Source organism: Pantoea sp. ANP04 (genome assembly GCF_041982285.1).
In the GTDB taxonomy this organism is placed as follows: Bacteria; Pseudomonadota; Gammaproteobacteria; order Enterobacterales; family Enterobacteriaceae; genus Pantoea; species Pantoea eucalypti.
Map to the genome: position 1 here is coordinate 56,660 of NZ_JAUTYS010000013.1, position 57,671 is coordinate 114,330.

At 56.0% G+C, this 57,671-nt stretch carries 50 protein-coding genes and 1 pseudogene (2 of these 51 running past the window's edge); 28 read left to right on the top strand and 23 right to left on the bottom strand.

Annotation, left to right across the window (positions count from 1 at the left end; all coding sequences use genetic code 11):
* The 5 genes in view from ntrB to cobA are tightly spaced (at most 10 nt apart) and all read left to right on the top strand, a layout consistent with a single transcriptional unit that may run on beyond the window.
* Positions 1-76, top strand: the 3' end of a protein-coding gene (gene ntrB / locus Q7C21_RS17280) for a nitrate ABC transporter permease (RefSeq protein WP_003853116.1). It extends 797 nt beyond the left edge of the window; 76 of the gene's 873 nt are visible here — the last part of the coding sequence; its start codon lies beyond the left edge, outside the window; its stop codon occupies positions 74-76.
* A gap of 10 nt (positions 77-86) precedes the next feature.
* A complete protein-coding gene (locus tag Q7C21_RS17285; protein ID WP_105099246.1) occupies positions 87-878 on the top strand; it encodes an ABC transporter ATP-binding protein in 792 nt (263 codons plus the stop codon).
* 10 nt (positions 879-888) lie between these two features.
* Positions 889-4,953 (top strand): nitrite reductase large subunit NirB, encoded by a 4,065-nt coding sequence (nirB, locus tag Q7C21_RS17290; RefSeq protein ID WP_375150966.1) that lies wholly within the window; start codon positions 889-891, stop codon positions 4,951-4,953.
* Positions 4,950-7,568 carry a molybdopterin-dependent oxidoreductase gene (locus Q7C21_RS17295; protein WP_375150967.1) on the top strand — a complete coding sequence of 873 codons (2,619 nt, stop codon included), beginning with the start codon at positions 4,950-4,952 and terminating at the stop codon, positions 7,566-7,568. The genes nirB and Q7C21_RS17295 overlap by 4 nt, the downstream gene beginning before the upstream one ends.
* Positions 7,568-8,407, top strand: a complete 840-nt coding sequence (cobA, locus tag Q7C21_RS17300) for a uroporphyrinogen-III C-methyltransferase (RefSeq protein ID WP_283543520.1) — start codon at positions 7,568-7,570, stop codon at positions 8,405-8,407. The genes Q7C21_RS17295 and cobA overlap by 1 nt, the downstream gene beginning before the upstream one ends.
* Before the next feature lie 590 nt (positions 8,408-8,997).
* Here the strand turns inward: cobA and Q7C21_RS17305 are convergent.
* A complete protein-coding gene (locus Q7C21_RS17305) occupies positions 8,998-9,792 on the bottom strand; it encodes a helix-turn-helix domain-containing protein (protein ID WP_003848385.1) in 795 nt (264 codons plus the stop codon).
* An 87-nt stretch (positions 9,793-9,879) separates the two neighbouring features.
* Between Q7C21_RS17305 and Q7C21_RS17310 the strand changes: the two genes are divergently transcribed.
* Entirely contained in the window at positions 9,880-11,070 is a 1,191-nt protein-coding gene (locus tag Q7C21_RS17310; protein ID WP_140915680.1) for an MFS transporter, read from the top strand.
* 91 nt (positions 11,071-11,161) lie between these two features.
* On the opposite strand, the gene Q7C21_RS17315 is transcribed toward Q7C21_RS17310, so the two are convergent.
* Positions 11,162-12,079, bottom strand: a complete 918-nt coding sequence (locus Q7C21_RS17315) for a LysR family transcriptional regulator (protein WP_140915681.1) — start codon at positions 12,077-12,079, stop codon at positions 11,162-11,164.
* Between the two features lie 129 nt (positions 12,080-12,208).
* On the opposite strand from Q7C21_RS17315, the gene Q7C21_RS17320 reads away from it, so the two are divergent.
* The 3 genes and pseudogenes from Q7C21_RS17320 to Q7C21_RS17330 all read left to right on the top strand — a co-directional run bounded on the left by Q7C21_RS17320 (position 12,209) and on the right by Q7C21_RS17330 (position 15,006).
* Positions 12,209-13,606 (top strand): amidohydrolase family protein, encoded by a 1,398-nt coding sequence (locus Q7C21_RS17320; protein ID WP_003848388.1) that lies wholly within the window; start codon positions 12,209-12,211, stop codon positions 13,604-13,606.
* 14 nt (positions 13,607-13,620) lie between these two features.
* Positions 13,621-14,087, top strand: a pseudogene (locus Q7C21_RS17325) (DMT family transporter).
* Positions 14,088-14,145: 58 nt separating this feature from the next.
* A complete protein-coding gene (locus Q7C21_RS17330; protein ID WP_375150968.1) occupies positions 14,146-15,006 on the top strand; it encodes an SMP-30/gluconolactonase/LRE family protein in 861 nt (286 codons plus the stop codon).
* Between the two features lie 88 nt (positions 15,007-15,094).
* On the opposite strand, the gene Q7C21_RS17335 is transcribed toward Q7C21_RS17330, so the two are convergent.
* The 4 genes from Q7C21_RS17335 to Q7C21_RS17350 form a co-directional block, all read right to left on the bottom strand.
* Entirely contained in the window at positions 15,095-15,697 is a 603-nt protein-coding gene (locus tag Q7C21_RS17335) for a site-specific integrase (protein ID WP_003848391.1), read from the bottom strand.
* A 129-nt stretch (positions 15,698-15,826) separates the two neighbouring features.
* Positions 15,827-17,035, bottom strand: coding sequence for an MFS transporter (locus tag Q7C21_RS17340; RefSeq protein ID WP_375150969.1), 1,209 nt, complete (start codon positions 17,033-17,035; stop codon positions 15,827-15,829).
* Between the two features lie 109 nt (positions 17,036-17,144).
* Positions 17,145-17,972: a universal stress protein gene (locus Q7C21_RS17345; protein WP_375150970.1), complete on the bottom strand. Its 828-nt coding sequence runs from the start codon at positions 17,970-17,972 to the stop codon at positions 17,145-17,147.
* An 18-nt stretch (positions 17,973-17,990) separates the two neighbouring features.
* A complete protein-coding gene (locus Q7C21_RS17350) occupies positions 17,991-19,469 on the bottom strand; it encodes a SulP family inorganic anion transporter (RefSeq protein WP_375150971.1) in 1,479 nt (492 codons plus the stop codon).
* 626 nt (positions 19,470-20,095) lie between these two features.
* On the opposite strand from Q7C21_RS17350, the gene Q7C21_RS17355 reads away from it, so the two are divergent.
* Together Q7C21_RS17355 and Q7C21_RS17360 are read left to right on the top strand one after the other, a co-directional pair.
* Complete coding sequence (locus Q7C21_RS17355; RefSeq protein WP_069729944.1) at positions 20,096-22,033, top strand: methyl-accepting chemotaxis protein; 1,938 nt, start codon at positions 20,096-20,098, stop codon at positions 22,031-22,033.
* 417 nt (positions 22,034-22,450) lie between these two features.
* The gene (locus tag Q7C21_RS17360; protein WP_375150972.1) at positions 22,451-23,188 is read left to right on the top strand and encodes a metallophosphoesterase; all 738 of its coding nucleotides are present in this window, start codon (positions 22,451-22,453) and stop codon (positions 23,186-23,188) included.
* Positions 23,189-23,640: 452 nt separating this feature from the next.
* On the opposite strand, the gene Q7C21_RS17365 is transcribed toward Q7C21_RS17360, so the two are convergent.
* Positions 23,641-24,453 carry a DeoR/GlpR family DNA-binding transcription regulator gene (locus tag Q7C21_RS17365; RefSeq protein WP_039660387.1) on the bottom strand — a complete coding sequence of 271 codons (813 nt, stop codon included), beginning with the start codon at positions 24,451-24,453 and terminating at the stop codon, positions 23,641-23,643.
* 352 nt (positions 24,454-24,805) lie between these two features.
* On the opposite strand from Q7C21_RS17365, the gene Q7C21_RS17370 reads away from it, so the two are divergent.
* The 7 genes from Q7C21_RS17370 (at position 24,806) to Q7C21_RS17400 (ending at position 32,431) form a co-directional block, all read left to right on the top strand.
* Positions 24,806-25,603, top strand: coding sequence for a GolD/DthD family dehydrogenase (locus Q7C21_RS17370; protein WP_375150973.1), 798 nt, complete (start codon positions 24,806-24,808; stop codon positions 25,601-25,603).
* Between the two features lie 55 nt (positions 25,604-25,658).
* The gene (locus tag Q7C21_RS17375; RefSeq protein WP_003848377.1) at positions 25,659-26,594 is read left to right on the top strand and encodes a D-ribose ABC transporter substrate-binding protein; all 936 of its coding nucleotides are present in this window, start codon (positions 25,659-25,661) and stop codon (positions 26,592-26,594) included.
* Between the two features lie 45 nt (positions 26,595-26,639).
* Positions 26,640-27,251, top strand: a complete 612-nt coding sequence (locus tag Q7C21_RS17380; RefSeq protein WP_003848375.1) for a DUF2291 family protein — start codon at positions 26,640-26,642, stop codon at positions 27,249-27,251.
* Positions 27,252-27,261: 10 nt separating this feature from the next.
* The gene (locus tag Q7C21_RS17385) at positions 27,262-28,794 is read left to right on the top strand and encodes a sugar ABC transporter ATP-binding protein (protein ID WP_003848372.1); all 1,533 of its coding nucleotides are present in this window, start codon (positions 27,262-27,264) and stop codon (positions 28,792-28,794) included.
* Between the two features lie 152 nt (positions 28,795-28,946).
* A complete protein-coding gene (locus tag Q7C21_RS17390; protein WP_375150974.1) occupies positions 28,947-30,014 on the top strand; it encodes an ABC transporter permease in 1,068 nt (355 codons plus the stop codon).
* An 11-nt stretch (positions 30,015-30,025) separates the two neighbouring features.
* Complete coding sequence (locus tag Q7C21_RS17395; RefSeq protein WP_003848368.1) at positions 30,026-30,823, top strand: SDR family oxidoreductase; 798 nt, start codon at positions 30,026-30,028, stop codon at positions 30,821-30,823.
* 174 nt (positions 30,824-30,997) lie between these two features.
* Positions 30,998-32,431: a YchO/YchP family invasin gene (locus Q7C21_RS17400; RefSeq protein ID WP_181405298.1), complete on the top strand. Its 1,434-nt coding sequence runs from the start codon at positions 30,998-31,000 to the stop codon at positions 32,429-32,431.
* 69 nt (positions 32,432-32,500) lie between these two features.
* On the opposite strand, the gene Q7C21_RS17405 is transcribed toward Q7C21_RS17400, so the two are convergent.
* On the bottom strand, positions 32,501-32,701 hold the full coding sequence (locus Q7C21_RS17405; protein ID WP_238343213.1) for a hypothetical protein: 201 nt from the start codon (positions 32,699-32,701) through the stop codon (positions 32,501-32,503).
* A gap of 91 nt (positions 32,702-32,792) precedes the next feature.
* Positions 32,793-33,275 carry a MarR family winged helix-turn-helix transcriptional regulator gene (locus tag Q7C21_RS17410; RefSeq protein ID WP_003848365.1) on the bottom strand — a complete coding sequence of 161 codons (483 nt, stop codon included), beginning with the start codon at positions 33,273-33,275 and terminating at the stop codon, positions 32,793-32,795.
* 902 nt (positions 33,276-34,177) lie between these two features.
* On the opposite strand from Q7C21_RS17410, the gene Q7C21_RS17415 reads away from it, so the two are divergent.
* On the top strand, positions 34,178-35,734 hold the full coding sequence (locus Q7C21_RS17415; protein ID WP_039660381.1) for a bifunctional diguanylate cyclase/phosphodiesterase: 1,557 nt from the start codon (positions 34,178-34,180) through the stop codon (positions 35,732-35,734).
* 76 nt (positions 35,735-35,810) lie between these two features.
* Here Q7C21_RS17415 and Q7C21_RS17420 read toward each other — a convergent pair whose 3' ends face one another.
* Complete coding sequence (locus tag Q7C21_RS17420) at positions 35,811-36,884, bottom strand: porin (RefSeq protein WP_375150975.1); 1,074 nt, start codon at positions 36,882-36,884, stop codon at positions 35,811-35,813.
* A gap of 926 nt (positions 36,885-37,810) precedes the next feature.
* On the opposite strand from Q7C21_RS17420, the gene Q7C21_RS17425 reads away from it, so the two are divergent.
* The 6 genes from Q7C21_RS17425 (at position 37,811) to spy (ending at position 44,700) form a co-directional block, all read left to right on the top strand.
* Complete coding sequence (locus Q7C21_RS17425) at positions 37,811-39,031, top strand: aspartate aminotransferase family protein (RefSeq protein ID WP_003848361.1); 1,221 nt, start codon at positions 37,811-37,813, stop codon at positions 39,029-39,031.
* Complete coding sequence (gene astA, locus Q7C21_RS17430; RefSeq protein WP_375150976.1) at positions 39,028-40,059, top strand: arginine N-succinyltransferase; 1,032 nt, start codon at positions 39,028-39,030, stop codon at positions 40,057-40,059. The genes Q7C21_RS17425 and astA overlap by 4 nt, the downstream gene beginning before the upstream one ends.
* Positions 40,056-41,525 carry a succinylglutamate-semialdehyde dehydrogenase gene (gene astD / locus Q7C21_RS17435; protein WP_275770480.1) on the top strand — a complete coding sequence of 490 codons (1,470 nt, stop codon included), beginning with the start codon at positions 40,056-40,058 and terminating at the stop codon, positions 41,523-41,525. The genes astA and astD overlap by 4 nt, the downstream gene beginning before the upstream one ends.
* Positions 41,522-42,850 (top strand): N-succinylarginine dihydrolase, encoded by a 1,329-nt coding sequence (astB, locus tag Q7C21_RS17440; RefSeq protein ID WP_375150977.1) that lies wholly within the window; start codon positions 41,522-41,524, stop codon positions 42,848-42,850. The genes astD and astB overlap by 4 nt, the downstream gene beginning before the upstream one ends.
* A 50-nt stretch (positions 42,851-42,900) precedes the next feature.
* Positions 42,901-43,896, top strand: a complete 996-nt coding sequence (gene astE / locus Q7C21_RS17445; RefSeq protein WP_003848357.1) for a succinylglutamate desuccinylase — start codon at positions 42,901-42,903, stop codon at positions 43,894-43,896.
* 309 nt (positions 43,897-44,205) lie between these two features.
* Positions 44,206-44,700, top strand: coding sequence for an ATP-independent periplasmic protein-refolding chaperone Spy (gene spy / locus Q7C21_RS17450; RefSeq protein ID WP_003848356.1), 495 nt, complete (start codon positions 44,206-44,208; stop codon positions 44,698-44,700).
* A gap of 74 nt (positions 44,701-44,774) precedes the next feature.
* Here the strand turns inward: spy and cho are convergent, their stop codons facing one another.
* The 5 genes from cho to Q7C21_RS17475 all read right to left on the bottom strand — a co-directional run bounded on the left by cho (position 44,775) and on the right by Q7C21_RS17475 (position 49,047).
* On the bottom strand, positions 44,775-45,635 hold the full coding sequence (gene cho / locus Q7C21_RS17455) for an excinuclease Cho (RefSeq protein WP_039660501.1): 861 nt from the start codon (positions 45,633-45,635) through the stop codon (positions 44,775-44,777).
* A gap of 66 nt (positions 45,636-45,701) precedes the next feature.
* Positions 45,702-46,592, bottom strand: a complete 891-nt coding sequence (yddG, locus tag Q7C21_RS17460; RefSeq protein WP_008926175.1) for an aromatic amino acid DMT transporter YddG — start codon at positions 46,590-46,592, stop codon at positions 45,702-45,704.
* Positions 46,593-46,652: 60 nt separating this feature from the next.
* Positions 46,653-47,477 (bottom strand): ammonia-dependent NAD(+) synthetase, encoded by an 825-nt coding sequence (nadE, locus tag Q7C21_RS17465; protein ID WP_003848353.1) that lies wholly within the window; start codon positions 47,475-47,477, stop codon positions 46,653-46,655.
* A gap of 133 nt (positions 47,478-47,610) precedes the next feature.
* Positions 47,611-48,798, bottom strand: a complete 1,188-nt coding sequence (locus tag Q7C21_RS17470) for a multidrug effflux MFS transporter (RefSeq protein WP_375150978.1) — start codon at positions 48,796-48,798, stop codon at positions 47,611-47,613.
* Between the two features lie 75 nt (positions 48,799-48,873).
* Positions 48,874-49,047 (bottom strand): hypothetical protein, encoded by a 174-nt coding sequence (locus Q7C21_RS17475; RefSeq protein ID WP_008926177.1) that lies wholly within the window; start codon positions 49,045-49,047, stop codon positions 48,874-48,876.
* A 49-nt stretch (positions 49,048-49,096) separates the two neighbouring features.
* Here Q7C21_RS17475 and osmE point away from each other — a divergent pair, with 49 nt between their 5' ends.
* Positions 49,097-49,432 carry an osmotically-inducible lipoprotein OsmE gene (gene osmE, locus Q7C21_RS17480; RefSeq protein ID WP_003848350.1) on the top strand — a complete coding sequence of 112 codons (336 nt, stop codon included), beginning with the start codon at positions 49,097-49,099 and terminating at the stop codon, positions 49,430-49,432.
* 65 nt (positions 49,433-49,497) lie between these two features.
* Here the strand turns inward: osmE and Q7C21_RS17485 are convergent, their stop codons facing one another.
* The 6 genes from Q7C21_RS17485 to hxpB form a co-directional block, all read right to left on the bottom strand.
* Positions 49,498-49,905: a DUF6515 family protein gene (locus tag Q7C21_RS17485; protein WP_039660377.1), complete on the bottom strand. Its 408-nt coding sequence runs from the start codon at positions 49,903-49,905 to the stop codon at positions 49,498-49,500.
* A gap of 188 nt (positions 49,906-50,093) precedes the next feature.
* On the bottom strand, positions 50,094-51,485 hold the full coding sequence (locus tag Q7C21_RS17490; RefSeq protein WP_003848346.1) for an L-cystine transporter: 1,392 nt from the start codon (positions 51,483-51,485) through the stop codon (positions 50,094-50,096).
* A 151-nt stretch (positions 51,486-51,636) separates the two neighbouring features.
* Complete coding sequence (locus Q7C21_RS17495) at positions 51,637-52,227, bottom strand: metal-dependent hydrolase (RefSeq protein ID WP_375150979.1); 591 nt, start codon at positions 52,225-52,227, stop codon at positions 51,637-51,639.
* Positions 52,228-52,367: 140 nt separating this feature from the next.
* Positions 52,368-53,129, bottom strand: coding sequence for a 2-dehydro-3-deoxy-D-gluconate 5-dehydrogenase KduD (gene kduD, locus Q7C21_RS17500; protein ID WP_003848343.1), 762 nt, complete (start codon positions 53,127-53,129; stop codon positions 52,368-52,370).
* Positions 53,130-53,145: 16 nt separating this feature from the next.
* The gene (gene kduI / locus Q7C21_RS17505) at positions 53,146-53,982 is read right to left on the bottom strand and encodes a 5-dehydro-4-deoxy-D-glucuronate isomerase (RefSeq protein ID WP_008926179.1); all 837 of its coding nucleotides are present in this window, start codon (positions 53,980-53,982) and stop codon (positions 53,146-53,148) included.
* Positions 53,983-54,156: 174 nt separating this feature from the next.
* Complete coding sequence (gene hxpB / locus Q7C21_RS17510; protein ID WP_182629752.1) at positions 54,157-54,825, bottom strand: hexitol phosphatase HxpB; 669 nt, start codon at positions 54,823-54,825, stop codon at positions 54,157-54,159.
* A 145-nt stretch (positions 54,826-54,970) separates the two neighbouring features.
* On the opposite strand from hxpB, the gene Q7C21_RS17515 reads away from it, so the two are divergent.
* Positions 54,971-55,507: a YniB family protein gene (locus Q7C21_RS17515; protein WP_003848337.1), complete on the top strand. Its 537-nt coding sequence runs from the start codon at positions 54,971-54,973 to the stop codon at positions 55,505-55,507.
* Positions 55,508-55,519: 12 nt separating this feature from the next.
* Here the strand turns inward: Q7C21_RS17515 and Q7C21_RS17520 are convergent, their stop codons facing one another.
* Positions 55,520-56,413, bottom strand: a complete 894-nt coding sequence (locus Q7C21_RS17520; protein WP_375150980.1) for a fructosamine kinase family protein — start codon at positions 56,411-56,413, stop codon at positions 55,520-55,522.
* 78 nt (positions 56,414-56,491) lie between these two features.
* Positions 56,492-56,812 carry a type V toxin-antitoxin system endoribonuclease antitoxin GhoS gene (gene ghoS / locus Q7C21_RS17525; RefSeq protein ID WP_003848334.1) on the bottom strand — a complete coding sequence of 107 codons (321 nt, stop codon included), beginning with the start codon at positions 56,810-56,812 and terminating at the stop codon, positions 56,492-56,494.
* 351 nt (positions 56,813-57,163) lie between these two features.
* On the opposite strand from ghoS, the gene Q7C21_RS17530 reads away from it, so the two are divergent.
* On the top strand, positions 57,164-57,671 hold the 5' portion of the coding sequence (locus Q7C21_RS17530) for a YdiY family protein (protein WP_003848331.1). The gene runs 254 nt beyond the window's last position; only the first 508 of its 762 coding nucleotides appear in the window; its start codon is at positions 57,164-57,166; the stop codon falls past the right edge of the window.

Below are 57,671 nucleotides of genomic sequence, written 5' to 3' on the forward strand. Positions count from 1 at the left end.
GATTATCGGCGTGGTCGGGCTCCTGCTGGAGCAGGGTCTGATGCTGCTGGTGCGTCGTTTCAGCTGGGAAAAATAAGGAGAACATCATGCAGCAACACATTATTCGCGTTCAGCAGGTGAGCCAGCGTTTCAATACCGCCAGCGGCGAGTTCCTGGCCCTGGACAACGTCAGTTTTGATATCCGCGAAGGCGAAACCCTGAGCCTTATTGGCCATTCGGGCTGCGGCAAATCGACCCTGCTGAACCTGATTGCCGGATTAACCCGTCCCAGCAGCGGCGTACTGCTGTGTGATAACCGCGAAATCACCGGACCGGGTCCGGAGCGTGCGGTGGTGTTTCAGAACCATTCGCTGCTGCCGTGGCTGACGGCATTTCAGAACGTTGAACTGGCGGTGCAGCAGGTGTTTAAAGGGCGCTTCAACAAAGCGGAGATGCGCGACTGGATCGAACACAACCTCAATCGGGTACAGATGAGCCACGCCATGCACAAGCGGCCTGGCGAAATCTCGGGTGGCATGAAGCAGCGCGTTGGCATTGCGCGTGCCCTGGCGATGAAGCCGCGCGTGCTGCTGCTGGATGAGCCGTTTGGCGCGCTGGATGCGTTAACCCGCGCCCACCTGCAGGACAGCGTGATGCGTATCCAGCAGGAGCTGAATACCACTATCGTGCTAATCACCCATGACGTGGATGAAGCGGTGCTGCTCTCCGACCGGGTACTGATGATGACTAACGGCCCGGCAGCACAGGTCGGCGAAATCCTGACTGTTGATCTGCCGCGTCCGCGCTCGCGGGTCGCGCTGGCGGATGAGCCGCGCTACCACCAGCTGCGCCAGAAAGTGCTGCATTTTCTTTATGAAAAACAGACCACGGCGGCATAAGGAGCAGACCATGAGGCAACGGTTGCTGGTGATAGGTAATGGCATGGCGGGGATGCAGATGGTGGAGAGCCTGCTGCAACGTGCGCCGCAGCGTTACGCCATCACGGTCATTGGCCGCGAGCCGCACGGCAACTACAACCGCGTGCTGTTGTCGCCGGTGCTGGCCGGTGAAAAATCCTTCAGTGACACCCTGATCCACGATCAGGCGTGGTATCAGCGGCACGGCGTCACGCTCCTGAACGGTGAAACCGTCCTGCAGGTCGATCTTGCCGCGCGTACTGTGCAGACCGATCGGCGCCAGCTCAGCTGGGATCAACTGGTGTTTGCCACCGGTTCGCAGCCTCGTCTGCCCGCGATTCCTGGCATCGATGCGGATTGCGTCCGGGTTTTTCGCAGCATTGCTGACGTCCGGCAACTGCTGGCAGGTCAGGGACCGGTGGTGGTGTTGGGCGGCGGCTTTCTGGGTATTGAAGCGGCAGCAGCACTCCGCGCCCGTGGCCGTGATGTCACGCTGGTCCACCACAAACCCTGGCTGCTGGATCGCCAGCTGGATGCAAAAGCGGGCGAGCTCTTGCTGACGGCATTAGCGCAGCGCGGCATCCGCTGTGAACTCAACAGCGGACTTGTGGCGATTGACGAGACGGGTGTGACGCTGACCAGCGGCCACCACGTTGCCGCCACACAGGTGGTCATCGCCATCGGCGTTCAGCCCGGGATAACGCTGGCGCAGGCGGCGGGTCTGCCGTGTCAGCGCGGCATTCTGGTGGATGGTCAGCTGCGCAGTGCCATTCCTGGAGTTTACGCGGTGGGTGAGTGCTGTGAAATCGCGGGCGAAACCTTTGGTCTGGTCGCGCCTTGTCTGGCGCAGGCGCAGATTCTGGCGGCGCAACTGGCCGGATCGCCGCTGGCGGATTTTGTCAGCCAGCCGCTGGCGACACGCCTCAAAGTGAGTGGCATTTCACTGTTCAGCGCGGGCGACGTCAGTGAGGCGCCCTCTATCAGCAGTTTTGACCCGATCTCTGGCGACTATCGCCGTCTTTTTCTTCGTCATGGCCGCCTCTGTGGCGTGCTGCTTTCTGGCGACACCCGGCAAGGGCCTGCGCTGATGGAGCGTCTTCAGCACGCCGAACCTGTCACGTTCGCTGCCCTGTTCGATCACGATCAACCTGAACCGCAGCCACAGGCTGCAGAGAGTCCTGAAATGAGTAAACCGGTTTTAGCCGTGGTGGGTCACGGCATGGTCAGTCACCATTTTCTTGAGCAGCTGGTTGCCCGCGAAATGCATCAGCACTATCACATCGTGGTTTATGGCGAGGAGCGCCAGCAGGCTTACGATCGGGTGCATCTGTCGGACTATTTCAACGGCAAAACGGCCGACGACCTGTCGCTGGTCGACGGGGACTTCTTTGCCCGGCACGGTATCGAACTGCGGAGTGGCTATTCGGTTGTCGCGATCGACCGCCAGCAGCGCAGCCTGCGTGACAGCACGGGCAGTGAACTGGCCTGGGATAAGCTGGTGCTGGCGACTGGCTCACGCGCGTTTGTCCCCCCGGTGCCGGGCCACGACGGCGATCGCTGCTTTGTCTATCGCACGCTGGACGACCTTGATGCCATTGCCACCTGCGCCCGCCATAGCCAGCGCGGCATCGTGATTGGTGGCGGCCTGCTGGGTCTGGAGGCGGCGAATGCGCTGCGGCAGCTCGGGCTCGAAACGCACGTGGTGGAGTTTGCGCCGCGCCTGATGGCGGTGCAGCTTGATGAGGGCGGTGCGCTGATGCTGCGTCAGAAGATCGATGCGCTGGGCGTGACGGTTCACACCTCGAAACAGACCGAACTGATTGAGCGACAGCCTGACGGCAGCGTGGTGCTGCGCTTTGCCGACGGCAGCAGTTTACCCGGCGATCTGGTGCTGTTTTCCGCCGGTATCCGGCCGCGCGATGAGCTGGCGCGTGAGGCGGGTCTGACGCTGGGACCGCGCGGCGGCATTGAGATTAACGATCGCTGCCAGACCAGCGATGACGACGTGTTTGCCATCGGCGAATGCGCGCTGTGGAACGGTCAGATCTTTGGCCTGGTCGCGCCGGGTTATCAGATGGCGCGGGTGCTGGCCGGACATCTGGCGGCTGAACCCACCGCATTCAGCGGTGCAGACATGAGCACTAAGCTGAAACTGCTGGGCGTGGAGGTCGCCTCGTTTGGTGACGCTCACGGCCGCACGCCGGGCAGCCAGCACTATCACTGGACCGACGGGCCAAAAGGCATCTACAAGAAAATCGTGGTCTCTGCGGAGGGCACCCGGCTGCTGGGCGGCGTGCTGGTGGGTGACAGTAGCGATTACGCCACGCTGTTGCAGATGATGCTCAATGACTTACCGCTGCCGACCGCACCGGAAAGCCTGATTCTGCCTGCACTTGCCGGTGCGCCAAAAGCGCCCGGCGTCGCGGCGTTGCCGGACAGCGCCCAGGTCTGCTCCTGCCACAACGTCAGCAAGGGCGATATCTGCGCGGCGGTGAAAGGCGGCTGCGGTGAGATGAGCAGCATCAGGAGCTGCACCAAAGCGGCCACCGGCTGTGGCGGCTGTGCGGCGCTGGTGAAGCAGGTGATGGAGTTTCAGCTGGAAAATCTCGGCGTTGAGGTGAAAAAAGATGTCTGCGACCACTTCAGCTATTCACGCCAGGAGCTGTATCACCTGGTGCGGGCTGGCGAGTTTAAAACCTTCGATGCGCTGCTGGCATCGCACGGTCGGGGGAACGGCTGTGAAGTGTGCAAGCCGCTGGTGGCGTCATTGCTCGCCTCCTGCTGGAATGATTATCTGCTGAAACCGGCGCATCTGCCGCTGCAGGACACCAACGACCGCTACTTCGCCAACATCCAGAAAGATGGCACCTATTCCGTGGTGCCGCGCGTTCCGGCAGGCGAGATCACGCCGCAGGGGCTGATCGCCATTGGCGAGGTGGCGGCGCGTTACGACCTCTACACCAAAATCACCGGCGGGCAGCGTATCGACCTGTTTGGTGCGCAGCTCGACCAGTTGCCGGATATCTGGCAGACGCTGCTGGAAGCGGGTTTTGAAACCGGTCACGCCTACGGCAAATCGCTGCGAACGGTGAAGTCCTGTGTGGGATCGACCTGGTGCCGCTACGGCGTGCAGGATTCGACCGCCTTCGCCATTGCGCTGGAGAACCGCTACAAGGGGCTGCGCGCACCGCACAAGATCAAGATGGCGGTTTCGGGCTGTACCCGCGAGTGTGCAGAAGCGCAGAGCAAAGATATCGGGGTGATCGCCACTGAAAAGGGGTGGAACCTCTACGTCTGCGGGAATGGCGGGATGAAGCCGCGCCATGCTGATCTGTTCGCCAGCGATCTCGACGACGCGACGCTGCTGCGCTATGTCGATCGCCTGCTGATGTTTTACATCCGTACCGCCGATCGGCTGCAGCGTACCAGTGTCTGGATGGACAATCTGGAAGGTGGTCTGGATTATCTGCGGCAGGTCATCATTGAGGATAGCCTCGGGCTGGGCGAGACGCTGGAGCAGGAGATGCAGCAGGTGGCAGACGCATACCAGTGCGAGTGGCAGACCACGCTGGCGGACCCGTCGCGCCGTGCGCTGTTTACGCCAACGGTTAACAGCGACCACGCTGATGAAACCCTGCACTACAGCCGGGTACGCGGTCAGCGTCAGCCTGAATCCGTACCTGCGCGTCCGCTGCTGCAACTGCCCGCTGAGCCCTGGAGTGCAATCTGCGCACTGGAGGCGATTCCCCCAGAGGCGGGGATTGGCGCACGACTTGGCAGTGAGCGTGTCGCGCTGTTCCGTCTGGGTGACGCGCTGTTTGCGCTGGAAGATCGCGAACCTGGCAGCGACGCCAGCGTGCTGTCGCGCGGGATCCTGGGCGATGTCGGCGGTGAGCCGGTGGTGATCTCTCCGCTTTACAAGCAGCGGATACGATTGCGTGACGGCCAGAGTCTGGATAATCCGCAGCACCAGCTGCGCTGCTGGCCGGTGAAGCTCGAAGCGGGGCAGATCTGGCTGGCAAATCGTCCGCTCAATCAGCTGGCGCAGGCATCATGAACAGCACCTGTCCCTATTGCGGCGTCGGCTGTGGCGTCTGCGTCACGCCGCAGGGACCTCATCAGGCAACCGTGACTGGCGACCCGCAGCATCCGGCCAATGCGGGCCGGTTGTGCGTTAAGGGGGCGGCGCTGGGTGAGACGCTGACGTCGCAGGGACGTCTGCTGACCGCCGAAGTTAACGGCCAGCCGGTCAGCCTTGATGCGGCGCTGGATGCGGCGGCGGCGGGATTGCGTGCGGTGATCGATCAATATGGTCCGCAGGCAGTGGCATTTTATGGTTCTGGCCAGCTGCTGACGGAGGATTACTACGTCGCCAATAAGCTGATGAAAGGCTACATCGGTGTCGCCAACATCGACACCAATTCACGGCTCTGTATGGCATCGGCGGTGGTCGGCTATAAGCGGGCGCTGGGAGCCGATGCGGTGCCCTGCTGCTATGAGGATCTGGAGCAGACCGATGTGGTGTTGCTGGTTGGCTCCAATGCTGCCTGGGCGCATCCTGTGGTCTGGCAGCGGCTGATGCAGGCAAAGCAGCAACGACCTGCAATGCAAATTGTGGTGATTGATCCGCGCCGCACGGCAAGTTGTGACCAGGCCGATCTCCACCTGCCGCTCCGTCCCGGCAGTGATTCGGCGTTGTTCTCCGGTCTGCTGCACTGGCTGGCTCAGCACGATGGCCTTGATAGCAGCATGTTGCCTCACCTTAATGGCGTGAATGAAACGCTGGCCGCTGCTGCGCAGTGGGATGTGGTGCGGGTGGCTGATACCTGTGATTTAACGGAGCAGCAGGTCGCGCATTTTTTCCAGCTGTTCAGCCAGCATGAGCGTGTACTTACGCTGTGGTGTATGGGGATTAATCAGTCCGTCACCGGCAGCGACAATAACCAGGCGATTCTTAATCTGCATCTGCTGACGGGTAAAATAGGGCGCGTGGGCTGCGGACCTTTTTCGCTGACCGGACAGCCGAATGCGATGGGCGGACGTGAAGTGGGTGGCCTGGCAAATCAGCTGGCGGCGCACATGAGTTTTACGGCAGCAGAATGCGATCGGGTGCTGCGCTTCTGGCGCAGCCCGACGATTGCCCGCGAGCCGGGGCTGACCGCACTGGACCTTTTCAGGGCAATTGCGGCAGGCGAGGTGAAAGCGGTGTGGATTATGGGCACCAATCCGGCGGTGTCGATGCCGGAGGGGAATCGCGTAGCGCAGGCGCTGGCGGCCTGCCCGCTGGTGATTGTGTCGGATGTGATGGCGCAGACCGATACCAGCGCCTTTGCCGATATTCTGCTGCCGGCCCAGGGATGGGGTGAGAAGAACGGCACGGTGACAAATTCAGAACGGCGTATTTCGCGTCAGCGCGCTTTTGCCGCCGCGCCAGGTGATGCACGGCCTGACTGGTGGCTGCTGGCGCAGGTGGCGCAGCGGCTGGGCTTTGGTGAGGGCTTCAACTGGCAGCATCCGTCGGAGATTTTCCGCGAGCATGCCGCGCTGTCGGGCTTTGAAAATCATGGCCAGCGCGCGTTTGATATCAGCGGGCTGGCGCAGTTGAGTCAGGCTGAATGGGATGCACTGCGTCCGGTGCAGTGGCCGGTGAACTGTAATTTTCCACAGGGTTGCGCCCGACTGTTTGGCGATCGCCGCTTTTTCCATCCGGACGGTAAAGCCCGTCTGCTTGTCCCGGCCACGCCTCTCCTGCCGCGGCGAGATTCTGCTTACCCGCTGCTGATGAATAGCGGTCGGGTGCGCGATCAGTGGCATACCATGACGCGTACCGGGCTGGTGCCGCGTCTGATGCAGCATTGCGATGAGCCCTTTGTGGCGCTGCATCCTGCTGACGCCGCGCAGTATGGCGTGACGGTGGGCGTTCTGGCGCGGGTGCAGTCTGCGCAGGGCTGGATCAGCGCCCGGGTGCGTATTGATGCGGGGATGCGGCGCGGCGAGTTGTTTGTGCCGATGCACTGGAACCGGCAGTTCAGTCAGCAGAGTCACGTCGATATGCTGATCGCCGGCCAGGCCTGTTCGTTTTCTGGGCAGCCTGCGCTGAAGCAGACGCCGGTACGGATTCGTCCGCTGGCGGTGACCTGGCAGGGCTGGTTCTGGCAGCGTGAGATTGCGCCGCTCGCGGGATTACGTTACTGGTCGCGCGCGCCTTATCCGGCGGTGCAGCGCTATGCCGTGGCGGGTGCGGGATCGCCGCAGGCGTGGCTGGCAGAGCAGATTGATCTGTCAGGCTGTGACGTGCAGGTCGCCACTGGCAGCGGCGCTGATTACCGGTTGCTGGCATGGCGCGACGGTGCATTGCAGCTGGCGTTTTATGCCGGTAGCGCCTTGCCGTCGCTGGATAGTGCGTTTGTTGCGGCGGCGTTTGCGGATGCGCCGCAGGATGCAGCCGGGCGGCACAGCGTGCTGGCGGGGCAGGCGATGCAGCGGCGTGCAGCGGGACGGATTATCTGTAGCTGTATGTCGGTGGGTGAGCAGACGATTTTGCAGGCGATGGCGCAGGGGTGTCGCACTACTCAGGCGTTAGGCGAGAAGCTAAAGTGCGGCACACAGTGCGGCTCCTGTATTCCGGAGCTGAAGCAGTTATTGCTGTCCGATGTGGTTGTGGAGGAATGATGACGCGAGCAATTGATTCTCTGGATAAGTTACTGGCTCCGGCCGGTGTGACAAAGCCGCAGAGTGCAGTATGGCTGGTGGGTGCAGGCCCTGGCGATGTGGAGTTGCTGACGGTGAAAGCATTGCGTTTACTGCAGCGGGCTGAGGTGGTGGTGTATGACCGGCTGGTGAGTGAAGCGGTGATGGCAGAGGTGCCGGAGAGTGCGTTATGCATTGATGTGGGTAAGCAGCCGGGGCAGCATGGGCTGAAGCAGGCGCAGATTAATCAGTTGCTGGTGGATCTGGCGCGTAGCGGGCGCAATGTGATCCGCCTGAAGGGAGGCGATCCGTTTATTTTTGGTCGGGGTGGCGAGGAGATGGTGAGCCTGCAGGAGGCCGGGATTCGCTGTGAGGTGGTGCCAGGGATTACCGCGGCGGTGGGCTGTGCGGCGGCCAGCGGCATTCCGTTGACGCACCGGGATTGTGCGCAGTCGTTGCGGTTGATTACCGGTCATGGCCGGAGTGGCGAGCCGCAGCTGGATGCGGCTGCGCTGTCGGCAGAGAATCAGACACTGGTGTTTTATATGGGGTTGAGCTGGAGTGCGTCGATCAGTGCGCAGTTGCAGGCGCAGGGACGGGATGCGGAGACGCCGGTGGCGATTATTGAGAAGGGAACCCGGCCGGATCAGCGGGTGCTGATTACCACATTGGGTGGGCTGGCGGAGACGGTCGCGCGGGATCAGCCGGTGTCGCCGTCGCTGCTGGTGGTGGGTGAGGTGGTGCGGTTTTATCGGGCGGATTTGCAGGTTCGGGGTGGGGGAGTTGGGGAGAGGTGCGTTGCGGAGGAAAGGCCTGCCTGATCGCAAAGGGATCCTGCATCCTTGCGGTTTGTTCGGGTGAGCAGACTGGGAGGGTTTGGTGAGCGGGTGAGCGGGTGAGCCGGTGCGTCGTGCAGGAAAGGCCTGCCTGATCGCAAAGGGATCCCGCATCCCTGCGGACTGGGCTCGCCTTCCATGGCTCGCACACTTTGCTCTTCAGGCAGGCCTTGCCTGCACTGTTGGCGATGGTGCGGCGTTTTGCTGGAGCAGATCTGGAGAGTGTGCGGGATTGTTCGGGTGAACAGGCTGGGAGGGTTTGGTGAGCCGGTGCGTCGTGCAGGAAAGGCCTGCCTGATCGCAAAGGGATCCCGCATCCCTGCGGACTGGGCTCGCCCTCCCTGGCTCGCACACTTTGCTCTTCAGGCAGGCCTTACCTGCACTGTTGGCGATGGTGCGGCGTTTTGCTGGAGCAGATCTGGAGAGTGTGCGGGTTAGTTCAGGTGAGCAGTTGTGTTTAATATCAACCAGGGAGGGGCTAAAGATGCGCAGTGACTATAGGTGATTAATGTCCGTTATGAGCGAAAAGCGGACGCTGACAGTCGTTGTAAAAATCCGGTTTGCGTTTTATTGCATTAGTCTAGGGAAGAAAAATATTGCGTTGGTGACTTCCCCAGCGCTTTTCTGAACATGGTGATAAACGCACTGACCGAATCATAACCCAGCATACCGGCTACGCGCTGCACAGACAGCCCTTCAGCCAGATGGCTCAGGGCAATCATTAAATGCAGTTGCTGACGCCAGCGACCAAAGCTCAGTCCTGTAGCATTTTTTATCAGCCTGGCCAGCGATCGCTCGCTGGTTGCCAGGTGTACAGCCCACTCTTTTAACGTCCTCCGGTCATCAGGATCCTTAAAAAGTCTCTCAGCCATAGCCCTGATTTTAGGATGGCCGGATACAGGCAGGTGGAGCGCTTTAACCGGCACATCCGTTATATGTTCCAGCAGCACCGCTGCCAGCCTCGCGGTTTTACTGTCAGGCGAATAAGCATGTTCCTGCTCTGCCAGATACAGAACAATCTCGCGGACAAGAGGACTAATCGCCAGGGTACAGCAGGCTTCCGGCATCGCTGCTGCGCCGGGTTCAATAAACAGAAAGCAGGTATCTGCATTCTTCGTGACCCGGCAACTGTGGGGGATTTCACCCGGAACCCAGACAGCATGTCCCGGTGGAACAATCCACAGCGCATCCTCAACCTCACAGCTCACTGCACCGCGCAAAGAGAGAATAAGTTGTCCCTTACGGTGAGCGTGCGGACTCTGCCCGGCATACTCGCCAGACGAAGATACATGCAGGGCTATAGCAGCCTGACTGAAAGCATCGGCATTAAACTCATCCGGTGAGGTCACCGGTTTTTTATCAACTGGCATGATTTAGTTATATATTGTCAGGTTGTCTATATTCTGTAACTCATTCGTCCTTTAAAGTCTTTCTTTTTACCAGAGAAAGCAAAATTTATGTCTCACACTACGAACAAGTGGTCTTCAGTCATACTTGTGACCGGCATCCTTTTTATCGCCATTAACCTGCGTGTTCCTTTTACCGCTATCGCACCCGTTTTAAAGTCCATTCGCCATGATTTTGGGCTAAGTATTACTGCCGTTGGGTTGCTTAACTCACTGCCTTTACTGGCCTTTGCCGCCTTTTCACCCCTGAGCGCCTCCGTCTCCAGGAAGTACGGTCTGGAACGCACCCTTTTTGGTGCACTCGCCGTGATTTCAGCTGGTATTCTGCTTCGCTCCACAGACAGCGTCTGGGCGCTTTATGGCGGAACCCTATTGATAGGTATCGGGATTGCCCTGGGCAATGTTCTTCTGCCTGGCCTTATAAAGCGCGACTTTTCCGGCAACGTGGCTTCCGTGACGGGGGCATATTCCATCACCATGGGCGCGGCTGGTGCTATTGGTTCAGCCATTATCATTCCTCTGACGCAGAGCTGGGGCTGGAACATCGCGTTAGCCATGCTGGTGATTGCACCTCTGCTGGCGCTGCTTTTATGGTTGCCCCAGTTGAAGAAAAAGCATCAGCTTCCAGCTGTGGGGGAGAAAAAAGCGGCGACCGTCGCGGTCTGGCGCTCGCCTCTGGCCTGGCAGGTCACCCTGTTTATGGGCCTGAATGCGATGCCGTTTTATGTTGCGGTCGGCTGGCTGCCAGCCATTCTTACGGACAGTGGACTCTCCTCAGCTCAGGCTGGTGAGGTACACGGTATCCTTCAACTGACCACCGCCATTCCCGGCCTGATTCTGGCCGCCACGCTGCGCCGTCTTAACGATCAGAAATTAGCTGCTGCTGGCGTCAGCCTGGTAACCGCAGTGTCCTATATCGGCATCCTGTATTTGCCGAATCTGGCGATGCTATGGGCGGCGCTTCTCGGCTTCGGCTGTGGCGCCAGCATGATGCTGGGTCTGACCTTCATCGGGCTGCGTACCAAAAACGCCGGTGATGCTGCCGCGCTGTCAGGCATGGCACAGAGTGTCGGTTATCTGATGGCAGCAATGGGGCCACTGTTGCTTGGTAAAGTACAGGAGCTGTCCGGAGGCTGGACGGTGCCGTTACTGATGACCGCAGCAATCGCGGTCGCAGGTGCCTGCACTGGAATGGCTGCCGGACGAAACGCTCACCTGGAACCTTCACAGCAGCCTGGCTGAAATTGCTGATACCGCGGGGGACAATGGTTTCCCTGCTGTGGATGTTATTAATTATCGTTCTGCAGCGTCTTACTGCTATCGGAGGCATCTTTTACAGGGAAGACAGATTCTCCGCCGCGCTATCATTAAAAAGCCCGGCGACCCAGTCAGCAAAAACACGCACTGCAGGAGAGAGAAAGCGCTGATGCGGATAGAGCATCGTCACCGGCACTGAAGCTGGCTGCCAGTCCGCCAGAACCTCGACCAGCGTCCCTTGCTGCAGTTTTTCCGAGATGACATTCTCAGCAAGCTGCGCCAGTCCAAAACCCTCAAGACACAGTCTGATATAGAGTCCCGTTTCGTTAACGGCTACATCGCCCGCGACCGGGATGGATAGTACCTCCGTGCCTCGTGTAAAACGCAGTTCATTAGTGCGTCTTCCCGAACCGGAAAAGTAATGAATCGCCCGATGCTGCAACAACGCCTCCGGCGTCTCAGGAATACCGTGCTCTCTGAGATAGTCCGGCGAGGCGCAGGTCACCCAGCGAAACCGGCCAAGCGGACGGGCAACCAGTGTGGAGTCAGTCAATTCTCCGGTTCGGATGACGCAATCCACGCCTTCCTGAACAAGATCGACCTGCCGGTCACTGACGCCAATCATCAGGTAAATATCCGGGTAGAGCCGGTAAAAATCTTTCAGGTTGGGCATAACGATGAAATGGGCGATCCCGCCAGGCATATCAACCCGCAACCGTCCCTGGGGGCGTCTGACGGAATCAGTCAGGCTGGATTCAGTGTGTTCAATCAGCGACAGGATCTCCCGGCACTGCGCCAGATACTGAAGGCCTTCAGGCGTGAGGCTGACCCGCCTTGTCGTCCGGTTAAGCAGGCGCACCTGCAGATATTTTTCAAGATTTTTAATCGTGCTGGTGACGGTGGATGAAGGCAGTGACAGCGTTTTGGCCGCGCGCACAAAACTTCCGGCTTCAGCGACCCGCATGAAAACCTGCATAGCCTGAATCCTGTCCATGGTTCTGTTCCGCAATAAACGTAAGTGTAATTATTCGCGAATTATGAATTATGAAAACGTTTTAAGCATCTTTTTCAGGTTAATGGCGTAGCGTATCGTTTCCCAATCAATCAGGAAAGAGACAAGTCAATGAGCGGTTACATCAGAAATATTGTTAATAATCAAAACATCACGTCTCAGGTAACGTTGATCCGTGACGCGACGATACTGAGCATGGACGAGAACGTCGGTAACATTGAACGTGGTGATATTCTTATCAGCGGCTCAACGATCACCGCTGTAGGCCAGAACCTTGACGCGCCTGGTGCGCAGGTGATTGATGCAACTAACATGATTGCCATGCCGGGAATGGTCGATTCTCATCGTCATGCATGGGAAGGACAGCTGCGCCGCATTAACCCGAACGCCACCTGTCTGGATGACTACAGCAATGCCACGCACTTCTCGTTCGCAAAATATTATCGTCCTGCCGATATCTATGTCGGCAATCTGCTGACAGCGCTGGGCGCTATTGATGCGGGCATTACCACGATGATTGATAACTCGCACAATAGCCGGACCGCAGCGCATTCCGATGCCGCCGTCGAGGCCCTGCTTGATACCGGCATTCGTGCCATTCATGCTTCCGGCGCACCGGTAGCCGGCGAATGGGATAAAGCGCACTGGCCGGGAAACTGGCAGCGCCTGCAGGAGAAGTATTTCACCAGCGCCCCTGAAAGCCTGGTCTCCCTCGCCGTTATGGCGCAGCTGGAGCCAGCGTTGTGGACCGAGGCACGCAGGCTGGGACTGCCGATTGTAACGGAGTTCTTTGGGGCTGAGATGGGGTCTGAACTTGAGTCGCTGCATCAGCAGGGGCTGCTGGGTCCGGACAATATTTTCAATCACTGCACGGCGCTGTCTGACCGTGGATGGGAAATTCTGCGGGAAGCAGGTGTCCGGGTGAACGTCTGTCCACGCTCAGATTCGCACTATGGCATTGAAAGCGGAATGTTCGCCATTGAGGCCGCGCAGCGTCATGGCATCAGTCCAGGCCTGAGCGTAGACAATGAAACGTCGTACAGCACCGACATGTTTATGGAGATGCGCGTTGCCTTTTACCTTCAGCGGGTGATGGGGATGCATCAGGAGCAATGCTGCGATTCTGAACATGCGCTGAAAACGCTTCCGGCGGCGCAACTCCTTAAAGCCGCGACTCTCGATGGCGCAGCCTGTGCAGGGTTACGGGACAAAGTGGGCAGCCTGACGCCAGGCAAACAAGCCGATCTGGTTCTGATTAACGCCAGTGACCTCAACCTTTACCCGTCCGGCAATGCCTTTGGCACGGTGGTTCATGCCGCCGAGCGCAGCAACATCGATACCGTCATGATCGGCGGGCGAATCCTTAAACAGAACGGCAAGGTGCTGGGCGTGGACAGCTCGCGACTGCGTGCGGCAATTGATGAGTCACGTGAGCACCTGTTTACCGCCTCTGGCTACCAGCCTGACATGTTTGCTGACACCTTCCTGCCGCTGGAGCAGTCAGACTGACCGGGATGAAAAGCATGATCTATTACGTAATCGCCTTTGCCGCAGGTCTGGGGATCACCCTGCAGACGACCCTGAACAGCCAGCTGGCAAAAGGACTGGGCGGCGACCCGGTCACTGCTGCGCTTTTTTCCTTTACGGCGGGCGCGTTCAGTCTGGGTATTTACGCCCTGCTGCGAGGTGGGCTGATAACATCGTTATCAGCAATCCCATCGCAGCCTCTATGGAGTCTGGCGGGCGGTCTTATTGGCGCATGTGCTCTGTTCAGCTATGTCGTGCTTGCACCGAAAATCGGGTTTTCAGCCCTGCTCGGGCTGGCTATTGTCGGACAGTTACTTTCCTCGCAGATGTTTGACCATTTTGGCCTGCTGGGGCTGTGCGTCGGCCGGTTTCGTTACTCAGGCTGGGGGGATTGGTTGTCATGCTGGCCGGACTCGCCGTCATGCTTTTCGGCGAGCGGCTCTCAGCACGTTTTCTGCAGTAACGGCGTTACCCACCTCTGCCGACGAACGGTAAAACCCTAAATAATCCGGAGGCTTAACATGTTATCAATCGCAGTTGATGTCAGGAATACGCTGGGAGAGTGCCCGCTGTGGTGTGAAAGAACCCGCAGGCTCTACTGGACTGACATCGAAGCCAGTGAACTGCTCGCACTGGAAGAAGGCACTGGCGCTGTGATGCGCTGGTCGCTTCCTGAACGTCTCGGCTCTTTTGCCCTGACTGAACAAAACAACGTTCTGCTGATGGGATTTGCATCCAGGCTGGCTTTCTATGATCTCAACAGCGGGTTGCTTACCCCGGTGGCCCCTTCACCGGGAGACACCGGCACCAGCATAGGTGATGGACGGTGTGACCGTACCGGTAATTTTGTCTTCGGAACGATGGATGACGGTTATCCCGTTAAAGTCATCGGTAGATTTCACCGGCTCAACGCGGCGACGCTGACTGTTGAGACGCTTGCACTGCCCGATGTGGCTATCCCGAACAGCATCTGTTTCAGCCCCGATGGTGGCACGCTCTATTACTGTGACTCGATGCAGGGCCGAATAATGTGCTGTGATTATCCCTCGCTGCGAAACCAGCGCGTGTTCGCAGAAACCGAAGGCAGCGGCGCGCCTGACGGCTGCTGCGTGGATGCGATGGGATATCTATGGAATGCTGAATGGGGAGGGAGCCGTGTTGTCCGTTACCGCCCGGATGGGACCACCGCTGCTATTCTGACATCACCTGGAATGCAGAGCACCTGTCCAGCACTTGCCGGTGAGGGTTTTACCCATCTCTATTGCACCACTGCTTCTGTGGGGCTTACTGCGCTGTCTGAATATGACGGTGCACTGCTCAAGGCTGAATCTGATGTCAGCCCCGGCTTACCTGAAAAGCGCTTTGCGGCACACCCAGTTTAACGGTTTTGATACTGAGAGAACTTTGCCAGTTCAGGCTCAAAGAAAATGTACGTTTCTGGCACAGGGCTGCTGTAGCAGCCCTGACAAATTAGACTTCAATCGACTCTGATATCTCCAGGGCATCATCTACTTCAATGCCCAGGTAACGTACAGTGCTTTCGAGTTTTTTATGACCCAAAAGTAACTGGATAACACGAAGGTTTTTCGTTTTTTTATAGATAAGATATGGCTTTGTTCTGCGCATGGAATGCGTACTGTAGAGTGTTTCATCGAGACCCAGCTTCTCAATCCATCCATGAAAAATACGGTTATATTGTCTGGTTGAAATGTGTCTTGAAGAACCAATGCGGGACTGAAAAAGATAGTCGCTACTACGTAAATGAGCGATTTTGATCCATGCGGATACAGCCTCTCTGGTTCCCTTCGTCAGTTCAAACTGAACAGGGCTGCCCGTTTTTTGCTGCAGCACAGTCGCTCTGCCCGAAACAGTGTGTCCATAGGCCACATCAGAAACTTTCAACTTAACCAGATCGCAGCCCCGAAGTTTACTGTCCAGAGCCATGTTAAACAGAGCCAAATCGCGGACTTTTCCTTCCAGCTCAAGACGGATACGAATTCCCCAGATATGAGAGATCTGAAGAGGTCGTTTCTGGCCAATAAGGCGGCTTTTGTTCCAGGGGGATACTGTCATGTTCAATCTCCATTGGGTGAGGAGATGTGATTATGGTTGTCTCATTTGAGCGAAAAGCGGACGTTGTCCGCTTCGGTACAGAGTTGAATTTACTTACTGCACTTTGGGCCTGTCAGGTAAGTCCTGTGTTTAGCTGTTTATGTCCTCGGGGCTGGCGGCCTTAACCCGGGTTGCGGCCAAGCTGGCAGTGAGAATGAAGACCAAGCAAATCAGCGCCTGTATTCTTAGAGTGACATGATGATCAATCAGCACACCCATGATGACCGGAGAGGCCCCACTGGCGAGCACCGTACCTGCCTCAACAGCCGATCGCACTTTTGCCAGCTGTGCGGGGCCAAAGAGCTGCACCCATAGCGCGGTCGCCAGCGTGGACGCAATGGCTGACGATACGCCGGTCATAATGAGATAAAACGGCGTGACCCACTGACTGCTGCTGAGCCACAGCGCAAGCATGCCAGCGCCTTGCGGCAGAAGAAACCACGGCAGAAGACGGCGCGGTGTGAGCCGGTCTATCAGCGGACCAAATGATAACAGGGACGCCGCCTGCGTAACGGCGTAGGCGATAAACCACGCAGCAACCCACGACAGTGCCCACTCTTTTTCCTCTGCAAGACGCGCCTGATGAAAAAAGAATCCCGTGGTAATGAAAGGTGACGCCAGCACTGCCGGCAGCGCCAGAAGCAAGTTACGGTTTTTCCATACTGACATTTCGCGAACCTTCTCTGCGCCCCGCTTTCTGAACGTCCGCAGCGGCTTTTCGGCAGTGCGTGTAAGGCAGCTGACAGCCAGCGCAACGCCGACAAACAGAACCGCAGCATTAATCAGCCAGGCAGTGCGCCATCCCGTCAGATAGTTAATCTGCACGGCAGCCAACGGAAACAGCGCCTGTGCGATCGACAGGCCCAGTGCGATAGCACCCAGCGCTTTTCCGGCGTCCAGCGGGAACTGACGCGCAGTCACCGTCAGGGCGGTATGCACCATCAGGCCTTGTCCGCCGAGGCGAAGCAGGTAAAAGCCTGCACAGAGCATCCATGCCGCCTGCGCACCGGAGACGAGCAGGCACGCCGTTATCATCAGCAGGGTAACGGCCAGGGTGAATCGACGGGTAGTGGTGTAGTCAATCAGCCTGCCCGCCCAGGTCAGGGTGACGGCACTCATCACGGTGCCCGCGGCATAAAGTCCGCCCAGCCCGCCGTCGCTGAGCCCGAATGCCTGACGCAGGTCCTGCCCGTAAAGCGATACGAAGTAAGTCTGTCCAAAACTCGACATTGCCATCAGTATCGCGCCAAAGGCGAGATGGCTACCGTGCTGATACATAAAGCGAAACAGCTGACGCATGGTATTCCCTGAGCACGGCTGACAAAGGCGCCGCACAAATGAACTGCTCCGGGACTTATGTTCCCTAGGCTCGTTATGAAAAGGGCCTGCGATTGCAGGCCCGTAAAGTTTACCGCAGCATCAGCAGCGGATGACGGCTTTCAGCCAGCATCGCCGTGGTGTGACTGCCGATAAAGAACCGGCGCAACCGGGAGTGTCCCCAGGCTCCCATCACGATCAGGTCCGTTCCGTTATCCTCCGCGTAACGGCACAGCCCGCGCGAGACGGATTCATCCTGAATCAGCCGCGACTCTGCATCAATGCCGGCTGCCTTCAGGATTTGCTGCGCATCATGTAGTGAAGCATCGTTGCCGTTCACCATCACGACATGGCAGGTCAGGCCACGAAGCAGCGGGCTCACGGTCAGCCGGGTCAGGTTTAGGCGGCTCGCCTCGCTGCCGTCCCAGGCAAAGAGCACCCGGGATGGCGCGCTGAACGTTTCCGGTACGACCAGCACGGGCTCTCTCTGCAGGCGAATGACGCTTTCCAGATGGCTGCCCACGGTATGTTCCGCACCGCGCCGGTCGAGAACCATCAGCCTGACGTCATCGAGTCCGGCAAGGATTTCATCCAGCGCGCCGTGCATCTGCAGCTTGCGCACTTCCGGACCCCCTGCACGGGCCAGTCGCTCAGCACAGCCGCCCAGAATGGCTTTACCCTGTGCCATGAGCAGGCGGCTGCGCTCGCCCTCCACGCGCACCAGCTCTTCGGTCAGCAGCTCTTTGCTGTCGATGCCAATGCTGCCGCTCAGGTCAGAGATGGCCGGATGGCCGTCTTTTTCCAGTACGTGCAGCAGAGCCAGCGACGCAGAGAGGCCGGCGGCGGCCCACGCCGCGTAGTCACAGACCGGCACGGTTGACGGCGAACCGTCCACGCAGGCCACAACGGTATTGTTCATAGCTGAATCTCCTGTCGGTTAGTGACCGCCCATCAGTTTTTCCGCTTCTTCCGGCTTGTCGTGCACGCCGAAGCGGTCAACGAGGGTACGGGTGGCGTCGTTCATGCCCAGTATTTCTACCTCCGCGCCTTCCCGGCGAAACTTAATCACCGCCCTGTCCAGCGCGCTTACGGCGGTGATGTCCCAGAAGTGGGCGTGCGTGACGTCAATAACCACGCGTTCTGCCGCTTCCCTGAAGTCAAAGTGGCTCATAAAGCGATCGGCGGCGGCAAAAAAGACCTGACCGATCACGATATAGGTCCTGGTATCACCCTCCAGTGACGACCTGACCGTCATAATGCGCGCCACTTTGGTCGCAAAGTTCAGCGATGCAATCAGTACCCCGGTCAGCACGCCGAAAGCCAGGTTATCGGTTGCAACCACTACCGCCACGGTTGCCAGCATGACCACGCTGGTCGACAGCGGATGGCGGCGCAGGTCGGTAATAGAGCGCCAGGAAAAGGTGCCGATGGACACCATGATCATCACCGCAACCAGTGCCGCCATTGGGATTTGCGACACCCACTCACGCAGGAATACCACCATCAGCAGTAGCACTACACCCGCGGTTAGAGTGGAAAGTCGGCCCCGTCCGCCGGACTTCACGTTTATCACCGACTGACCAATCATGGCGCAGCCCGCCATACCGCCGATAAACGCCGTACAGACGTTAGCAATGCCCTGCGCCTTGCACTCGCGGTTTTTATCGCTCGGGGTGTCGGTCATGTCGTCCACGATAGTGGCGGTCATCATCGACTCCAGCAGTCCCACCACGGCAAGGCCGGCGGAGTAAGGCAGGATAATCAGCAGCGTATCCAGGTTCAGCGGAATGTCCGGAATGAGGAACACCGGCAGGCTGTCGGGCAGCTTGCCCATGTCGCCCACGGTGCGCACGTCCAGATGCAGCCACATGGAGATGGCGGTCAGCACCACGATGCAGACCAGCGGGGAGGGAATGGTTTTATTGAGGTACGGAAAGAGGTAGATGATTGCCAAGCCTGCGGCGGTGAGCGCATACACGTGCCAGGTCACGTTGGTCAGCTCCGGCAACTGTGCCATAAAAATCAGAATGGCCAGCGCGTTGACAAAGCCCGTCACGACCGAGCGCGACACGTAGCGCATCAGGCTGCCAAGCTTCAGGTAGCCGGCGACCAGCTGCAGCAGGCCGGTGAGCACCGACGCTGCCAGCAGATACTGCAGACCGTGGTCTTTCACCAGGGTTATCATCAGCAGCGCCATCGCACCGGTGGCCGATGAAATCATCGCGGGGCGTCCGCCAAAGATGGCCATCACCACGGGAATACAGAACGCCGAGTACAGGCCGACCTGCGGGTCGACTCCGGCAATGATGGAAAACGCGATCGCTTCAGGAATGAGCGCGAGCGCGACGACAATACCGGCGAGCACGTCACCACGGACGTTGCCCAGCCAGTCCTTACGCGTCGAGGACAGCAGCATAATAATTTCTCAGATTTTGAATACAGTCAGCCCGTGAGGGCAAAATTTCGGGTACGAAAAAGCACATCCGCAGTCGGGATGTTTTTGAGTGCGCGACTGAAACTACTCAGTGCGACAGGGGAGGGTTACGACTCAGGGTGGCGTAAGACGCATGATTTTTTAGTACTCCTTTACGGCAACCTATGCCTTCAGGACTGAATTAAGCCAGCTCATCAGGGGATGAACGCAGACCACAAATCCTGCTCTTGCCATAACAGGAGCTTAACTATAAACGAAAGAAGAAAGAGATCAATGTTTCACCGTGCAGATCATCGCCAGGTAAGTAATCAGAAAGGCACTCCTGCTAATGTCCGCTTATGGCACAAAGCGGACATGAATCATGTATAAAACTCGTTAAGAGAGAAATTGATATTAACAATCTTTCCTACCTCTTATGAGGTAATTAATAACATCAGCATGGGCTAATTACTGGGTGACAGGTTAGACCTTGTTGCAATTCAACCTAAACATTCACTTTCTTACGCCTGCTATAAAGTTAATGAACAGTTAACCGATAATGATGATTAAGATGCTTTCAATCTGCATTATTTTTGTTCTTATAATAATTAATTCAGCAGGATGTAAAAATGAATAATATTCTTAACAATATTAATCTTACCGCTAAGTTTGCAATTCTGGGCTTGTTTTGCCTTGTTCTTTTTTCAGTTCCTACCGTGCTTTTTGTGTCAGAAGGTAATAAATATATTCAGGACAAGCAGAAAGAAGTAACAGGAGTGCCTGCTGAAAACAAAATCCTTGCCCTGTTGAATCTGATACAGCGCCATCGCGCTGAAACAGCCCTCGCTATTGCGCAAAAAAATCCTGCCACCTCATCGCGTCTAAGTGTTAGAGATGACATTGTTACTATCACCGATGTCATCAAGAAAGAGATGGCGCAGACAGAAGGCAGTGCGGGTTTAATCGATAAAATTAATGGGGTGCGTGCACAGTGGGACGCGCTGCAGCAGGACATTGATGCTTCGAAACTGGATCAAACGGCCAGCCTTGACGCACATGCGCAACTCATCCGCAAACTTCTTAACACAAACCGCGACGTGCTGGATTTTTACGGTCTGTCGCTTGATTCAGATATCAGTACGTACCGCCTGATTACCAGCAATTTCTCATCATTGCCTGAGCTTACCGAAAGTCTGGGTAAAATTCGTGCGTTCGGGACTTCACTGCTTGCCAGGAAAGAAGCCGTTAGTGAGGCTGACTCTGTCCGTATGGAATCATTAATCAGCACGGGTGCCTATAACCTGGATATGTTTGCTCAGGACTCAGAGAAGCTTTTTTCGTCTGATACAGGGCTGAAGCAGAAATTCAGTGCCGATGCCGACGGGGCCGTACAGGAAGCTCAAAATGCCCTGAAAACTGCAGGTGAGTTATTTATTAGCCGCAGTATGACGAATCAGAGTCCTCAGGACTATGCCGCACTTTTTACCAGCGCGATTAACAGATTCAGCACCTACGCGATTGCGGGCGGTAATGAACTGAATGACATGCTGAACCAGCAGATTACGGACCACCGGCATGCACAGTATGGTTTGCTGAGCGTTCTTCTCTTTATGGTCCTGCTTTCTGTCATTTTCGCATTGATTATTATCCGTTCTGTAACACGACCTATCGGTGCCGCGTCCAAGCTTGCGCTTGAAGTGGCAGAAGGCGATCTGACCGCATCTTTTTCCGTGACAGGACGCAATGAAACAGCCGGTCTGCTTAAGGCATTACTGCAGATGAGTCAGCGCCTGACGGTGACGGTAGAAAACATTAAAAGTAATGCTGTCACCATTGCCACCTCATCTGAGGAGATTGCCCGCGGTAACGGCGATCTTTCTGCGAGGACGGAAGAACAGGCTGCATCGCTGGCTGAAACAGCCGCCAGTATGGAACAACTCTCTTCGATCATCGGCAACAATGCTGAAAACACCCGCCATGCTGCAGAAATGGCCAGCTCGGCTACCAGCGCGGCATTGCGTGGCGGTCAGGCAATGGAATCAGTGCTGGGTTCCATGGAGAAAATCAGCAGCAGTGCAGGGCAGATTAAGGAAATCATTTCTGTCATTGATGGGATTGCGTTTCAGACGAATATTCTCGCGTTAAACGCGGCTGTTGAAGCTGCCCGGGCCGGTGAGCACGGTAAGGGCTTTGCGGTTGTTGCGGCGGAAGTCAGATCGCTGGCACAGCGCTCGGCTGGCGCGGCGAAAGAAATTAAAGGACTGATCGAACAGTCTGTGGAGAATGCTGAGCAGGGCATTTCGATGGCCCGGGATGCAGGTGAAAAAGTGAAGGAGAGTATGGATGCGATTGAACAGACAGCACAGCTGGTGAGAGAGATTTCATCTTCTTCAGAAGAGCAGAGTGCAGGCGTATCGCAGATAAATATTGCCGTTACTCAGATGGATCAGGTCACACAGCAGAATGCCGTGCTCGTTGAAGAGTCAGCATCGTCTGCTGATGAACTTGCAAGTCGAGCCGCTAATCTGAGGGACGCGGTTAGCGTGTTCCGCACAAACGCTGGTTAAAATTTCTGTTAAGTGCTTTTTATATGTCTGTAAACGGCGTGCTGCCAGGCGCATTTCTTAGGCCTGTCATCTCAGTAACAGTATTCCATAAGCCATCCTACGGGATGGCTTAATTCCTTCCTTACGTAACGTTGGCACAAAGCGGACATACGTGCTGCAAGGTCCGCTATGAGCGAACAGCGGACGTTACGCTTCCCTGCTAACATTGGCTCTGAGCAGTCAGAATAGAACTTAGTGATTCATTGTGAATTCCCGAACGCCTTTGCAGCCAGTCTGATTCGCCGCAACTTTTTGAATTACTGTTCCTAATTAATCTGTCCATTGTTGCCATAGTGGTGAAAAACATGAAATTTGAAACCGGATTCATGGTTATGAATCACGATCTTGTTCCCCACACAATAATCGTATGAGGTTTTTATGCTGATAGCGCAGGTTTCAGACATTCACGCCTCACCCGAAAATGACCATCTGTTTCGGTTCGATCAGGTACTAAATTGGCTTACGCATCTGCAGCCGGACGTACTGGTAGTTACAGGTGATCTAACAGATGGGCATTGGCAGGAAGGTTATATAAAGATAGCTGACCGTCTGAATCAGCAAAATTACCCTTCGTTGGTCCTGCCGGGTAACTCAGACGACCGCTGTCTGGTGCGTTCTGTTTGGGATGAGAACAGATGGGCGCACGATGCCCAAGGAGAGGCCCTGCACTTCATTCATAACACCGGTGGCATTCGCCTGATTGGTCTGGATTCGACGATTGATTATAAGGATTACGGCAGTGTGACTGACCATCTGGAATGGTTGGATAATCAACTTAGTGACGCATGCAGCCCTCCGTCATTGCTGTTTATGCACCATCACGTATTTGCATCTGGCATACCAACGCTAGACGAAACGATGTGCAGAGGTCTGCCTGAGATGGAAAATTTGATTAGACGCGCCCCGACCAGACTACTCGCCATTTCTTCAGGCCATGTCCACAGACCAATAGCGGGTACGTTTGCGGGCATACCTGCCTACATTTGTGGCTCCGTTTGCCCGGCTAATCCTGTCTGGTTTGGAACAGTAAACGTTCCTCCTGCGAATGACCCGCCAGCATTGATGATTCACCGCTACGTCAGTAAATCCATTACCAGTCATCACGTTTGCGTTTAACTGGTATTCAGAAAAGCATAGACCTCATAGAAAACGACCTGATCCCCAGTGATCAACACATAAAGTTGTGCGGGAGCAATGTCTGCTCTTGGCACATAGCGGACGTTAGCCCTATCTCCCAATCGTAGTTGAAACAACTCCTTTACAATCTCACTTTTCAACAAGGGAAATACTCCTGTCGCTGTTCGGGAGTACTGAGCTCTGCTTTTATCTCTGTATTACAGCTCACAGCCGAGAGTACAGCGATGTATAACAGTGAACGGATATCCCTGCGGATTGGGCTCGCCTTCCCTGGCTCGCACACGTTGCTCTTCAGGCAGGCCTTACCTGCACTGTTGGTGATGGTGCGGGGTTTTTAGTGGCTAACTGAAATGTCCGCGCTTACCTGTGCCTCACATTTTCGGGTCTCACCGCTCTGGAATCACTCACTTTAGCGGGGTACGAATTTTAAATTACATCGCCCGCTTCAGCGGCAGTGGGGCCACCAGCACTTTTACGCCCAGAGCTTCAAACGCTTTGACCTGCGCGGGGCTGATGCCGCTGTCGGTGATCAGGTAGTGGATGTTGCTCCAGTCACAGGGGAGCGCGAACATGGATACCTTGTCGATTTTGCTGGAGTCCGCCACCACATACACTGTGCTGGCGGATTTGATCATCGCCAGTTTTACTTTGATATCCGTTTCACTGGGGAAACTCAGGCCCAGACGCGGCGAGATGCAGGCGGTCGCCAGGAAGAGTTTTTCAGCCAACACGTTTTCAAAAAAGCTGGCCGCTTTCTCGCCAGAGGTGGAGAGCGTCGGAAATTTAAAGGTGCCGCCGGTCAACAGGATATTGATCCCCGGCTCGCCGCCCAGTTTCAGGGCGATATTAACTGCCGTGGTCACCACTGACAGACGGCGGATGTGGCTGATGGCGTCAGTAATCGCGGTGGTCGTGGTACCGGAATCGAAAATCACAGTGTCGCCATTTTCGATATGCTGCGCCGCCAGCCGGCCAATTGCCTCTTTCTCTTCCAGATGGGTCTGCCGCTCCAGCAGCATCGCCCCGGTATTCTGCTTGCCCGTCATCAGCGTTGCGCCACCGTGGTAGCGCTGCACAAAGCCCTGTTTCTGCAGCATGCGCAGGTCGCTGCGTAATGTGGCTTCGGTCAGGCCAAAGGTCTCCGTCAGTGCTTTGACCGTGACCGTGCCATCCTCACGGATCATCTCCAGAATTTTCTCGCGGCGTTGCTGCATGTCAGCGAACTGCTCACTTTTGCTTTTCAATCGAAATGCTCCCTTTTCCAATAACCTGAGAGGTCGGGCAAACAAGGTCTCTGTGGCTGAGTTTAACGCGCCATTTTTATGAATGCGAGATAGCCAGATAGGCCATTGGTTTTCGAACGAAAATTAGCAATCCGCATGTTATTGAATCTCTCAGGCTTTCCCGATTGCAGCAGTGCGGCTTTATTTCGGGACTGGAAGCCAGATCACGTCTTTTCAATCAGATAAGCGGCTTTAGGAGGCAGATGGTCGAAATTTGATCTGCTCCACACATCATTTCCTTTCGATAGCATATATTTTTGTTCGAAAATGAATGAAACAACCGCATCAGCAAAAATCTGAGGGGAAGAGTGGGATGAGTGGCGAATATGACGTAAACCTGCGCTACGGCGTAGATACCGCAATGAATCTGGCTGACAAAGTGGCGGTGGTGACCGGTGGTCTGGGCGGTATCGCCATGGCGACGAATGGCATGTTGCTGGAGAAGGGTGCGCGTCTGGCTCTGCTCTATCCGCCGTTTGAAGCGGAGAAGGTTGCCAGTCTGCAGGCGGAGTTTGCGGCCGATCGGGTGCAGTTTGTCTGCTGTGATGTCACCGAACCCGCATCGGTGGAAGAGGCGTTTGACGCGGTCGTTTCACATTATGGCCGCATCGATATCCTGGTGAACTGCGCGGGCTACGTGATGCTGCAACCCGTGATTGAAACCGATTTTGCCGAATGGCAGAAGCAGATCGCGGTGAATCTTACCGGGCCTTTTCTCTGCTCGCAGGCAGCTGCAAAGCTGATGATTCGTGCCGGTGCGGGCGGCAAAATTATTAATATCGCCTCACAGGCGGCGTCCATCGCTATCGACAACCATGTCGCCTATACCTCCGCCAAAGCAGGTCTGCTGGGCATGACCAAAGTGATGGCCAAAGAGTTTGCGCCGCATCGCATCAACGTGAACACCCTGTCGCCCACCGTGGTGCTGACGCCTATGGGCGAGAAAGCCTGGCGCGGCGAAAAGGGCGAGCAGATGAAAAAACTGATTCCGCTGGGCCGCTTTGCCTATACCGATGAAATTGCCGCCGCCGTTCTGTTCTTCGCCAGTAACGGCAGCGACATGATTACCGGTGCCGATTTAATGATCGATGGTGGATTCACTATCTGGTAATGCCAGCCCAACATCCGGGACTTCATACCCTGCCATAACGATAAGAGAGAACATCATGAAAAAACGTACCCTGCTTTGCACTGCCGTGGCTGCCTGTCTGGTTTCGCAGGCGGCGTTTGCCGCCGAAAAAGGCACCATTATGATTCTGGTTAACTCACTCGATAATCCCTACTACGCCTCCGAAGCCAAAGGCGCCAATCTCAAAGCGCAGGAACTGGGTTACAAGACCACGGTGCTGTCGCATGGCGAAGATGTGAAGAAGCAGAGCGAACTGATTGATGCCGCTATCGGTAAGAAAGTGCAGGGTATCGTACTGGATAACGCCGACTCCACCGCCAGCGTGGCGGCAATTAAAAAGGCTAAAGATGCCGGCATTCCGGTGGTTTTAATTAACCGTGAAATCCCGGTCGATGACGTGGCACTGGCGCAGATTACCCATAACAACTTCCAGGCAGGTTCCGATGTAGCCAACGTCTTTGTTGAGAAAATGGGCGAAAAGGGCAAATACGCCGAGCTGGCCTGTAACCTGGCCGACAATAACTGCGTCACCCGTTCAAAATCGTTCCATCAGGTACTGGATCAATATCCTGATATGCAGAGCGTGGCGCGTCAGGATGCGAAAGGCACGCTGATCGACGGCAAGCGCATTATGGACAGTATTCTGCAGGCGCATCCGGATGTAAAAGGGGTGATCTGCGGCAACGGCCCGGTTGCGCTGGGCGCGATCGCTGCGCTCAAGGCGGCCGGGCGCAACGATGTGATTGTGGTGGGCATTGATGGCAGTAACGATGAACGCGATGCAGTGAAAGCGGGCACGCTGAAAGCCACCGTGATGTTGCAGGCCCAGGCGATTGCCGCCGAAGGTGTCACCGATCTCGATAATTTCATTCAGAAGGGCGTGAAGCCGGAAAAACAGCGTGTGATGTTCCGCGGCATTCTGATTACCCCGGAAAATGCCAAAAACGTCCAGGACTTCAACTACAAGTCGTAACTAAACGCTGCCGCGCCTGCATTAGCGGGCGCCAGGGAGAAGAAGATGTCCCGAAGAGTCTGGCTGACGCTGGTGGTCTTACTGTTAAGCGGCTGCAAAATTGTGTCGCAGCAGGAGCTGGCTGACCTGAAAAATCCACCCAATCCAAAAATGGCTAATATCGACCAGCTGTGGCAGCAAAAACTGGTGCCGCAGGTCCAGGCAGAGGCGAAACCGCTGGCGACGCTGATGAAGTCGCTGCAGTCTGCCAAAGACTTTGACAGCGCCTGTCAGACTTATGGCTATCGCAGTCAGGCTGAGAATCCCTGTGTCTTTAGCGTCTCGGTTCGCGGTGAGGTGACCGCGGTAAACACAACGTCGCGCAGCGGAAAAATGACGGTGAAAGACGAATCAGGTGACAGTGTCACTATTCAGACCGGGCCGATTATTCGCGGGACCGCGTTGCGCGATGCCTATAAAGGTGCGAGCTATCAGGACTTTAATGACCAGGTGCTGTTTGGTGACTACGGTAAGGCGATTAACCAGCACGCTTCCACCCTGATGCAGCAGTTCGCGCCGAAAGTGGGCGATAAAGTGAGTGTTTCCGGTGTGTTCAGTAGCTGGGATATTCCGCAGCAGTTGCCGGATATCACCCCGGCTGCGATTACCCGGCAATAAGGAGCGGCAGATGCAAAACCCTCAACCGCAACCGTCCGGCGACGTGATTATCGAAACGCGCAATGTGTCGCGCCTCTATCCTGGTGTGACTGCGCTCGATCAGGTCAGCTATCGGGTTTACCGCAACAAAGTGAATGTCCTGATTGGTGAGAACGGGGCCGGTAAGTCCACCATGATGAAGATGCTGGCGGGAGTGGAAACACCGTCGTCGGGTGAGATTCTGCTGGATGGCAAAGTAGTCTCACTCAATTCCACACATCAGGCGGAAAAACAGGGTATCAGCATCATTTTTCAGGAGCTAAACCTGTTTCCGAACATGAACGTGATGGACAACATTTTTATCGCCAATGAGTTTTTCCAGCGCGGTGTAATCAATGAAAAGTATCAATACGCGCTGGCGAAGTCGCTGCTGGACCGGCTGCAACTGGATGTCGATCCCTACGCGCCGCTGGGCGAGCTGGGCATTGGTCATCAGCAGCTGGTGGAGATCGCCCGCGCGCTGTCGAAGGATACCCGGGTGTTGATCATGGATGAGCCGACCAGCGCCCTGAGCCAGTCGGAAGTCAAAGTGCTGTTCAGCGTCATCGACCAGCTGAAGCGGCGCGGCGTCACCATCATCTACATCTCTCACCGGCTGGAAGAGCTGATGGAGATTGGCGACCACATCACCATTTTCCGCGATGGCCGCTTCATCAGTGAGCGTGAGGTGCGCGACGCCAGCGTGCCCTGGATCATCGCTCAGATGGTGGGTGATAAGAAAAAACAGTTCGACTATCAGCCTGCGCCACAAGGGGAAACGGTGCTGGAGGTCGAGGGACTGACCGCGCTGCATCAGAACGGCGGCTACAAGCTGAATGAGGTCAGTTTTACCCTGCGCAAAGGTGAGGTGATTGGCATTTATGGACTGCTGGGGGCCGGACGTACTGAGTTGTTCAAGGGGCTGATTGGCCTGATGTCCTGTCAGTCGGGCCGGGTTCGGCTGGCCGGTAAAGATCTGGCGAAACGCAGTTTCCAGCAGCGGCTGAAAAGCGGCATCGCGCTGGTGCCTGAAGATCGCAAGGGCGAAGGGGTCATTGAACTGATGTCGGTGACGGCCAACATGACGCTTTCTGACTTCAGTCTGCGCGGTTTTCGCCGGGCGCTGGGGCTACTGAATCCGGGCCGGGAGCATCAGCGGGTGAATGAGATGATCGGCCATCTGGCGATCAAGGTCAGCGATCCTGACCTGCCGGTGACGGCGCTGAGCGGCGGTAATCAGCAGAAGGTGGTGCTGGGTAAAGCGCTGATGACCGGACCGCAGGTGGTGTTACTCGATGAGCCAACGCGCGGCATTGATGTGGGCGCTAAAACCGACGTCTATCACCTGATTGGCAACCTGGCGCAGCAGGGGCTAGCCGTGATGTTTTCATCGTCCGAACTGGATGAGGTCATGGCGCTGGCAGACCGCATTTTAGTGATGGCCGATGGCAGGATCACGGCCGATCTGCCGCGCGCAGCGGCGACGCGGGAACATCTGATCGCGGCATCAACCCCGCAGGATTAAGCGCCTTATTTTATTTGTCAGTCTGAAGCGGGGCAGTGCTCACCATCCTCACGTACTGCGTGTACGTTTCGGTTGTTATGCGCTGTCCCTGTCCCGACTGCCTGCAACGATTACGCGTACTGGAACAGGCTCTAAGCTGGCCGGAGAATGTCATGAACCAAAAATATCTGCTTTATATGTATTTGCTTAAAGCGCGCACTTTTATTGCATTGCTGATAGTGGTCGGCTTTTTCAGCGTGATGGTGCCAAACTTTCTGACGCCCTCCAACCTGCTGATCATGACGCAGCACGTGGCGATTACCGGACTGCTGGCGATGGGTATGACGCTGGTGATCCTCACCGGCGGTATCGACCTTTCGGTGGGCGCGGTCGCGGGGATTTGCGGCATGGTGGCGGGTGCGCTGCTGACCAATGGCATTCCGTTGTGGGGCGGCAATACGCTATTTCTCAACGTGCCTGAAGTCATTCTGGTGGTGGCCATCTTTGGCGTGCTGGTGGGGCTGATTAACGGCACGGTGATCACCCGTCTGGGCGTGGCGCCCTTTATCTGCACCCTGGGAATGATGTATGTGGCGCGCGGTGCGGCGTTGCTTTTCAACGACGGCGGCACTTACGCCAACCTGATAGGGCTGCCCGCACTGGGCAACACCGGTTTTGCGCTGCTTGGCTCCGGCACTGTACTGGGTGTTTATCTGCCTATCTGGCTGATGCTCGGCTTTTTACTGCTCGGCCTCTACCTGACACGCAAAACCCCGCTGGGTCGTTATATCTATGCCATCGGCGGCAATGAGTCCGCCGCACGTCTGGCGGGCGTACCGATTATCAAAGTAAAAGTCTTCGTCTACGCCTTTTCTGGCCTTTGCGCCGGTCTGGTCGGGCTGGTAGTGGCCTCGCAATTACAGACCGCACATCCGATGACCGGCAATATGTTTGAGATGGACGCCATTGGTGCCACGGTACTCGGCGGTACGGCGCTGGCAGGCGGCCGTGGGCGGGTTTCTGGCTCGATTATTGGCGCGTTTGTTATCGTCTTTCTGGCGGATGGCATGGTGATGATGGGCGTCAGCGATTTCTGGCAGATGGTCATTAAAGGCCTGGTGATTGTGACTGCGGTGGTGATCGACCAGTTCCAGCAACGTCTGCAAAGCAAAGTGGTGCTGCTGCGTCGCCATGAAAAAAAGCAGCAGGCAGCGCCTCTCACTGATGTCCGTCACACATAACAGGAGCAATTATGAGCCGCGAACAACGTGGAAAAACAGTGGTGATTACCGGTGCCTGTCGCGGCATTGGTGCCGGGATTGCGGCGCGTTTCGCCCGCGACGGGGCCAGGCTGGTGATGGTGTCAAATGCTGACCGGGTTTTCACGACCGCCGACCAGATTCAGCAGCAATACGGCAGTGAGATTCTGGCGCTGCAGGTCGATGTCACGGATGAAGCGGCGGTGCAGCAGCTCTATCAGCAGGCATCTGAGCGCTTTGGTCAGATTGACGTCTCAATACAGAATGCGGGTGTGATCACCATCGACCGCTTTGACACCATGCCGAAGAGCGACTTTGAACGGATTCTGGCGGTGAATACCACCGGCGTCTGGCTCTGTTGTCGTGAAGCGGCAAAATATATGGTGCAGCAACGCAGCGGCAGCCTGATCAACACGTCATCCGGGCAGGGACGGCAGGGCTTTATCTACACGCCGCACTATGCCGCCAGCAAAATGGGCGTGATTGGCATTACCCAGAGTCTGGCGCTGGAGCTGGCGCCGTGGAATATCACCGTCAACGCTTTCTGTCCCGGCATCATCGAAAGTGAGATGTGGGATTACAACGATCGTGTCTGGGGTGAGATCCTCAGCAGCGAGGAGAAAACCTACGGCAAAGGTGAGCTGATGGCGGAGTGGGTTAAAAACATTCCGCTGAAGCGCGCCGGTCAGCCGGAAGACGTGGCGGGACTGGTGGCCTTTCTTGCCTCGGACGATGCGCGCTATATCACCGGGCAGACCATTAACGTGGATGGCGGGTTAATCTTCTCCTGACAGAGGCTTTTCTGCGTTGGGCCTGCGTTAAATGCAGGCCTTATTGAGTGCGGATTTTTCTGTTATATGCACAATTTGCCGCTGCTGTCCTGCATCACCGTCACAATATGTTAAGGTAAGTGCTAATGATTTGTCTTTAATTACAGCAACGAACTGATCAATGTGCCGGGTGACATGATACGGAAAACAGGAGTTCTCTCTTTGATTGCGCTGTCGCTGACTGCGACGCAGAGTGCTCGCGCTTTCCAGACTGAAACAGCGGTGTCCGAAACGCCCTTCGATGATCCGGCGCGCTACAGTGAATCGCTGCCGACGCTGGGCGGTGCCAGCGATCAGGATGAAGAGTGGAGCAAAAAGCTGGCGGCCGTGGCCAAAAGTATCGGTGAAGCCAGTAACAACAGCGACAGCAATGTCACGTTTGGTCAACAGGCGGGTGTCTGGGCGTTCAATCATCTGCGGGATGAAGTGGCGGGCCGGGTTGAGAGCGAAGGGCAGTCACTGCTTTCCCCATACGGCAACGCGCAGCTGGACCTGAAAGTCGATATGAACGGGAACTTCGCGGGCACCGGTGGCGATCTCTTTAGCGCCCTGTCCGATGAGAACAGCCTGCTCACCTTCAGCCAGCTTGGCCTGCACGATACCGATGATGGTCTGGTTGGCAACGCGGGGCTGGGACAACGCTGGGACGCGGGTGACTGGCTGCTGGGCTATAACGGTTTTATTGACCGTACATTCAGCAGCGGCCTGCAGCGCGCCTCTGTAGGCACAGAGGCGTGGAGCGATTCGATGCGCTTTTCTGCCAACTACTATCAGCCGCTTTCCGGCTGGAAAAACCTGAATGATTCACAGCAGCAGCGCATGGCGCGCGGCTATGACATCACCAGCCAGAGCTATCTGCCTTTTTATCGCCAGCTGGGTGTCTCGGTGAGCTATCAGCAATATCTGGGTGAGAATGTCGATCTGTTTAATAGCGGCAACCGTTATCACAACCCCTCCGCCATGTCGTTTGGCCTCTCCTACACGCCGGTGCCGCTGGTCACCTTTTCAGCCACTCACAAAGCCAGTAGCGCTGGTGAAAGCCAGGATCAGCTGGGGCTTAAACTCAATTATCGCTTCGGCGTGGCGCTGAGCCGTCAGCTTGATGCCGGTAATGTCGCAGAGGCGCGCTCCCTGCGCGGCAGCCGTTATGATACCGTGACCCGCAGTGATACGCCGGTGCTCTCATTCCGTCAGCGCAAAACGCTCTCCGTATTTCTGGCAACGCCGCCGTGGCAACTGAGCAGTGGCGAGAGTCTGCCGCTGAAGCTGCAGGTGCGGGCCAGCAATGACATCAGGGCGGTAAGCTGGCAGGGTGATACGCAGGCGCTGAGCCTGACGCCACCGGCCAATAATGCCGATCCGCAGGGCTGGAGTGTCATCTTACCGCAATGGGATCCCTCACCAGAGGCCAGCAATGAATACCGCCTGTCGGTAACCCTTGAGGACAGCAAGCAGCAGCGTGTGACCTCTAACTGGATTACCTTAAAAGTCGAGCCACCCATGGGCCTGGACACGGCTCCGCAGAACGATCGCTATGATTTGATGGCGCCTGCTGGTGCAGCACTTTAGCGGGTAAGTTCTGCTAAAAGAGAGGAAGGAGGGCGGTCTGGAACGCCGTCAGGCAGAGTGATCTGATGATCAGTTAACCAGTTTTGTCACAACGCGAACGGCTTTGGCGTAAATTTCTCTCTGGCCGTTGAACGATCGCGCCTGTTGAGATTGCAGAAATGCGATGATTTCCAGTACACCCGCACTCTGGCCTGACTTAAGCAGGCTTGATACAGCATGGCCGACAACGGCATGGACATCATCCATATCCCCCGGTTTATCGCTACTCAAAAGAAACTCCAGCGGTAACTGGTTGGCTGAATTACGCATAACGAAATACGCTGATTATTTAACATGTTCATTCGTTTATCAAAAGCCCCTTTCATGGCAGAGCCCTGAGCAATTTTTCGCGCAGCATGGCGACCTGGGTTGTCAGCAGGCCGAGCTCACTACAGTCAGTATCCATTACCGACACCATATCCGCCGGGACGCCAGCCGCGTCGATTTTAAGCTGGTGGCCCTGTTCTGTCAGAGAGATGAACACCCGGCGCTCATCGTTACCGGTGTCACGCTGGCGGCAGAGGATGCCCGCACCTTCCAGCCGCTTCAGAAGCTGGCTAAGCGTGCCGGAATCGAGCCGAACGCGGGCACCAATCTCAGAGACGGTCAGGCCATCTTTTTCCCACAACACCAGCAGCACAAGATATTGCGGATAAGTGAGTCCCAGCGGTTTTAGCCGGGATTGATAGAGCTTTGTCATGGCAAGTGAGGCGGAATAGAGCGCAAAGCAGAGAAACTGATCAATGGTTTCAGGCGCTGCGCTGGCGGGAGGCGTTTCAGAGTTCCCCGCGATTTCGTCATTCATACTTTTACTCGTTCTGAGTCGGGGGAGATAAAGCCCGATGACGGGCAGTTTGCCAGCCTTGAATTCTCGCTAAGTATCTCAGGAGAAATGGCTTGTTGCAGCCTCTCTTTGCTGGTGTCAGACATCAGATGTTCAGGCGCTATCGCGACGGAGGGAGCAGGTTACAGTGCACGTCTGACTGAAAGAAAGCACAGTATTGAGTCAAACTAAATTGAAGTCAATATAACCGGATGTACCTTCCGGCTTACCTCGCGCTTATTGATGTAATACAGAGTAAATCGACTGCAAAATTTAAGCACTTTGGCAGGCTGACAGGAGCACATTGCCCGTGTAATCGACCTCCGGTGTCAGCCTTTCCGGGAGCCGGTTGTGCTTTTAACGCGTCAGGGCGCGGCGTCCAGCTGCTGGCGATTTTATTATTTCCGTTAAGGACCACTGCGCACGAGTGTCCAGAGAAATGAGAGGTTTCACTTCCCTCTGGCTCATGCGTTCACCCTGTCGTAATCGGGTTGATACACATAAGCGGCCAATAGATTGATAAACCTGTTTTTATCGTCTGATACCAGGGCTTTCTTTCCTCAGAGAACCCGCAGGTTGTTCACGCGTCTTAAGCGGTTAGAACCATGCGTGTTCACAAATTTAACTGGACTGGCCTGTTAATTTTGCCCGCGCTGCCGATAGAACACTCAGCGGGATTGATGACGGAACCGACATGTTCGGGGCTCCGCCGATCGTTTGTCTTGCTGCCGTAAGGCTGAGAACGGGCGAATGCTATGTCCAGACATAGCGGAGGCGGGCTTATTGCAGACGGCTTAACTGACAGGGTATGAGAAGTACGCCCCGGTTTTTTTACTGATCATTAAAACAAAACTCTGATACTTGCCATCACCGGGAACTAACGCATGCGCCTGAAACTTTTCTGGCTCGCAATGCTGAATATTGCGACCATTATTTTACTCTCCACACTGTGGGAGTTTGGGCTTGAAGCGCGGATTTGCCGCCTGCTTGGCCTGGGCTACGATACAAGTTTTGAAATCAGCGAGCGATTGCGGTTTATTCTCACCTCCTCCTCGTTTGCCGGGCTGGCGATGGTTGTTCCTGCGCTGCTTATCGCGGGGCTGATTCGCAAAACCCGAAGGGCGGAGAAAAACGCACTCAGGCTAGCCGGAACCGATGAGCTGACCGGTGTTATGAACCGCCGATCCTTCAATGCACACATTGCTTCGCTTAAAGCATGCGGGGCGGCCTACACTCTGACTCTGCTGAACGTTAATCACTTCAAGAGTATCAATGATCTGAATGGCCATCGTCAGGGTGACGCGACCCTGATCGCACTGGCTGATCTGCTGACCGCTTCGGCAGGCAGCACGAGCAAGGTGTTTCGTGTGGGCGGGGATGAATTCGCCATTGTTGCCGAAGATTCACAGGCTGAGCAGGCGCAGACTTTCGCCGAAAGTTTATGCGAACAGGCAGCATCGATACGGACAGGGCCGCACACCTTTCTGAGCCTCTCAGCAGGCATTGCAAGTTCCGCCTGTACGGGGCAGGCTGATGTCATGCGGGCGGCCGACCTGGCGTTATATGAAGCGAAGCAGGATAAGTGCTCTCATCTGGCACGATTCTCCCCGGACATGGAGCTGCGCTTTCGCCAGCGTGAATGGCTGGAGCAGGAGGTGGTGGCCGCCGTCAGCGGTCACGCCATCGTTCCCTTTCTCCAGCCGCTGGTCTCTTTGCGCACCGGAAACATTACCGGTTTTGAGATACTGGCACGCTGGATCACTGCGTCAGGCCAGACGGTTTCACCCGCAGAGTTTCTGCCGGTGGTGGAGCGACTGGGGCTTATGGACAGTATGACCGTGGCGCTACTGCAGGATGCGGTCAGTGCCACCCGTGCATGGCCCGCCGGGCTCTGCCTGTCGCTGAACATCACTCCGGAACAGCTGCTGAGACCGTCACTCACCAGCTGTCTGTCTCGCATTATGCAGCATGCCGGACCGGTAATGCTGGAACTCGAAATCACCGAACAAAATGTTATGGCCATTTCCGATGATGCCCGCGAGGCGATTCGTCAGCTGAAAGAGACAGGTATCGGCGTGGTACTGGATGATTTTGGCACCGGCTATTCCAACCTGTCGGTATTGCTGGGGCTGGGTATTACCAAAATCAAAATTGATCAGTCATTTATCGCCGGCATCGTGACCGGATCGGAGCAGCGGAAAGTCGTTGAAACGCTACTGGCGCTCTGTCAGGGGTTGAATGTGGTAATTACGGCAGAGGGGATAGAAGATGTCGCCACGCTGAGATGGCTGAGAAAACGCGGCTGTGATTACGGTCAGGGCTATCTTTTCAGTCGTCCGGTGCCTGCCGGACAGGCAACCACGCTGCTGGCGTCTGCCAATGTGGAAGAACTGATGCAGGAAGCGACGGTAGCCGTCAGCTTAGTCAGGGCACTGGGTTAACGCCGCGTGACGGTGTCTGAAGTGTGGCGTGAGACAATAAACGGGCCTGGCGTGAAGTGCCAGGCCCATAATGACATCAGAACTGGTAAATCAGACCCAGCGCGGTAATGTCGTCGGTTGCCAGACCCAGCGGATTGTTATCTTTCAGCAGGTTAATGCGGTATTCACCATAAACCGACATGTTCTTGTTGAAGTAGTAAGTCGCACCCACTGCGGTGTATTTAATGACGTCGGCATCGCCGATATTCTCAATGTCCTTGCCCTTTGATGAGACGTAACCCAGGGATGGACGGAAACCGTTCAGGAACTGATACTGCGCCACAGCTTCAAAATTCTGCGCTTTGTTGGCGAAGCCGCCGCTAATTGGGGTGGCATTCAGGGTCTCACCGTACATGGCGGCCAGATAAACCTGGTTCGCATCATATTTGACTGACGTCGCCCAGTGCTGGGCTTTCTCGCCTTCACCACGTGCGGCTCTGTTTTGCGCGGTCGTGCGATCGAGACTGGCAAACGCGCCAGCGAAGCTCAGACCGAAATCAAAGTCATAAGACGCGGACAGGGCGAAACCATCACCGTTGGAGCGACGTACGCCATCGATATTATTGCTGCGGTCGTTTTTGCCCTGATACTGCGCGGCAAGGTTTAATCCGTCTACCAGACCAAAGAAATCACTATTACGCCAGGTGAGCACGCCGGTTGAGCGGCCAGAGAGGAAGGCATCGGTATAACCGGAGTCGCCGCCGAAGAATGGCAGCATATCCGTATAGCTCAGCGCGTCATACACCAGGCCATAGTTGCGGCCATAATCCAGCGATCCCGCCTGGCCAAACTTCAGGCCTGCATAACCCAGACGGGTACGGTTGGTCGCCTGCGCATCACTGCCTTCGGAGTTGTGAAGGCTGTACTGATACTGCCAGAAACCATAGCCAGTGAGTTGATCAGTAATCTTTGTCTCACCTTTAAAACCAAAGCGGGCATAAGAGGAGGTATCACCGTTGTTATTATTATCATCTGAAAAAAGGTGAGATACGTTAATCTTGCCGACCAGATCCAGCTTATTGCCATCCTTGTTATAAACTTCTGCGGCCTGTGCGGAGGAGAGACCGATCAGTAACGGCATAACAGCCGCCAGTGAAGTGCGCTTCATCATTTAATTATTATCCTGTCTTCATTAATTATTATTCCCCTGATGCGGGGCGAAAAGAAAATGACACAAAAAGATAAATTTACAAAGTGGAATATAAGTAACAAAATGTGATTTAGATATTCCGCAGGCAGGAAAGCGATAGGGAAGGAGATTAACTGAAAAGATAATAAGATTTTCTTCTTATATAAAATTATGGGTAATTTTAATTTAATCCTTTATAATCATGGGTTTGATTTGTTCCAGGGTGACATGAACAAATCCCGTCTGTTCATTTTTAAATCAACTCGTTCAATGCATTAATTATGATTAACAGGTGTAGAAGAATAAAATTGTAATGTTTTTATTCTAACCATTAGCGTGCATATTAATATCTGAACATATTTTAATGAATAATATTTTTATTCCATATAATCACGCCAGAAATAATCTTTCCAGTCACTGATCAAATTGTAATCTGATTGCGGATTAATTAATCAGGTTCAGATGCACGGATCTCTGCGTCAGTCGCGATAAATGAAATTATTTTGTTAAATCTAAACGATCAGCGTCTTTTGGAAGGATGACGCATCGATCCCGCGCTGCACCAGTGTGAGGCAAACCGCGCTAAAACAGGGCGCCGGCGGGGGTTTTGTGGAGAGATAATTTATCAGCGATCACAAAAGCGATATTTCATCCCGTGAATGCATAATTCCGCTGTTTAAAACCCGGCTATGCCGCTGCAATCAGACAATTATTCACTATATATGCAAATTTATTGAATATTGATTGGTTGTAAGTTATTGATATTACGTTGTGAAGACCATTTTATGCATTAATTCTCTGGCTGGCACGTTAACTGCACTCTACAGTAGGGCAGCATTACAACATCTTTTAACAATTTTAAAACATAAGCTTTACCCAGCCGGTAAAGTCACGCAGGAGAATGGGTTATGGCACTGCACGTTTCACGTCACGATTTCGATCAATGGATGATGCCGGTTTATGCACCTGCGACCTTTATACCGGTTCGCGCGGAAGGCTCCACCGTCTGGGATCAAAACGGCAAGGATTATATCGACTTTGCTGGTGGCATTGCCGTCAATGCGTTGGGACATGCGCATCCGGCTTTACAACAGGCGTTGCAGGACCAGGCCGCACGGTTATGGCACACCGGGAATGGCTACACCAACGAACCGATCCTGCGGCTGGCGAAACAGTTAATTGACGCCACTTTTGCTGACCGTGTGTTCTTCTGTAACTCCGGCGCGGAAGCGAATGAAGCAGCCCTGAAACTGGCGCGTAAAGTGGCGCATGACCGGGTCGGCCCGCATAAAAGTGGCATCGTGGCGTTCAAAAATGCGTTTCACGGACGCACCCTGTTTACTGTGTCAGCCGGAGGGCAGCCCGCTTACTCAAAAGATTTTGCACCGCTGCCGCCAGAGATTCAGCATGCGCCATTTAACGATCTGGCCGCTGCGGCTGAACTGATTAATGACCACACCTGCGCGGTGATTGTTGAACCGATTCAGGGTGAGGGCGGCGTGTTGCCTGCCGATCCGGCGTTTCTCCGCGGACTGCGTGAACTTTGTGATAAGCATCAGGCCGTGCTGATTTTTGATGAGGTGCAGAGCGGCGTTGGCCGCACCGGCTCGCTTTACGCCTACATGCATTATGGTGTCACGCCGGATGTACTCACCAGCGCTAAAGCGCTGGGCGGCGGCTTCCCGATTGGTGCGATGCTGACCCGCGAAGATCTCGCAATGGTGATGGGCGTTGGCACCCACGGCACCACTTATGGCGGCAATCCGCTGGCGGGTGCGGTGGCCGGTAAAGTGATGGAGCTGATCAATCAGCCTGAAATGATGACCGGTGTCACACAACGTCACGCGTGGATTGTTGCGGCACTGGATGAGATCAACCAGCGTCTGCATCTGTTTAAAGAAGTGCGCGGTCTGGGGCTGCTGATTGGTGCCGTACTGAGCGACAACTTTGCCGGTAAAGCGAAAGAGATCAACCTGGCCGCCGCTGAGATGGGCGTGATGGTGCTGATTGCCGGTGCCAACGTGGTGCGTTTTGCCCCGGCACTGAATATCAGCGAGCAGGAAGTGAAGCTGGGCATGGCTCGCTTTGCCGAGGTGTGTGAGCGTCTGGTCCGAGGGTCCGCATCATGATGGTAATCCGTCCCGTTGAACGCGATGACTTAAGTCAGCTGATGGCACTGGCCGGCAAAACCGGTGGCGGTCTGACCTCGCTGCCCGTCGATAGCGCCACGTTAAAGGCGCGTATTGATCGATCGCTGCAGACCTGGGAGGGTACGCTGCCCCGCGCTGAACAGGGCTATGTCTTTGTGCTGGCGGACAGCGAAGATAACCGCGCCGTCGGCATCTGTGCCATTGAAGTGGCTGTCGGCCTGCAGGAGCCCTGGTATAACTTTCGTGTCGGCACGCAGGTGCATGCCTCAAAAGAACTGAATGTCTATGCCGCGCTGCCAACCCTGTCACTGAGTAACGATCACACTGGCAGCAGTGAACTCTGCACGCTATTTCTCGATCCCGATTACCGTGACGGCAAAAATGGCTACCTGTTGTCGAAATCCCGCTTCCTCTTTATGGCTAATTTCCGTGAGCACTTCACGAATCGGGTTGTGGCTGAGATGCGTGGCGTCAGCGATGAGCAGGGGCATTCGCCATTCTGGGAGAGCGTGGGCAGCCGCTTCTTCTCAATGGAATTCAGCAAAGCCGATTTCCTCAGCGGCACCGGCCAGAAATCCTTTATTGCTGAGCTGATGCCGAAGCATCCGCTCTATATTGATTACCTGACGCCAGAGGCGCAGGCGGTCATCGGACAAGTACATCCACAAACGGCACCTGCCCGTGCTGTGCTGGAGGCGGAGGGCTTCCGCTACCTTAACTATGTCGACATTTTTGATGGCGGCCCGACGCTGGAGTGCGATATCGACCACATCCGCGCCGTGCGTAAAAGTCGTCTGCGCAGCGCTGAACGGGGTGAAAATCCGGCGGATGCGCCACTCTGTCTGGTTGCCAATAACAATTACCGCCAGTTCCGTGTGGTGCTGATCCCGGCCCATGCCGACAGCGACAGCGTGCAACTGACGGATGAACAGATGCGGGCGCTCCACTGTCAGCCGGGCGACAGCCTGCGCGTAGTGACGCTCTGCAAAGAGGAGAAAACAGCATGACGCACCTGATAAAGGGAGAATGGGTAGACGGTGACGCGGAGGTCCTGACGAAAGCGGATCCGGTCAGCGGCGAGACGTTATGGCAGGGCAAGGCGGCATCAGTCGCACAGGTCACGGCAGCCTGTGACGCGGCGCGCGCTGCCTTTCCGGGCTGGGCCAGACGCCCGCTGGCGGAACGGCAGGCGATTATTGAGAAATTTGCGGCCGGGCTTGAGGCTCACAAAACAGACCTGGCAGAAACCATTGCCCGTGAAACCGGCAAGCCACGCTGGGAAGCACTGACCGAAGTCGGTGCGATGATCAACAAAATTGGCTTTTCGGTGAAGGCGTACCATAGCCGCACCGGTGAGCAGCATGAGGGCGAAAGCTCGCTGCGCCATCGTCCGCACGGCGTGCTGGCGGTATTTGGCCCTTACAACTTCCCCGGCCATCTGCCAAACGGTCATATTGTTCCGGCGCTGCTGGCGGGCAACTGCGTGGTCTTTAAACCCAGTGAACTGACGCCGCTGACCGCCGAAAAAACGGTTGAGATCTGGCTGGCTGCGGGTTTGCCTGCAGGTGTACTGGCGCTGTTACAGGGTGGTCGGGAGACCGGTCAGGCGCTGGCAACCTGCAGCCAGATCGATGGTCTGCTGTTTACCGGCAGCGCCCATACCGGCTATCAGCTGCATCGCCAGTTTGCCGGTCAGCCTGAGAAGATGCTGGCGCTGGAAATGGGCGGGAACAACGCCCTGATAGTGGAAGATCCGGCTGACCTGGATGCCGCCGTCAATATTACCGTGCAGTCAGCCTTTATTACTGCGGGTCAGCGCTGCACCTGCGCCCGGCGTCTGCTGGTTAAACGTGGTGATGCGGGCGATGCCTTTCTGCAGCGGCTGACAGAGGTGGCGGGGCGACTGCAGCCGGCCGCCTGGAATGCTGAACCGCAACCCTTTATGGGAAGCGTGATCTCTACCGGCGCGGCAGAGAAGATTATAGGTGAGTGGCAACGGCGGGTTGATGCGGGTGGCGAGGTGCTGCTGGCGATGCGCTGGCCGGATCGTCACAGTGCCATTCTTACACCGGGCATTATCGATTTAACTGGTGTGCAGGGCATCCCGGATGAAGAGGTCTTTGGTCCGCTGCTCGGCGTAATCCGCTATGACACCTTTGACGAGGCGATAGCACTGGCGAACCAGACCCGTTACGGCCTGTCATGTGGTTTAATCTCGCCTTCACGTCAGCAGTTCGATCAGCTGCTGCTGGAAGCCCGTGCCGGTATCGTCAACTGGAACAAACCGCTGACCGGCGCAGCCAGCACCGCGCCATTTGGTGGCATCGGCGCTTCGGGCAACCATCGCGCCAGTGCCTGGTATGCGGCGGATTACTGTGCCTGGCCAATGGCCTCACTGGAGACGCCGGACCTGACGCTGCCCGCCACATTGTCGCCGGGACTCGATTTCTCCGCGCCGGAGAAGCGCTCATGAAGGCAACCGAAGCCAACTTTGATGGGCTGGTAGGATTAACGCACCACTATGCCGGGCTCTCTTTTGGGAACGAAGCCTCGACCCGCAACCAGCTGCAGCCGTCGAATCCCCGTCTGGCGGCAAAGCAGGGGTTGCTGAAGATGAAAGCGCTGGCTGATATGGGCTACGTGCAGGGCGTGATCCCGCCGCACGAGCGACCCAACATTGCGGTGCTGCGTCAGCTCGGCTTCAGCGGCAGCGATGAGCAGGTGCTGGCGTCAGCCGGGAAAACCGCGCCGGGATTACTCTCCGCCGCCAGCTCCGCGTCGGCGATGTGGGTGGCCAATGCCGCTACGGTTTCGCCGTCCGCAGACAGTCTTGATGGCCGGGTTCACCTGACGGTGGCGAACCTGAACAACAAGTTTCATCGGGCGATAGAAGCGCCAGAAACCGCCTGGCTGCTGCGTTCCATCTTCCGCGACGATCGCCATTTTGCCGTGCACGATGCGCTGCCGCAGGTGGCTATGTTTGGTGATGAAGGGGCGGCTAACCACAACCGTCTCGGCGGTGCCTATGGCGAGCGCGGCGTGCAGCTGTTTGTGTATGGCCGCGACAGCAGCCACGAAGGCAAAGCGCCGCAGCGCTATCCGGCGCGGCAAACCCGTGAGGCCAGCGAGGCGATTGCCCGCCTTCATCAGCTCTCACCCGAAAGCGTACTGTTCGCCCAACAGAATCCTGCGGTGATCGATCAGGGCGTATTTCATAATGATGTGATTGCGGTCAGCAACCAGCAGATGCTGTTCTGTCATCAGCACGCCTTTGTTGATCAGCCTGAGCTGCTCGCGCAGCTTCGGGCGCGCATCCCCGGCTTTGTCGCTCTGGAAGTGCCGGCAGACCGTGTCTCGGTGAAAGATGCGGTAGAGACTTATCTGTTTAACAGCCAGCTGCTGAGCCGTCCCGACGGCACGATGATGCTGGTATTGCCGGAAGAGTCACGCCAGCATACGGGTGTGTGGCGCTACCTGTGTGAACAGGTCGAGGCGGATACACCACTGAAAGCTCTGAAGGTGTTTGATCTGCGCGAAAGCATGTATAACGGAGGGGGGCCAGCCTGCCTGCGTTTGCGGGTCGTGCTGACGCCAGAGGAGCAGCAGGCAGTGAATCCGGCGGTGCTGATGAACGATAACCTCTTCAGCACACTGAATAGCTGGGTTGACCGTCATTACCGCGATCGCCTGACCCAGGCCGATCTGGTCGACCCACAGTTGCTGCGTGAGGGACGTGACGCGCTGGATGAACTGACGAAGCTGCTAGACTTAGGAAATGTTTACGCATTTCAGCAGTGAAGCAGGAGGCAGCACAGTCTGCCGTCTGCTCAGGGCGCAAAGGAGGAATGATGCAGGACTTTTTACAGCAAACGCTTTCCGGCGAGGTGCCGCGTAAGCGTAGTGGTGAAACGGCGCATCTTCGCTGGCAGTGGTTGTATCACGGCATACTGTTGATGGAGCCGACGGTGCCGGTTAAACAGGCGCTGGTGCTCTCTGCCGGGATCCACGGCAATGAAACGGCCCCGGTAGAAATCGTAAACCAGCTGGTTAACCCGCTGCTGCGAGGCGAAAAGCCGTTACAGCAGCGCATGCTGGTCATTCTGGGTAATCCCTCAGCGCTGCGCGCCGGTAAGCGCTATGTGCGTTATGACATCAACCGGCTATTTGGCGGACGCTGGCAGCAGATTGATGATGGTGATGAGGCCCGCCGCGTGTTGCGGCTGGAGCAGGCGCTGGAAACCTTCTGGCAGTTGGGTGAGTGCGATGAGACGCGCTGGCACCTCGACATGCACACCGCCATTCGCGGCTCTTATCACCCTCAGTTCGGGGTGATGCCGCATAACGAGCGTCCCTGGCCGCCTGCATTTTTGGACTGGCTGGCCGCTGCCGGGCTGGAAGCGCTGGTGTTTCATCGCTCGCCAGGCGGTACCTTCACGCATTTCAGCTGCGAGCACTTCGGTGCGGCCAGCTGCACGCTTGAACTGGGCAAGGCGCTGCCGTTTGGCGAGAACGATCTCAGCCAGTTCAGCGCGGCGCAGCAGGCGCTGGCTTCTCTGCTCTATGGCGAAGCGATGCCTGTCGCGAGGGTGAAACCGCGTCACTATCGGGTTGCGCAGCAGATCACCCGACTGAGTGAGCACTTTACGCTGCATATGTCGCCGGAAACGCTGAACTTTACCGCGTTTCCTCAAGGGACGTTGCTGGCGGAAGATGGTAATACGCGCTATTACGTGCAGCAGGCGCGGGAATATGTGCTGTTCCCCAATCCCAACGTGGCCGCCGGGCTGCGTGCCGGACTGATGCTGATTGAAGAGGGTGAACAGACTCAGGCGCTGCCGGTGTGATAACCGTTCTTACTGTTGCAGTTCATCGGCGCTAAAAAAATCGACAGGAAAAGCGGGAGATCGCCTTCCGCTTTCCAGTCGTAACCATTACACTCCTCCATGATTTCTGCCAAATTCGCTTTAAATTCATAAACTTTTTCAATTCCTCACGCCTTTCTTCTTATTCTCTTCATGATTGCCCGTTTTTTATCTTTTATGCTTTCACGGCTTTACTCAGGCTCTGAGTAGTTGACGTTCAGCGTCGTATGCTTGTTTCCGAAGACGCGACAGAGTGCTGTCGTCATTATCATGAATTATAAGGACACTATTATGCGCAAACTGACTTCCCTTTTACTGGCTTCTTCGCTGGCGTTTGGTGCAGCCAGCGCCGTCCATGCAGCAGCAGATAACCTGACTCCACCGCCAGCGGGCAGCGAAAAGGCGATGCACAAACCGCCAATGCGCCACGGCATGGAGATGATGTTTAAAGGTCTGAACCTGACCGACGCGCAGAAAACCCAGATGCGCGACATCATGAAAGAGAGCCACAAAGAGATGAAACGTCCGTCACTGGACGAGCGCCGCGCGGCTCACAGTATTATTGCGTCTGACAGCTTTGACCAGAGCAAAGCCGAAGCGCAGGCAGAGAAGATGTCCGCCAACGCGAAAGAGCATGCGCTGAAGATGCTGGAAACCCAGAACAAGCTCTATAACGTGCTGACGCCGGAGCAGAAGAAACAGTACAACGCGAACTTTGAAAAGCGTCTGACTGAGAAAGCCCCGCACGACGGCAAAATGGCGCCCCCAGCAGAACCGGCTGAATAATATTCGTTAAGCGAACGGTCTGAGACCGCCGACGCTGTCCACTGAACGTGAGTGGGCAGCGTCGGCGGTTTTTTTTATAGCGGAAGAATAGGGTAGACACCCGACAGAATCGGGCGGCAGAGGATTTTATAGCCGTCGTGATCAAAACCGCCTTTGGGCCGCTGCAGTTTTCTGGCCTCATCCATGCTGCTCACCGAACCGAGATAGAACCAGTGATCGATAACATGGATCTGCGTCATCTCTTTGCCTTCCTCCACCAGACCTACGGCACCCTGCCACGGCCAGCAGAAAACCCGCACATTTTCCAGTGCCTCCAGCAGCCGATCCTGATGGTCGCTGACCGGCTCTTTACCGCAACAGGCTCCGGCGCAGCGGCGCAGAGCCGAGCGGAAGCAGCCGCGGCCTGCACTCAGCGCTTCCAGACCCAGCAGCCCGTGACAGAGCTGATACTCATCCGCCAGTTGCTTGAGCCGTTCCAGCGCCGCAAAGCGGCTGCGATAAAGTCCAAACAGGTTGGGTGACTGACTGAAATCAAGATCTTTTGCGTAAACCACATTCGGTTTGCCGTCGGTAATCTGCAGCGAACAGAGCTGGCGATTTTTGCGCAGTCGCTTATTGAACAGCGGCTGCTGGGTTTTGATCATCTGCGCTTCCAGCAGCAGCGCACCGAGATCGCCGGCTGTGGGGATCCAGCTTACGCGCCGTGACTGGCGCAGCATTTTCGCCTCGTCCGGCGTGCGGAAATGGGACATCACCCGCGAACGCAGATTGACACTTTTACCGATATAAAGCGGCAGTGACTCACTTTCGCCATGAAAGGTGTAGACGCCAGGATGATTCGGCAGGCCTTCCAGCCATTCACGCAGGTGTTCGGGATATTGATAAATTGTATTCGCGTCGGGTTCGGGGCGAAGAATGGCAGCACGTCTGACCAAAATGGACTCCATTTACTGGTTGTCCATACAGCATAACAGGCAGGTGAAATGATCGCCAGCTGTCTGTTAAAGACGCCGTGTCGCCAGCCAGCAAATCAGCGAGCCCAGTGTAATCATCGCAACGCCCTGCCAGAAAGCCAGCGGCGGCGTCAGACCCAGCCACAGCGATCCCAGCAGAGCCGACAGCACTGGCGTGAAGTAGGACGCGGTGGCCAGCAGCGTCAGATTGCCCTGCTGAATCCCATGATTCCAGGCGGAATAGGCGATAGCAGTGGAGAGGCCGACAAACAGCACCTCCATTATCGGTATCAGATCGAACGTTAACGGCACAGGACGATCGCTGAAGGCATATTTCAGCCACAGCGCCAGTGCGGTCAGGATAAAAAACAGCGTGACGCCGTTCGAGCCGCGGGCAAAACGGCGGGTAAGGTTGTTGTAGACCGCCCATGTCAGGGCGGCGATAAAGGCGAGTGCATAGGCGACAGGGTTGCGCAGTATATTCTGCCACAGTAGCGCGGGCGAACTGCTGCCACTGCCTTTCATCACCCAGACGATCCCCAGCAGCGACAGCAGCAGCCCTGGCCAGAGCCAGACACGGAAGCGCTGCTGATTAAACGGAATCGCCAGCACGATGGTCAGGCAGGGCCAGAGATAATTGATCATTCCCAGCTCCAGCGACTGGGTGCGATCGCTGGCCAGCCCGATAGCCAGCGCCAGGCAGATCTCGTAACCGACAAAGAGGGCACCGCCCAGCCACAGGTAGAGCGCGGGCAGTGCGCCGGGTCTGGGCAGGCCGCGGGTCAGGCAAAGCAGGATCGCCGTGGTGGTGTAGATCAGCGCCGCGCCGCCAGTGGCACCGAAGGCTTCACTGACGCTGCGCAGCAGGCCCACGGTGGTGCTCCAGAGCAAAATGGCGATAAGCCCGATGAGGGTAGCGCGCGAGACGGTGGGAGGCATGCAGCGTTCAACAAATTAAATGAGTGAAGCCTCCTTTGCCGGAGCAAAGGAGGCGCAGGATTACTTCCAGAAGTCGTCGAACACAGTGATCGGCGGACGACGTTTGTGCTCAGTTTTCAGATACCAGCCTTCGATAATACGGGCGCTGTCAGGAGCAATGCTTTTGCCTTCCAGATAGTCATCAATCATCTCGTAGGTGACACCCAGCGCCACTTCATCCTGCAGGCCTGGACGATCATCTTCCAGATCGGCAGTCGGTTTCTTCAGATAAAGATGTTCCGGGCAGCCAAGATGCTTCAGCAGCTGTTTGCCCTGACGCTTATTCAGGCGGAAAAGGGGATTGATGTCAGTACCGCCATCGCCATATTTGGTAAAGAATCCGGTGACCGCTTCAGCGGCATGGTCGGTGCCGACCACCACCCCTTTGGTCATGCCGGCGATGCTGTATTGCGCCTTCATTCGCTCGCGCGCTTTTTCATTGCCGCGCACGAAATCAGACAACGTGATACCGGCATCTTTCAACGCGCGCTCACTGGCCAGCACGGACTCTTTGATGTTCACCGCCAGCGAACGGTCGGGCTGAATAAAAGCCAGCGCGTCCTGACAATCCTGCTCATCCGCCTGCACACCATACGGCAGACGTACCGCAATGAAGGTGTAGTCGTTATCGCCGCTCTCCTGACGCAGCTCGTTGATCGCAGTTTGCGCCAGTTTGCCTGCAAGGGTTGAATCCTGACCGCCGCTAATCCCCAGCACCAGCGTTTTCAGTCCGCTGTGACGTTTCAGATAGGCTTTAAGAAAATCGACGCTGACACGCACTTCCTGGTCGGCGTCGATAACGGGCTTTACACCCAGTGCTTCAATAATTTCCTGCTGCAGTGACATGAACTTCTCCTCAGGTCAGTGGCCAGTCGGCACGATGCGAACGTTTTAGTAAAGCTAACGTGCCGAAGCGAAAACAACAAGCTTAAGCGGCAACTGATTGCGGCTAAACGTTGCGAAATCAGTGAGTTTTTAATTACGCCAGCGGTTTTTTCGCCAGCACGTTAAACATCAGAATCGCCATCATAAAGCAGCCAAAAATGGTGGCGCACATGCTCAGTACCGACGTGCCGCCAATGCCGGTGAGCGGCACGGTAATCGCACCCAGCGTGAACATGGTGACGCCAATGACCGCAGAGGCGCTGCCAGCACGGTGGCCCTGACTCTGCATCGCCAGTGACGAGGCAGTGGTAGCGATCACGCCGTTGCTGGCGATGGTAAAGAACAGCGCCAGCAGCAGCAGCGCTAACGGTGCGTGTAGTAGCGCGGCCAGCAGCAGCAGGCTAGAGGCGACAAAAGCCAGTGTCAGACCGCCTTTCAGCACCCGATATTCGCCCCACAACGGACAGAGGCGAGCGCTGGTCTGCGAAGCAATGATCAGGCCAAACCCGTTGGCCGCAAAGCAGAAGCTAAAGGCCTGGGGCGACAGGCCATAGAGCTGTTGCAGCACAAACGGCGAGGCACCGATATAGGCGAACATGCCGGACATCATAAAGCCCTGGGTCAGACAGAAGCCCATAAAGGGTCGATGAGTGACCACCTGACCGAGTGCCGCGTAGGCGGAGAAAATAGAGCCCTGGTTGCGGCGGGCTTCAGGCAGGGTTTCATGCAGCTTCCAGCGCGCCAGCAGGATCAGCAGAATGGCAATGCCGCCCAGTACCATGAAGATGCCGCGCCAGTCGACTATCGTCATCAGCACACCACCCAGTACCGGCGCGCCGACTGGAGCCAGACCGTTAACCAGCATCAGTAGCGCGAAGAAGCGCGTCAGCTCATGACCACTGTACATATCGCGTGCAATCGCCCGTGACAGCACCGCGCCGCCCGCCCCCGCTAATCCTTCAAACAGACGCGCCACCAGCAGTTGGTGGATGTCCTGCGCCAGCGCACAGCCGATTGAGGCGATAAACAGCAGTATCAGTGACAGGGTTAGCGGACGCAGGCGGCCGAATTTGTCACTCATCGGGCCAAACAGCAACTGCCCAAAGCCCAGGCCCAACAGACCGGCGGTCAGACTCAACTGCGCGGTCGCAGTTTCGGTGTGCAGATCCTGCGCCATTTGTGGCAGGGCTGGCAGATAAAGGTCGATACAGAGCGGGCCCAGTGCGGCCAGCAGGCCCAGTGTAATCGCATAAACCAGGCGGTCAGAGTGAGCAGGGGTCATTGTTCCTCGGGATAGTCAGCGATGGGTGAACAGAAGCGGGCATGACAAGCGAACAGCGTCCGAAGGGCGATAATCTCACCGCTCTGCGCGGATACCCATGAGGCAGAGGGTGTCTGAATCGGCGGGGCTATCCAAAACCTGTTTTGGCGGAAAGTATACGGCCGCATTGACAACAAAACAGCCTTCTTTACGAAATCCTGACATTTGATGAACCACTAATTGTTCCTCATAAACTTGATAAATCAGCATTTATGTTCCAGGCTTGTTTCCACATGGACAATAAATGAGGAACAACAAGATGAATAAAGTGATGGGATGTATCGCTGCAGCGCTGACACTGGCTGCACTGTCTGGTTGTACGACTTACGATCGTGCGGAAAGCTACGTGACTAAGCCAGTGGTAAAGGATGTTAAAAAGGGTATGACACGTGATCAGGTTCGTCAGATCGCGGGTGCACCTTCTACTGAAATCACCATGGTCCACGCGCGCGGCACCTGCCAGACTTATGTTCTGGGTCAGCGCGACGGTAAAGCGCAGACTTATTTCGTGAGCTACAACGACACGGGCCGTGTGATGAACTACGGCTTCCAGAGCTGTGCGGAATATGATACCGATCCGCAGGTTCAGCAGTAAGTTTTCGTCTCTCTGAATAGTAAACGGCCCGTCATTTGACGGGCCGTTTTTCGTTGTGGCGCTGACTACAATCCTGCCGGGCGCGGCACCTCAACATAATCACCGTCTATCTGCCGCTGGTAGAAATGACCTGCCTGCACATAGAAGCGTTTGCCGTTAAAGTCGAGTACCCGCATCTCACTGCTGACCCGCGACTCTGCTGGCGGCTCTACCACCACATATTCATCGCCGTGGCGCTGATAGTAACTGCCATTGAGCAGGTAATAGGTCAGTCCGCCGATCAGCACCGCCGTTGCGGCTTCAGGCAGAAAGCGAATCGGTCCAGGTCCGCCCCAGTGATGCCCGGGACCGACCCAGTGTGGATCCGGTCCGCCATGTCGACCCCATCCCGGGCCCCAGTCGCCAGGATGGGCGAAAGCCAGAGCGGGTGTCAGAAGCGTTAGCGTCAGAAGCGAGGCGATTATCTTTTTCATCAGGTGTTCTCCTCATAAGACTGGATGAAGAATTCGCCTTTTACCGGGCAAAGACAAGCACTAAAGCGCGGATTTTTCGCCTGTTTACCATGCTTAACGCTTTCTTAACGGCGTCGCCATCAATGGGAGAGATTATGGAGAAGAGAGACGGAAAAAACCTGGCGCGGGCGCGCCAGGTTTAAGGCAGATTAACGGTGCGCCAGCTCGGCGTTGTCGTCACTTTCCAGTACGCGTTTATCGGTCATGCCTAACCAGCGGCTGGTCAGGGAACCTGCGGTCATTGAACCGTTGACGTTCAGCGCTGTACGGCCCATATCAATCAGCGGCTCAATGGAGATCAGCAGCGCCACCAGGGTCACCGGCAGGCCCATCGCAGGCAGGACAATCAGTGCAGCAAACGTTGCACCTCCACCAACACCGGCCACACCGGCTGAGCTCAGCGTGACTATCCCAACCAGCGTGGCAATCCACAGTGGATCAAACGGGTTAATCCCGACGGTTGGCGCAACCATCACGGCCAGCATGGTCGGATAAAGACCGGCACAGCCATTCTGGCCGATTGTGGCACCAAAGGATGCCGCGAAGCTGGCAATCGACTCCGGCACGCCAAGACGACGGGTCTGGGTTTCAACGCTCAACGGAATGCTGGCTGCGCTGGAACGGCTGGTGAAGGCGAAGGTGATAACCGGCCACACTTTACGGAAGAAGCGCATTGGGTTGATACCATTAACCGACAGCAGCAGGGCGTGGACACCAAACATGATGGCCAGACCGAGGTATGAGGCGACCACAAAGCTGCCCAGTTTGATGATGTCCTGCAGGTTTGAACCGGCAACCACTTTAGTCATCAGCGCCAGCACACCATACGGCGTCAGCTTCATCACTAAACGCACCAGCTTCATCACCCACGACTGCAGCGTATCGATCGCCACCAGCACGCGCTGACCTTTCACTTCATCATCTTTAAGCAACTGCAGTGCAGCCACACCCAGGAACGCGGCAAAGATCACGACGCTGATGATTGAGGTCGGACTGGCGCCCGTCAGATCGGCAAACGGGTTTTTCGGGATAAAGGAGAGCACCAGCTGCGGCACGGTCAGGTCAGCCACTTTGCCGACATAGTTGCTCTGGATCGCACTGAGACGCGCGGTTTCCTGCACGCCCTGTACCAGACCTTCTGCGCTCAGACCAAACAGGCCGGTGACGAAGACGCCGACCAGTGCTGAGATGGCGGTGGTAAACAGCAGAACGCCGATGGTCAGTACGCTGATTTTTCCCAGCGAAGAGGCGTTATGCAGACGGGCGACCGCACTCAGAATGGAAACGAACACCAGCGGCATGACGACCATCTGCAGCAACTGGACATAGCCATTACCGACGATGTTAAACCAGCTAATCGACTCTTTAACCACTGCGCTGTTTTCGCCGTAGATCAACTGCAACACCAGGCCGAACAGTACGCCGATCACCAGACCGGTCAGCACTTTTTTCGACAGGCTCCAGTTATGACGGCTGAAGCGGGAGAGCAATACCAGCAGCACCACAAAGGCCACGATATTAAGCGTAAGAGGAAGGTCCATGCTGAAACTCCAGAGTAATGCGGCCTTCCGTCATGGGAAGGCCGCATAATGTTAATCACGAATTAAGACAGCAGGAATGGTAACAGCAGGTGCAGAGGGTGCCTTATATCCAAATGGCATGGTTTATAACTAAATGGCGTTTTGCGCGTTTTTATTGCGCAGTATGACTGGAAATTAATCGCCCGACGCCATTTTGTAGCGTATCGAACAGCTGAGATGGCCAGCCGTTTGCACCAAAAGATGGCATCCCTGCCGGGAACCACAGCGCATAGCCTACCAGTCCCAGACACAATGCCCGCTCCAGCTGATTGCCCTTCTGGCTGCGCAGAATCGGCAGGCGGAAGCGCCAGCGGCAGGGCCACAGCAGCGGAACCCCGGCGGGCGTCAGCATATCGGCCACTATATGGCTCAGGTAGCCGAGCGTCAGACCCTGCAGCACATCCGGTGGAATCGGTGACGACTGGGGCAGGTTAATCTGAAAAAGCCATAAACCGGCGGCAATCGCCAGCAGACTGTGGGTAAATCCCCGATGGCCGAACGCCCGTGCTATAGGATGAGAGAGCCAGCTGAGTCGCTGTCCCAGCAGAGATTTAGGATGATCGATGTCGGGCAGCAGACAGGTCAGCAGGGCTGAGGGAACAAGATGCCACCAGTCGGCCTGCGCCAGCACGGGTGTCAGCTCAGCACGCTTGGCAAAAATAGCGCTGGCAATGGCAAAAATGATGTGGCCTTCGCCCGTCATGATAGAACCTGGTTACAAAGAAAGCTGTCGATGCATCCAGTATAGGGATTTATCCAGTAAATGAGAACATGTGACGCTGTAACGAAGCGTGAATTTTATTAATAAAATGGACAGTGCCAGGACACTGCCCGTTGGGGAAATTAACGCGCCAGCCAGCCGCCATCGACGGCCAGGGTGTAGCCGTTGACATAATCAGACGCAGCAGAAGCCATGAAGACTATCGGGCCCATCATGTCATCAGGCACGCCCCAGCGTCCGGCCGGTATCCGGCCCAGGATCTCTTCGCTGCGGGACGCGTCATTTCTCAACTGCTCGGTATTGTTGGTCGCCATGTAGCCAGGTGCGATGGCATTGACGTTAATGCCATGCTTTGCCCACTCGTTTGCCATGAGACGGGTCAGGCCCATCACGGCACTTTTCGAGGCGGTATAAGAGGGCACCCGAATTCCGCCCTGGAAGGAGAGCATGGACGCGATATTGATAATCTTGCCGCCGTGTCCCTGCGCGATAAATTGACGGGCAACCTGCTGAGACAGGAAAAACAGGCTCTTGCTATTGATATTCATCACGTCATCCCAGTCCTGCTCGCTGAAGTCCAGGGCGTCTTCCCGGCGAATAATACCGGCATTATTGACCAGAATGTCAATTTTACCTGCAGCGGCCAGCGCCTGCTCAACCACAGAGGCTACTACGCTGGTCTGCAACAGATCGGCCTGCACCGGCCAGAAGCGGCGACCCAGCGCCTCCACCTTGCTTTGGGTGTCATCCGGGCCGTTACGGTTAACGCCGACAATATCGCAGCCCGCCTGTGCCAGACCCAGCGCCATGCCCTGACCTAAACCGGTGTTGCAGCCGGTTACCATTGCCACTTTACCTTCCAGGCTAAACGTATTCAGTACCATAGTATTTCTCCTCTGCTTAGCGCAGTTCACTGATTTTGACGTGATCCATGTCATCAAAGACCTGATTCTCACCCACCATGCCCCAGATAAAGGTGTAACGCTGGGTACCGACACCGGCGTGAATTGACCAGCTGGGTGAGATCACCGCCTGTTCGTTATGTACCAGCAGATGACGGGTCTGCTGCGGTTGCCCCATCATGTGGAAGACGGCGCTCTCTTCGCTCATATCGAAGTAGAAATAGACTTCCATGCGACGTTCGTGGGTGTGGCAGGGCATGGTGTTCCACAGGCTGCCTTCATCCAGTTTGGTCAAGCCCATGGTGAGCTGACAGGTGGGCAGCACATCCGGCACGATGAATTTATGAATGGTTCGGCGGTTCGAGGTCGCGGCATCGCCCAGCGTGGCGGTAGCCGCCTCCTGCAGCGTGATTTTCCTGTCCGGGAAGGTGCTGTGTGCGGGTGCACTGTTGAAATAGAATTTGGCGGGCTGAGACGGATTCAGACTGCGGAACAGCAGGTTGCGGGCACCTTTGCCGATGTAAAGCGCCTCTTCGTGACCGATTTCCCACGCTTTACCGTCCACTTCCACACGCCCCGGTCCGCCAATATTGATCATGCCCAGCTCGCGGCGCTCGAGGAAATAGCTGACGCCCAGCTGTTTTCCCATTTCATCACCCATCGTCACGGGCGCGTTTACCGGCATGACGCCGCCAATGATGATGCGGTCGATGTGGCTGTAAGTCAGGGCGTAGTCATCGGCAGTGAAAATCGTTTCAATCAGGAACTCACGGCGCAACGCATCGGTGTCGAGTTGTTTAGCGTGATCGCTGTGAATGCTTTGACGAATGTCCATCTCAGGCCTCTCTGCAGGTCAGGTTTTTATGCCCCGAATGGGGACGCTTCGGGCATCTTAGGCAGAGTGGTACTGGAATTCAATAAAAATGAAACGTTGTTTTATTTTATTGCGAGTGAGATCAAGTGAGAAGATTGCCAGGCAAAAAAAAGCCCGCATCAGGCGGGCGGTTCTTCATCCCTGCAGATGCTGCAGGCTGAGCTGTGTCAGAGTATCCAGCCGGACATCCGCCAGCGCCCAGCGAGGGTCGTCACGGTATTCAGCGGCGGGTACCACAATTGACCGCATACGCGCCGCTTTGGTGGCGATCATGCCGTTAAAGGAATCTTCCAGCGTGACACAGTTAAGCGGATCGATTGCCAGGCTGTCGGCTGCGTTGAGATAGACCTGCGGATGAGGCTTACTGTAGGGCAGGGCTTCTGCGGAAGAGAGCACATCGAAATAGTGGCGCAGATTGAACATCTCCAGCACCTGCTCAAGCATCCTGAGCGGTGAGGCTGAGGCAAGGCCGATTTTCAGTCCCTGTTCGCGGCACAGTTGCAGCGCCGTTTCCACGCCTGGCAGCAGGGGCCGCGTCTGATCCACCAGCGTCATCGCACGGGCAATAATACGGTCAGTAACCTCCTGCTGCGAAGGACCCTGCCAGGGCAGTGTTTCGTACCACATCCGTACAGTCTGATCGATGCGCAGACCCAGAGTGTCGGGCATTTCACTGCGACGTGACAGGTCAACATCCAGCGTTGAAAAGATATCCAGCTCAGCCTGATCCCACAGCGGCTCAGAATCGATCAGTAAACCATCCATATCAAACAGGGCGGCGAGGACAGGGCGGTGATACGGCATCAGAGTTCTCCTTATAAAGTCGGCTTTACCTTAACATCATTCTCTGCGGGCGCACTCTCTGCCCGATCGACCACGCTTTATTTGGGAAATTTCACCGTTGGCAGGTAGACTGACGGCAAATTGGATTCCAGGTTCAGGAGATATCATGACCTATCAACAGGCTGGCCGTATCGCCATCCTTAAGCGCGTGGCGGGCTGGGTGCTCTTTTTAGTGGCGCTGATGTCGACCATTATTTCTGTGCTGAGCTTTATGTTTAAGCACAGCGAAAAGCAGCCCGGCATTGATGCCGTTATGCTTGATTTCGTTCATGTCATTGTCGATATGCTGCGCTTCAATACGCCGTTCCTGAACGTTTTCTGGCATAACTCGCCGGTACCCGAATTTAACGGTCAGATGAACCTGGGCTTCTGGCTGATCTACATTCTGATTTTTGTCGGGCTGGCGCTGGAGTCGTCAGGCGCGCGGATGGGACGTCAGGCGCGTCACGTTAAAGAGGGCATTGAGGACCAGATGATTCTGGAACAGGCAAAGGGCCCGGAAGGGCGCACCCGTCAGCAACTGGAAGAGAAGGTGCGCGTCCCCCGCCACACCATCTTCCTGCAGATTTTCCCGCTTTATGTGCTGCCAGTGGTGATTGCGATAGCCGGTTATTTTGCACTGTCGCTGCTGGGTTTTATCTGACGGTAAACCTCGTCAGGCCGGCCTGGCCTGACTGTTGCCGAGTGCATCTTCATCCAGCAACTCGCCAATAGCGAACTGTGCATCGCCAGGCCAGTGCCCGCCAAACACGTTAGCCCGGTTCAGCAGATAGTAAAGCTGATAAACGGGCAGGCGCTGTGAAAACCCATCGGGTAACGGCCACACCGACTGATAACCGTCGTAAATCTGGCGGGGCAGGTCGGGGTACCAGCTTAGCATCGCTAAATCACATTCACGGTCACCCCAGTAGCAGGCGGGATCGAACAGCCAGGGGCCCTGGTCGCTGCTGGCGCAGTTAGCGGGCCAGAGATCGCCATGCAGCAGCGACGGTTGCGGATGATGGGACGCGAGCACCCGCTGCACGGAGGCGATAATCAACTCCGTATCGCCGTACTGAATGCCTTTTTCCGCCGCCAGCTGCAATTGCCAGCCAATGCGCTGTTCGGCAAAAAACACCGACCAGCGCCGCAGCCAGCTGTTAGGTTGTGGCGTGGTGGTAATATTATTGTCGAAATCCAGTCCGAACTGGGTCTGCTCGCTCCACTGGTGCAGGCGAGCCAGTTGCTGTCCCAACTGAAACGCGCTCTGTTCATCCAGCGGCTGTGGCCGGATATATTCCAGCAGCAGAAAGCTCTCCTCACAGTGATGACCCACACCATAGACTTTAGGCACCCGAACTGTGCCGGTGCGCGCCAGCAAGGCCAGCTGATCGGCTTCCCAGGTAAAAAGCGAAAGCATATCGCGGCTGTTACTTTTGACAAAGACGTCATGTTCACCGTAGCGGATATGCCAGGCAGGATGGATATCACCACCCGCAAGGGCGTGACGTTGAGTGATTTCGGCGTTGCCTAACTGCTCGCTTAACAGACGACTAATGGCTGACCACATTGGGCTATCCTCGTTATTCGCTGCGTAAGAACGATTGTATTGCCTAAATATTCACCAAAACGCGCACGATTGCACCTCTTATTCTGGCGCGGAGGTGGCGGGGCGAGAATCCGCCGTGTTGCGCAGATACTCTTCAACGGTCATGACAGTCACTTCAGGTTTCTGACCCAACGCGCTTTCACCGGCCGCCGTAACCTGTTGTCGCAGATCTTCAGCCTCCAGTGAACTGACAATGCCATAGCTGTTCGTTCCCAGCTCATGGGGGTGACCGTCGTTGTCAGTCAGCGTGGTGGTAAAACCGGCGGCGGTCATTGCGCTGGTCAGTTCCAGGATGTCACTCAATCCCGACTCCTGATAATGAAAGGTCACAATGTAGCGGGTTAAATCATTGCTGCTCATGCGGTACCTCCAGGGGAAAAGAAACTGAACTGAGCGTAGACCATGGCGAAAAATCAGGCGAATTATGAAGGAGATGCCGGGTATCGGACGTGACGCACAGCGTAAATCTGTGTAAGGAGCCAGGAGGATGATGAAAAATTCTTCTGCCGTTACGTCTGGCTTTTCATTTGTGCAGCACTATAATGCGCGACGTTAATAAGATGAGTCCCAATTAACAGGGGTTGTCAGGGCAATTCCAGGCATTTTGTGTAAGTTAATAATTTTTTACAAAACTTACCGTAAATTGCATTGAATGCCTGGCAAAACGCTTCAGACTCTCCGTTTTTTAAACAGTCGCACGGATCACATTTAATGAAAGCCTATAACAAGCTGTCTGCTGTTCTTTTGCTCTCCGCCGGAGCTTTTTGTCACCAGGCACTGGCCGATAACGCCGTATTTACATCAATGGATGACCCTTCTACCGCTAAAAAGCCATTTGAAGGTTCTGCTGCTGCGGGATACCTGGCGCAAACCGGTAACACGACCAGCTCATCCACAACGGCCCAGACCAATATGACCTGGTATCAGTCATCTATGGCATACAGCTTGTGGGGTAACGCAGCTAATACCTCTTCAAATGATGAGCGCTCTTCTGAGACCTACAACATTGGTGGTCGTTCACGTTACAACCTTAACTCGTATGACTACCTGTTTGGACAGGCGAGCTGGTTAAGCGATCGTTTCAACGGTTACGATTCACGCGACGTCCTGACTGCCGGTTACGGTCGTCAGATTCTGAATGGCCCGGTACACTCGCTGCGTGCGGAATTCGGTCCGGGCGTACGTTATGATGATTACCACGCCGGTGGCCATGAGACCA

What these genes read in the sequence shown, in the direction of transcription:
- Q7C21_RS17390 (WP_375150974.1), top strand. Translation starts at nt 28,947, where the DNA reads ATGAACCAAAAATATCTGCTTTATATGTATTTGCTTAAAGCGCGCACT.
- astE (WP_003848357.1), top strand. Translation starts at nt 42,901, where the DNA reads ATGCAGGACTTTTTACAGCAAACGCTTTCCGGCGAGGTGCCGCGTAAG.
- Q7C21_RS17520 (WP_375150980.1), bottom strand. Translation starts at nt 56,413, where the DNA reads ATGTGGTCAGCCATTAGTCGTCTGTTAAGCGAGCAGTTAGGCAACGCC.
- Q7C21_RS17490 (WP_003848346.1), bottom strand. Translation starts at nt 51,485, where the DNA reads ATGGACCTTCCTCTTACGCTTAATATCGTGGCCTTTGTGGTGCTGCTG.
- Q7C21_RS17330 (WP_375150968.1), top strand. Translation starts at nt 14,146, where the DNA reads ATGTTATCAATCGCAGTTGATGTCAGGAATACGCTGGGAGAGTGCCCG.
- Q7C21_RS17345 (WP_375150970.1), bottom strand. Translation starts at nt 17,972, where the DNA reads ATGAACAATACCGTTGTGGCCTGCGTGGACGGTTCGCCGTCAACCGTG.
- spy (WP_003848356.1), top strand. Translation starts at nt 44,206, where the DNA reads ATGCGCAAACTGACTTCCCTTTTACTGGCTTCTTCGCTGGCGTTTGGT.
- Q7C21_RS17400 (WP_181405298.1), top strand. Translation starts at nt 30,998, where the DNA reads ATGATACGGAAAACAGGAGTTCTCTCTTTGATTGCGCTGTCGCTGACT.
- Q7C21_RS17295 (WP_375150967.1), top strand. Translation starts at nt 4,950, where the DNA reads ATGAACAGCACCTGTCCCTATTGCGGCGTCGGCTGTGGCGTCTGCGTC.
- Q7C21_RS17415 (WP_039660381.1), top strand. Translation starts at nt 34,178, where the DNA reads ATGCGCCTGAAACTTTTCTGGCTCGCAATGCTGAATATTGCGACCATT.
- nadE (WP_003848353.1), bottom strand. Translation starts at nt 47,477, where the DNA reads ATGTCACTGCAGCAGGAAATTATTGAAGCACTGGGTGTAAAGCCCGTT.
- ghoS (WP_003848334.1), bottom strand. Translation starts at nt 56,812, where the DNA reads ATGAGCAGCAATGATTTAACCCGCTACATTGTGACCTTTCATTATCAG.
- Q7C21_RS17495 (WP_375150979.1), bottom strand. Translation starts at nt 52,227, where the DNA reads ATGACGGGCGAAGGCCACATCATTTTTGCCATTGCCAGCGCTATTTTT.
- Q7C21_RS17475 (WP_008926177.1), bottom strand. Translation starts at nt 49,047, where the DNA reads ATGCTGATTTATCAAGTTTATGAGGAACAATTAGTGGTTCATCAAATG.
- Q7C21_RS17320 (WP_003848388.1), top strand. Translation starts at nt 12,209, where the DNA reads ATGAGCGGTTACATCAGAAATATTGTTAATAATCAAAACATCACGTCT.
- cobA (WP_283543520.1), top strand. Translation starts at nt 7,568, where the DNA reads ATGACGCGAGCAATTGATTCTCTGGATAAGTTACTGGCTCCGGCCGGT.
- hxpB (WP_182629752.1), bottom strand. Translation starts at nt 54,825, where the DNA reads ATGCCGTATCACCGCCCTGTCCTCGCCGCCCTGTTTGATATGGATGGT.
- kduD (WP_003848343.1), bottom strand. Translation starts at nt 53,129, where the DNA reads ATGGTACTGAATACGTTTAGCCTGGAAGGTAAAGTGGCAATGGTAACC.
- Q7C21_RS17515 (WP_003848337.1), top strand. Translation starts at nt 54,971, where the DNA reads ATGACCTATCAACAGGCTGGCCGTATCGCCATCCTTAAGCGCGTGGCG.
- Q7C21_RS17425 (WP_003848361.1), top strand. Translation starts at nt 37,811, where the DNA reads ATGGCACTGCACGTTTCACGTCACGATTTCGATCAATGGATGATGCCG.
- Q7C21_RS17410 (WP_003848365.1), bottom strand. Translation starts at nt 33,275, where the DNA reads ATGAATGACGAAATCGCGGGGAACTCTGAAACGCCTCCCGCCAGCGCA.
- Q7C21_RS17420 (WP_375150975.1), bottom strand. Translation starts at nt 36,884, where the DNA reads ATGATGAAGCGCACTTCACTGGCGGCTGTTATGCCGTTACTGATCGGT.
- yddG (WP_008926175.1), bottom strand. Translation starts at nt 46,592, where the DNA reads ATGCCTCCCACCGTCTCGCGCGCTACCCTCATCGGGCTTATCGCCATT.
- Q7C21_RS17310 (WP_140915680.1), top strand. Translation starts at nt 9,880, where the DNA reads ATGTCTCACACTACGAACAAGTGGTCTTCAGTCATACTTGTGACCGGC.
- astA (WP_375150976.1), top strand. Translation starts at nt 39,028, where the DNA reads ATGATGGTAATCCGTCCCGTTGAACGCGATGACTTAAGTCAGCTGATG.
- Q7C21_RS17305 (WP_003848385.1), bottom strand. Translation starts at nt 9,792, where the DNA reads ATGCCAGTTGATAAAAAACCGGTGACCTCACCGGATGAGTTTAATGCC.
- Q7C21_RS17485 (WP_039660377.1), bottom strand. Translation starts at nt 49,905, where the DNA reads ATGAAAAAGATAATCGCCTCGCTTCTGACGCTAACGCTTCTGACACCC.
- kduI (WP_008926179.1), bottom strand. Translation starts at nt 53,982, where the DNA reads ATGGACATTCGTCAAAGCATTCACAGCGATCACGCTAAACAACTCGAC.
- Q7C21_RS17350 (WP_375150971.1), bottom strand. Translation starts at nt 19,469, where the DNA reads ATGCTGCTGTCCTCGACGCGTAAGGACTGGCTGGGCAACGTCCGTGGT.
- astB (WP_375150977.1), top strand. Translation starts at nt 41,522, where the DNA reads ATGAAGGCAACCGAAGCCAACTTTGATGGGCTGGTAGGATTAACGCAC.
- Q7C21_RS17285 (WP_105099246.1), top strand. Translation starts at nt 87, where the DNA reads ATGCAGCAACACATTATTCGCGTTCAGCAGGTGAGCCAGCGTTTCAAT.
- Q7C21_RS17340 (WP_375150969.1), bottom strand. Translation starts at nt 17,035, where the DNA reads ATGCGTCAGCTGTTTCGCTTTATGTATCAGCACGGTAGCCATCTCGCC.
- astD (WP_275770480.1), top strand. Translation starts at nt 40,056, where the DNA reads ATGACGCACCTGATAAAGGGAGAATGGGTAGACGGTGACGCGGAGGTC.
- Q7C21_RS17335 (WP_003848391.1), bottom strand. Translation starts at nt 15,697, where the DNA reads ATGACAGTATCCCCCTGGAACAAAAGCCGCCTTATTGGCCAGAAACGA.
- osmE (WP_003848350.1), top strand. Translation starts at nt 49,097, where the DNA reads ATGAATAAAGTGATGGGATGTATCGCTGCAGCGCTGACACTGGCTGCA.
- Q7C21_RS17385 (WP_003848372.1), top strand. Translation starts at nt 27,262, where the DNA reads ATGCAAAACCCTCAACCGCAACCGTCCGGCGACGTGATTATCGAAACG.
- Q7C21_RS17375 (WP_003848377.1), top strand. Translation starts at nt 25,659, where the DNA reads ATGAAAAAACGTACCCTGCTTTGCACTGCCGTGGCTGCCTGTCTGGTT.
- Q7C21_RS17380 (WP_003848375.1), top strand. Translation starts at nt 26,640, where the DNA reads ATGTCCCGAAGAGTCTGGCTGACGCTGGTGGTCTTACTGTTAAGCGGC.
- Q7C21_RS17360 (WP_375150972.1), top strand. Translation starts at nt 22,451, where the DNA reads ATGCTGATAGCGCAGGTTTCAGACATTCACGCCTCACCCGAAAATGAC.
- Q7C21_RS17315 (WP_140915681.1), bottom strand. Translation starts at nt 12,079, where the DNA reads ATGGACAGGATTCAGGCTATGCAGGTTTTCATGCGGGTCGCTGAAGCC.
- Q7C21_RS17355 (WP_069729944.1), top strand. Translation starts at nt 20,096, where the DNA reads ATGAATAATATTCTTAACAATATTAATCTTACCGCTAAGTTTGCAATT.
- Q7C21_RS17370 (WP_375150973.1), top strand. Translation starts at nt 24,806, where the DNA reads ATGAGTGGCGAATATGACGTAAACCTGCGCTACGGCGTAGATACCGCA.
- Q7C21_RS17395 (WP_003848368.1), top strand. Translation starts at nt 30,026, where the DNA reads ATGAGCCGCGAACAACGTGGAAAAACAGTGGTGATTACCGGTGCCTGT.
- Q7C21_RS17470 (WP_375150978.1), bottom strand. Translation starts at nt 48,798, where the DNA reads ATGACCCCTGCTCACTCTGACCGCCTGGTTTATGCGATTACACTGGGC.
- nirB (WP_375150966.1), top strand. Translation starts at nt 889, where the DNA reads ATGAGGCAACGGTTGCTGGTGATAGGTAATGGCATGGCGGGGATGCAG.